Here is a 57,671-nt window from a genome sequence, read left to right as displayed (position 1 = left end):
CAGATTGGTGCGGCATTAGCAGGAGGAACAGCACCACTTGTTGCAACGGCACTTTTACTAAAGTTCAACAACTCATATGTGCCAGTCGCACTGTATATTATCTTTACTGCAGTCGTTTCATTGTTAGCGGTTTGGGCTGTAAAAGATCGTAAAGGTCAAGAGTTAGACGCATAAATTAAAAAAGGTGGTATAAACATGCTTTTATTGAATGAAAATGAGATTCAATCTATTTATGGAATGAAAGAAGCATTAGTAGACATCGAAAAGGTTTTACGTTCTAAGGTCGAAGGGAAGATAAAGAATCCGCCACGGACAGTCGTTGAATTCCCAGACCATAACGCATCTTCATTGTACATGCCAAGTGCTGATCTAGTAGAAGAAGTAGTTACTGTGAAAACGGTTACAATTTTTCCGAATAATCCAGCAGTTGGAAAGCCGACAACTCAAGGAGTCGTACTCGTTACGGATGCACAAAACGGGGAGCATCTTGCATTAATGAATGCATCGTATTTGACGAGATTGCGCACGGGTGCACTTAGCGGGTTGGCGACAGCGAAATTGTCAAAGTTGAATTCAACTGTGCTAACAGTTATAGGCACGGGTGGAATGGCATTTGAACAAGTTCTTGGTGTTCTAGCAGTTCGCGATATCAAAGAGATTCTCCTTGTTAATCCGACAGAAGAAAAAGCGGTGAAGTTTGGCGAAAGACTTCAAGCATTTGGAGTTAATGAAGAAGTTCAAATTACTATTGTAAGGGATGTAGCTGACGCGGTTCGTCGTGCAGATATCATTTGTTGCAGCACTCGGTCTACTACACCAGTTTTCAACGGAACCGATGTTAAGCCAGGGACGCATGTTAATGGGGTTGGATCCTATTTACCACATATGAGGGAAGTAGATTTCGAATTCATTCAACGTGCCAGTAAAATTGTCGTTGATGATCTGGAAGGTGTAACGGAAGAGGCAGGGGAATTGATTCATGCTGCTACTGAGCCAAACTGGGGATTCGAAAAAATTCACGGGGAGCTAATGGATGTCGTTATCGGAAAGCTAGATGCCCGCACGAATGATGAAGAGATTACTTTCTTCAAATCGGTAGGTGCGGCATATTTCGATTTGGCCGTTGCGCAAGGCGTCTATCGAAAAGCGAATGATCAAGGCATCGGGGTACAATTTGAGATATAAGTAGTCGGGAAATAGGAAAGACACCATTTTGATAGTTCAAATGGTGTTTTTTTCTGTGGTGCATTTGTATGATTTTTACGAATTGTAATGAGTTCCTTCTATTATAGGGCCATATTTTTAACAATGGCACTCGACGGGTTGGGAGATAGAAGTATGGTAGACTGTTTTAAGCGTCCGGTTAACGGGTATAGAATACTATAGGTGAATGAAGCGCTCCTCGTCCTAGGCGATGTCGGTTGCTGTTTAATTCATCCTATTTACGTTGTTCCAGTACTGCTTAATCTGTTTGTGCCTTCTAATCTAGCAAACAACTATACCCATAAATTGGACCATGATAGACTTCAAACTACATGCTACGATAAGGGTGCAACAAAAAGGTACATAAGCAGTACCACTAAGAATTGGTATTTTTACAATGCAATTCTATAGTATTTAAGAGGAGGAATTTTTTATGACTAGTAAACAATCATCGAAGTACAAGAAATTTATAGTAGGAGCTGCAACAGCTGCTCTAGTAGCATCGGCAGTAGCACCGGTAGCAAGTGCGAAAGATTTCAAAGATACAAAAGGTAACACACACGAACCAGCAATCGACGCACTATCTGATGCGGGTGTCATCACTGGCTATCCAGACGGTTCATTCTTGCCAAACAAAACGTTGACTCGTTCTGATGTTGTGAAATTGATGGGTAAATGGCTTGTATCTGAAGGTTATAAAGTACCGACAGACTATAAAACTAACATGCGTTTCAAAGACTTGAAACCAACATCAAATGATGAGCTATTACAATATGCTGCAGTCGTAAAAGAAAATGGCGTATTTAACGGGAGTAACGGTAATCTATTAGCAGGCGACAACATCACTCGTGAAAACATGGCTGTTGTTATCGTTCGTGCTTTTGATACAGTTGAAGACATAGAACTCGTAAAATATGTTAAAGATCAAGACTTCAAAAAAGACGTTACTGATCTAGCAAAAGCAAAAGCTGAAGCTCGTACAGCAATCGACGTTCTTGATTTCTTCGATATCACGAACCCAGCTGCACCTGCTTTCAACCCTAAAGCCACAACAACTCGTGGACAGTTTGCTACGTTCTTACACAAAACTATTAAAACAGACTTCTCTGAAGTTAAAGCACCTGTAGTAGATGTGGATCAAGTTGCAGTGGACGCAGCAGCTGAACAAGTTAAAGCTGGCGCAGTTACTGTTGCTCGTGGAAACTATGCAACTGATGCTAACAAACTAGCAGCAGTTCAAACATATGTTACTTCACTTGTAACTGAAAAAGACGTAGTAGCAACAGTAGTTGCTGGTAAAACTGCTGGTGAATATGCTGTGACACTTACTAAAGGTGAAGCAAAAGCAGAGAAAACTATCGCTGTAACATTTGACTTCGCAGCAGACGATCGCTTTGTTACTGAAGTTAATGCATTGAACGCTACACAAGTTGAAGTTAAGTTTAGCACAGCTGTAGATGCAAGTGATATTGCTAACAAAGTATCTATACAAGGCGTGAAATTCACTTCTCAGTCTTTGTCACAAGATGGAAAAACTCTTTCATTAACTGCTGAGAAACCAGTTAACGCTACAAAAGCAACAGTTGTTGTTGAACCGATTAAAACAAAAGCAGATGCAAAAATTAAAACAGATAAATATGTTTCCACAATTACTTATAAAGATGAAGTAGCTCCGACAATTGCAAGCGTTGAAGCGAAAACAAGCGGTAACGTTGCAACTAACCTTACTTTGAAAACTTCAGAGCCAATTAAAGCTACTGGACTTGTTAAAGTGAACGGAACTTATGTAACTCCAGTATTTACAGATTCAACTACTATTTCAGTTTCTGGGCTTGCACTTGAAGCTGGAAAAACACACACAATCGAACTAGTTAACATTGAAGACTTGGCTGGTATTAAAACAGTTTCAACTTCAGCTAACTTTACTGTAAGCGTTGATGCAGCTGCTCCAGCGGCTACACTTTCAGCAAAAGGTGAAAAACAAATCCTAGTTACTTTTAACAAATCAATGGATGTTAAATCTGTTCAGAATGCTATAGTAAGTGGATCTGTTAAAGATGAAGCATTAAATACTATTGCAACAGGTACAGTAACTGCTGTAGAAGGTTCAAACGATACACAGTTCTTGATTCCAGTAACAGCTGAAAACGTTTTTGCGAATAAAGCGAGCAGAACGTTGACTGTCGTATTGACAGATGCAAACAAAGATAAATTAGGTAATAAAATTGCAGCTACTACACAGAATGTAACACTTACAAAAGACACTGTGAAACCAGTAGCAACTGGCTATAAAGTAATCAAAGACGACGCTGGTAAAGTTACTTCAGTTGAAGTTGACTTCAGCGAAGGATTAGCTGCAGGAACACCTGCATTACCAACAATCGTTAGCGAAAATGGTGTAGCTGTATCGAACTTACTTGGTGGATTCACTACAACAGTTAAAGCAGGAGATACAAAAGTAGTTTATACTGCTAAAACTCCAGCTGTAGTGTCTGGTAAATATGCATTATCATTTGCGAAAGAATTAGTTTCTGACCAAGCGGAGACTGCTAACAAATCAGACGCATTCAACTACACAATTGATTTCGGTCAAGCAGAAACTGCAACTACATTCGAATTAACTTCTGCAAATGCAGTGAAAAATGTTATTACAGTAACATTCCCAGAAGCTGTTAAAGGTGGAGCAGTTGCAAATTCTGCAACAGACCTTGCTAATTATTCTTTGGCTGGTAAACCACTAGCGGAAGGAACAACGATTACATTAGATAGCGCTCAAAAAGTAGCAACAATTACTTTACCAGCTGGATCTGTTGAGAAGACTGATCAAGCAGCTGTGTTTACAGTAGCAAACATCCAGTCTACATCTGGTAAAACATTAAAAACTTACACAAAAACAGTAGGTGTTGAAGATAATGTTGCACCAGTACTATTAAGTGCAAAAGTACTTGACGATAAATCAATCGAATTGACTTACAGCGAGAACGTTGACCTAATTGGTAGCGATGTAGGTGCTGACTTCACGATTATGGAAGGTACAACTGCTATCAATCTTGAAGCAAAAGAATTAAAAGCAAGTAAAGTATCTGGCTTCCCTACAAAAATTAAAATTACAATTGATAAAGCTGTAGTTGGTGGCGCATCAACTACTCTAGATATTACAAAAGATATTACAGTTGAAACAAAAGCATCTGCTATTGTTGTAGACAAAGAAACAACTCCGAACACTCAAAAATCCGGAGTTAAAGTAACTGCTTCAAAACAGTAAATATTTAGCTGCTACTTTATAATGCAATTCAAAAAAGCGGAACAAGCTCATTACGAGCTCGTTCCGCTTTTTCAAATCTACCTACTTACTTATTCAAAGCCTCAGCTTTTTCAAACTCCAACTCTAATTGTTTCATATACTCTTCCATGCTGATTGCTTTTTTGATAACGTCAGCAGGAACTTTGATTTCTTTTACTGCGTTAAAGTTGCTGAATGTTCCTTCAAGAAGTAATTTGATAGAGATTGTATCCTCATCCACCGTCATTGTAATATTTGCAACTGCAGATGTATCAAGTGGGAACAATGTCTTTTTATCGATTGTAGAAACAACATAGAATTCCTCGATGTTGAAATCTAGACCCTCAAGACCAATTACTTCTTCAGTAATTTCTCCCTCAGTAGCCTCTTCTTCAACGACAACTGCTTCATCAGTAACAGTTTCTTCAACAACTGCTTCTTCAGTAGCTTCTACAGCTACTTCTTCGATAACTTTCGTTTCTTCAGTTTTAGCTTCTTCAGTTACAGGAGTAGCTTTTACATCTTCTGATACAACTGGTTCAGTTAAGCCTGATCCTAGAAGTAAAGAAGTTACTTCTTCCATCATAGAAGCGAATTCTTCGTTAGAAATAGTTTGTGTCATTACATATACATCATCGTATTCAAAGATGTTAACGCCTTTAGTGAATTTCTTTTGTAGCTCTTCTAATTGTGCAAGTAGATCTGTTTGTGTTGAAAGATCAAGTAAACCTTTTGTTAGTTCATCGTCATGCTTGACCCATACATCACCGATTTGTTGGAAATAACCATCTTTTGTGAGGTACATAGAAGAAACATCTTCAATTGCTTCTCCTGCAAAGTCTGTTGATGCTTTAGTAATTGTATAGAATGATAGTGGCTCGTTGATTTGGTCCATCTTGATATCCATAAGCATGCTGATTGCTTCATTTTCTTCAAGAGATGACTCCATTTTCATGTCCATTGTTAATGCTGAAGAAACACTTTTCAAGTCAGCTGCAGCTGATTTTGCTAAGAATGCAGCGACGTCTTGTACACGGTTTGTCGTAACGGTAACCGTTTTTTGATCTTCAGAAACTTCAACTTCGAAACCTTCTAAAGTTGCTAAAAACTCACCAGAAACATAGTTTCCTGCGTTTTGCAAAGTAAGAGGGAATTCAGTGTCCGCTTTCTTGCCGTCTACTTCAATCGAACTTGCAGCTGCATTGAAATCAACAGTCAAGTACGTGTTTGTTACGTTAACTTTACCTGATTTGTCCTTAGCAACTTTATAGCCAGCTTCCTTAAACAAATCTTCCACCGGAATTAAAACTTGATCGTGTGACATAAAGGGTTGCTCGTAGCTAGTAACCTCGACGCCATCTACTACTAACTTCATTGCGGATGATTGTGCAGCCGCTGATCCGTGTGGCAATGCGAACGATAGTGCGAAAACGAACGCCAATGCCCATGTAATAATCTTCTTCATTGAAATAAAACCCCCATCAAATTATTGGTAAAAAACCTACTAAGTTGTAAGTATACTACCATTTACGAGTATATTCCAGAAAGGTTTCACTTATTACGAAATTAATCTGAATTTATTATTGTCATTTAAGTAGTTTGATAGATTTAACAAAGGGTATCTGTATATAAATGAATTATTAAAAAACTCTAAGTCGTTTCTGGAAAGGTGGTGAATTGAGTGAAGAGAATATTTATTGTTTGTGTGACTTGTATAACATTCTTTCTCGTATCACCAACTTTTGTTCATGGTGAAAAAATGCCGATAGAAAAGTCTGATGGCTTATTGGCTGGTACTTTGAAGAATGTCGGTGCAGAGTTAAAAACCACAACAGAGTCAATTGGAATGGTAGTAGAGGAGTCGGTGCATGGCGCTGGAGAAACGGTTAAAGACACAGTTGTTTTTGCAGAACAGACTGTTAAGAGTTTGTCTGAGCCAGCGAAAAGTGAAGCTGAAATTTCACTACTAAAAAATACAAAAAGTTTACTAGAAAACACGGTTGGCAACACTTTACCTGTTGTGGAAAAAACGACTGAAGCAGTAACTGAAACGATTAGAACTACGTCAACTGAAGTAACGAATACTGTAGATTCTATCGTAAATGAATTACCGGAAATGCCTGTGGTCACTCCAGTTGTTGAAGGAGTAAAAGAATTAGGGAAGCAAACAACGACTGAAGTGCTGAAAACGGTCAATCTGACAGTGGATTCTGTTGTAGCTGAATTGCCGACTGTCCCTGTTGTTACCCCGGTTGTAAAGGAAGTTGGAAATACGGTTAAGGAGACGGTTTCTGCGGTTCAACCAATTCAGGTAAAACCAGTTGCGGATGAAACAGAAAAAATTTCGGACAGTATTCCAATAGATGCAGTTGTAGAGACTAACGAGACGGTAAGTAAAGAACCGCAAAATGATAGCGGGACAATTAGTATGGAGAGCGATAAATCCTACCAAAGACAATTAAACGCAACACGTATAATTCTAGTGGAAGAAACAACTGATTTGATTAAACAGGAGGAACCTGTAGTGGAAGAACAGGCAGGCCTTAGTGATAGACCGAATAGACTTCCTGATGAAGCGGAAATAGTTAGTGCTCTTCCTATTTCAAAAGATTCTTCAAATCTCGTTTCTATGAAAATAGTAGCGCCTCAACTATCAAATTATACGGGTGGTGACTCTGTTAACTTCCAAAAAGAGGTGGATCAAAAGTCTACTCTGCCAACCGAACCCCGACAAAAATGGAAAGATCTTTCGGTAGCTACCATAACATCGTCCATGTCCTCAATAGCAACTTCTCCATTACAAATAAGTGGACACAATGATTTTGGGTTTGGGGTAGTAGTTGATGTATTTTTATTACTTATTTCAAATGGTAGGCAATGGATGCCATCAGATGACCATGCGATGATTCAATGGACACATGCTCCTCCAGGGCAACCGCCGCAACAAACTCCTTTTTTAAATGTGAAACAAACATAATAAAAAAGGAGAGGAATAATAATGAAAAACAATTGGATGAAGTATACTGGGGTCACTTTAGGGATGTGCTTGACACTGAGCTTCTTCCCCTCATTTGTGAATGCGGATGAAACAGGAGAAGATAACTCGTTGAATTTGGATATTAACCTACTGAATGACAAGGAAGATAAGGCAACAATTGTGGATATTCAAGCGGATAATATTCCGATTTTAGGAGACCTGAAAGCACAGATTCCAGCAAAAAGTCCAGTCTCTGCGAATACCAGCGATGTAGGAGAGGATAATCAACAGAAATCTGCCCTTGCAACAATCGAATTGACCAATCCAGATGGGTTAATCGACGATCTGAATGTCTCCGTCATGGAACAAAGCAGTATGCGAGACGAGAACTCTGCTGCAAGCAAAAGCTCACTCGCATCGGTCAACTTATCGACACCGATCACAAACGAAGTCGAGTTGGATGTTCTTCTTTCAGATGCACAATCAGGCGATGAAACCTCATCGTATGATGGTGGATTAGTGGAGTTGAATGCAGAAGATCTGCCAGTACTCGGAGAAGTACATGCAGGCGTTTTGGATAGTCACTATAAAAACGCTGAGGAAAGTACATCATTGTCATCTGGTTTGATCCAAGCCGATTTAGATGATGGGTTATTGGATGAAACTTCAGTTGATGTCCTCTCTGTGGATAAATCCATGAATGAGGAAAGTAGTCAACAATCAAAGGCTTTAGCATCTGTCAAAGCAGATGACAATTCACTTGGTGGACTAATCGACGATCTGAATGTCTCCGTCGTGGAGCAAAGCAGCATGCAAGATGAGAACTCTGCTGCAAGCAAAAGCTCACTCGCATCGATTGACTTATCGACGCCGATCACAAACGAAGTCGAGTTGGATGTTCTTCTTTCAGATGCACAGTCAGGCGATGAAACCTCATCGTATGATGGTGGATTAGTAGAGTTGAATGCAGAAGATCTGCCAGTACTCGGAGAAGTACATGCAGGCGTTTTGGATAGTCACTATAAAAACGCTGAGAAAACTACATCATTGTCATCCGGTTTGCTACAAGCCGATTTAGATGATGGGTTATTAGATAAAACTTCAGTTGATGTTCTTACGCTAGACAGGAACACAGATGGAAATATGACATCTACTAAACATAGCGGTGTTTCATTAATTGTTGGGAACGATACAATTGGAAATATCAACGTCGATATCCTAACAAATGAAACTATTCAGCCCGTTGCTGCTGTGGAGCAGCCCGGTTTAACCGAAGGAGATACTGAACTCACTCCACCTATAGATGATGCAACTGGCTTAACGCCAGATGAAGGTGGAGATGTCGCAACCCCAAATGAAGAAACAGTTTCACCACCAAAGACTGAAGATGTGACCGGTTTAAAACCAGGCTCTGACGCAGGTGGTGTGTCACCCAATGTAAATATAGAGGAGCAAACGCCGAGTACTGTGACCGAGGGAATTCCACTGAATGAAAATGCGGAAGGCGTAAGTGACGATACAGTCGGAATAACACACAGTGAAGACAGTGCCAGTTCAGCATCAGAGGAGGAAACTGATGGTATAGTATGGGCCGCAACTGATTCTAATGCAATGTCAGAAGCTATTGCAATGGATACAATTGGCATGAAACAAAATCCTCCATCCAGCAATGGAATGGGACAAGTATTGCCGAAAACGGGAGGGTTTTTCGATAGTATAATCCTTTCTTTACTAGCCTTGTTTCTTCTTGCAACTGGACTGGGTATCCGTCGATTTGCTCATTAATCCAAGTGATTTCAAGAGCAAGGGAGCGGATGCGTAGATGAAAAAAACAATGAAATGGCTAGGAAACATTATGATTATGACGAGCATTTTTTTGCTGGTGTGGTTGATTGCGGGAAATATGACTAGCAAACAGCAGCAAAACCACCTTTTAGATGCTTTCGATTCGGTCAAAGCGGAAGCCGATTTTGATAGGACTATACCAACTGATGAACAAGGACCTTCTGGTGGGGAAAAACAAGAATCCAGTGGAATTGAAGGGGTATTGTCCATTCCCGTCATCAATCTTGAGTCTCCAGTGCTGTATGGAGCCGATCCAGTTAGCCTAAGTAGAGCGTTGGGTGCTGTAGCGGATATGGATAAGCCAGGTGAGTTAGATGGCAGTTATGCTATCGCAGGTCACCAAGCCCATGTGTTTGGTGCGTTCTTTAATCGTCTTCATGAAGTTGAAGTTGGTACTCGCTTCATTTATGAAACAGTTGAAGAATCCATGGAATTCGAAGTGTTTGATGTGAAAGTGGTCAAGCCGAATGAAGTGAATGTCCTTGACCGAAAAAAAGGTGTCGCGCTGCTCTCGCTAATTACGTGCTATCCTGCGAACTCGAACAAATATAGACTTGTAGTCCAAGCGAAGAGAGTGGATGCGGTGACACCATAACGAACCTTAGAAATCAGTAACCCCCTTAATGTCACATAGTTGACAATGAGGGGGTTTTTCTTTGAATTGTGTCAGGATTGTTGTGATGACTGTCACCACACATGTGAACAGTTTGTGAAAGCCTTTGCAAGTTGTTTGACAACACAAATCTATAAGCTATTATAGGAAGAGTAATAGATGATAATTGTTCTCACTATGGATTCTTCCCGTGTGGAGGGAGGAGGTATTGTGTTTTGAAACATCGATTAGCCATACCACTTTCATTTCTCATTTTTTTTAGTGTTGTTTTTGGTTCTTATACACCTAATGCTCACGCAGCCGAACTCTCGGATGGTACATATGTTGTCGACTACGAAATGTTGCAAGCTGAGAATGATTCCGTATCGATTGCAAATGATTATTTTGAAAAACCGGCAACGCTGACGATTGATAAAGACGGGCAGTATTTACAATTCACAGTGAACCATGCTAAATGGATTAAATTCATAAAATCGGCAAATGGTGAATCATTTGCTGACGTGAATATGGTCAGTGAAGATCTTGAGAATGATAAGCGCGTCATTGCATTTAAAGTAGACGGAGATAGTACAGAGCCGTTGCTGTTACAAATGCATGTTGTCATTGAAGAGATGGAGCCGTCGTATGATCACAAGTACTCGGTCCGTTTGAATCTAGATGTAGAAACAATGGAATTGACAGACGCTCCTGCGGTTGTTGTTAATACACCTGTTGCCGAATCAAAATCTGTTGACACGATTGAAAAGAAAGATGAGCCAACAAGTAGCACAGCACTTATTTATGTATTGCTCGCAATAATCGCTATCATTGCGATTATTTTTGTGCGCAAGTTCAGTTCCGCGAAGAAAGTAAAAAAATAAACCATTAAAAGGGGATTAACGAATGAAAAAGCAACTAATGATGTTATTTTCAGCACTACTCGTTCTATTTACTGTACTACCTGCTAGCCAATTCGAAGCAGCTGAAGTAACTACACCGGTGAAACAAGAATTTGAACTACCACTTGATATATTGCAAGTTGAAAATGATGATAAATCAGCAACAGCACAATATGTGAAAAGCCCTGCGAAAATTGTTGTTGAAGACGGCAAAACTTTCGCATACGTAACATTATTAAGCAGTAAATGGTGGCAGTCACTGAAAGTCCAAACAAAACAACCAGGTACATTTAAAGAAACAAACTTCGCAGATGCAGAAGTAATCAGTGAAGATAAGGCAGCGGATACTAGACTTGTTAAATTTGAAGTTCAAGATCTTAGTAAAGAATTGAATGCTAAAATCCATATTATCGTAACGGGTGTACCAGGCCTAGGCGAGTATGACCACAGCTATGATATCCGTTTGAAATTCGATGACAGCAAAACTCCGGTAGTACCAGAAGTACCGGAAGTAACTCCTGAAAAACCGGAAACTCCCGAAGTACCCGTAACACCAGCACCAGAAGTAATTAAAGACGGTGCATATACAATCGATTACAAAGCATTGCATGAAGAAGAAGATAAAGATTCATCAATGACTAGATACCTTGAAACACCAGCAGCACTTTCTGTGAAAGACGGTAAAAACCTTGTTACAATGACACTTACGAACAATGAACAAATTACCGCTTTCCAAGTAGAACAAGCTGGTAAATTCGTAGATACAACTGTTGTAAAAACAGATGTAGAAGCAAACACAAGAGTTGTTGAATTTGAAGTAGCTGATTTATCAACAATTATCAATGCTAAATTCACAGTATTTGTAGCAGCAGCGAACCACACAGGGAACTATACTGTACGTCTTGCTTTTGACAAAGCAACTATTAAACCAGTTGTAATAGAAGAAGTACCTGGTGAAGAAGTAGAAACGCCTGTTGAAGTAGTACCCGTAACATTTAAAGATATTGACAAAACATGGGCAAAACCTTACATCGAGTCACTTGCATCAAAACAAATCGTTAAAGGAAAAACGGCTACAACGTTTGCTCCAAATGATCAAATTACAAGAGCACAATTTGCCATCCTATTGTCACGTGCACTTGAACTTCCGAAACAAGATTATAAAGGAACATTCTCTGACGTAACAAAAAACATGGACTGGATCGTTTACGAAGCTGAAGCAGCAAGCCGTGCAGGTATCATAAGCGTAACTGATGGGAAATTCCGTCCGAATGAAGCAATTACACGTCAACAAATGGCTACTATGATTATCCGTGCAATTGAATACAAAGATGCAAGTGTACTAGAAGGCGTGAAAAATGGTGTTGCGTTTGCAGATGCGAAAGACATTACTGCATATGCAAAAACATCTGTCGACTTGGCAGCTGGTCTTGGTATCATTGGCGGTAAAGAAGTAAAAGGTAAACAACTATTCGAACCAAAAGCAAACGCGACACGCGCACATGCTTCTAAAATGGTTTATTACTTACTCGAAACACTTCAAAAATAATTTTATACAATCAATCAATGCCGGCGTCACTGCACCATTTGTGACAGCCGGCGTTGTACTGATTAAAATGTTTTCGGTAAAGGAGATAATGATTTGAAAAAAAAATCCGTATTTATGATGACAGTATTATTCGCTTTATTTACGATACTTCCCACAATTGCACCTGACAAAGCAGCTGCGGCTTCCAAATATGCCGATGGCGAGTACACGGTTCCGTTTACAGTGTTAAAAGATACAGGTAATGAGCAATCGACGACAGCTGACTATATGGTTAGTCCGGCGAAAGTAACCGTTCAAAACGGTAAAACGTATGCCGTTGTTACATTGAAAAACAGTTCTTGGTGGCAATACTTTAAAGTGCAAGCAGGCGGTGGATTTGCCGATGTACAAGTAGTAAGTAATGATACGGCAAATGATAAACGCGTTGTGAAATTTGAAGTGACAGACATTGAGCAATTGGTAAATGCCAAAATTCATGTCATTGTAACGGGCATACCCGGTTTTACATATGACAACAAATACGATATCCGCTTCAAATTTAACAGTTCCAATATCCCTTTAGCGCCTGTCGCCGGGCAGCCCGCAACACCTCCAGCGTCTAAACCAACACCTAAACCAGTACAACCAACACCGAAACCAACGCCCAAACCTTCAGTAACGGAAAAGGCGACTGCAACACCTAAACCAGTTGAAAACAAACAGGCTGTAACAAAAGTAGAAACGAAAACTGAAGAAAAAAACGAAGCGAAACCAGTAGAATCTAAAGAAGTTGCGAGTGAAAAGTCAGCTACAACAGCAGAAGAAAAAGCGACTGTTGAGACTGAGCAATCGAAAGAAGAAGCTGAGTCTGTGGCGAGTGAAGAAGAAATCGTTGCCGAAGATCAAGCAGCGGCAGAAAAAGAAGAAGAGTCATCTGAAGTAACGAATGAAGCAAACGAGGCTGAAGTTGAAGCAGATTCAATATCTGAGTCGAATTCGAAATCTATATGGTATATCGTCATTTTCTCGATACTTATTCTTGGTGGAGTTATTGTCTTTGCTATGAGACAGCGCACACGGACTGAAAAGTAAGAGGTACATGGTAGTCGGGTCTTGAGAACGAAAGCGAGACCCTTTTTTACATAAGCTACAAGGAGTTGTTAATGAACATGCGAAAAGCACGTAATCTTTTTTATATACTTCTAGCTACTGTAGTTCTAGCTGGTTGTTCGTCCCAAAAAGGCACTTCATCCAATGAAGAAAATACCGAACCAGCGGGTGAGCGGATCGTTGCTACAACGGTTGCGTTGACGGAAATTATGGATGCCCTAGAAATCGATTTAGTCGGGATACCATCAAGTTACAAAGACTTGCCGAAACGCTACACCGATGTACAAGAGGTCGGGAATCCGATGAGCCCAGACATGGAAATGCTTTTGTCACTGAAACCGACAGAAATATTATCTGTGACAACGTTGAAATATGATTTGCAAGAGATGTTTGACGAACGTGACATCGATATGACTTATGTAAATTTGGAAAGCATAGACGCAATGCACAGCGAAATCTTACATTTAGGTGAGAAGTATGATCGCGAAAAACAAGCGAAAGCGATTGTCGATCAATTCGAAGAGAAAGTTGCCGAAATTGATAAACTATCAGAAGGTAAAGCTCAGCCTACTGTGCTCATTTTACTTGGTATTCCAGGGAGTTATCTAGTTGCAACAGAACATTCCTATATCGGAGACCTCGTTAAGCGAAGCGGCGGTAAAAATGTCATTACAGGAGAAAAAGTAGAGTTTCTTTCTTCTAATACAGAATACTTACAGCAAGCAAAACCGGATATCATTTTAAGAGCTTCACATGGTATGCCAGAACAGGTCATTCAAATGTTTGACGATGAGTTCAAATCGAATGACGTTTGGCAACATTTCGAAGCTGTTAAAAATGACCGTGTCTATGATTTAGACGAACTTCTATTTGGAACAACAGGCAGTTTAGCAGCAGTCGAAGCATTGGGCGAACTGCAAAAAATGTTGTATCCAAACTAAAGGCAGGGATAATAATGTTACGGAAAAATAAAAAGGCGCTCAGTTTTATCAGCGTCATTATTCTACTCATACTAGTTAGCATTCAATCTGCACTAATGGGAAGTATTAAAGTCACGCCGTACGAACTGATTCATGGACTAATAACGGGGACAAATGATCAGGTTGCTATCATTAAGGATTTGCGGCTTCCACGAATTCTAATCGCTCTATTTGCAGGAGCAGCTTTATCCGTGGCGGGTGTACTATTGCAAGCAGTAATGCGTAACCCATTAGCAGACCCAGGAATAATTGGTGTTTCTGCGGGTGCCGGGTTTATGTCCATAGTTGTTGTCGCTTTTTTTCCAACACTGTACTTTTTCGTTCCCCTTTTTGCTTTCTTGGGTGGAGCTTTGGCATTTTTCCTCGTGTACTCACTGTCCTGGAGATCCGGGCTTGATCCACTGCGCATGATTTTAATCGGAATAGCGGTGAATGCCTTATTCACAGGGCTGAGCCAAGGACTTGGTTTTAGCGGAAGTGCACTTACACAATCGATGAGTCAAGTGATGACCTCGACGCTTACGATGAAAAAGTGGAGTGATGTCGATGTACTCATTTTATATGGGACGATTGGCCTCGTGTTGGCGTTTGTCGTTTATTCGTGGTGCAATTACTTGGCGTTAGATGATAAGACTGCGAAAAATTTAGGGGTTAATGTAAATCTAGCGAGATTAGTGATTTCGTTAGTGGCTGTTCTGCTTGCTTCAGTTGCAACTGCAGTTGCAGGTCTATTTGCATTTGTCGGCTTGCTTATACCTCATATTGGACGGTCATTGGTGGGAACGGACCACAAAGTGCTAATTCCGTTTTCAGCACTGGCAGGGGCCTTGCTGATCTTAACGGCGGATACGTTAGGCCGAACGATTATAGCACCTAATGAAATCCCGGCATCTATCATTATGGCTGTCATCGGGGGACCTTTCCTCATATTCTTGCTGAGAAAGAGTGATCGTATTTATGGACATTAAGGCTATTACTTTCTCCTACGATAAAAAAGTAAATACGTTGCATGGCGTCAACAGTACGATTGATAGTGGGAAAGTGACGACGATTATCGGGCCAAATGGTTGTGGGAAATCGACACTACTTAGTGTGATGGCCAATAATAATCATCCGCAAAGTGGACAAGTTCTATTAGAGGGCAAAGCACTCTCTGATTTTAAACCGAAGGAACTGGCGAAAAAATTAGCCGTTGTGCATCAGCAAAATAATGCCCCATCCGATATGACCGTCGAAAAACTAACAGGTTATGGCCGGATTCCATATAAGAGTTTGTTCACTTCAGCGACAGATGACGACCAACAGGCAATTGAGTGGGCGCTCGCGTGTACCAATCTGACAGATAAGCGAACAGTACCAATAGACGAATTGTCTGGAGGTCAAATGCAGCGCGTTTGGATTGCGATGGCGCTAGCGCAAAAAACGCCCTTCCTGCTATTAGATGAACCGACGACTTATCTTGATATTTATTACCAATATGAATTGTTGGAACTGATTAAGGGCTTGAATCGCACACATGGTATGTCAATCGTCATGGTTTTACACGATATTAATCAGGCGATACGTTATAGTGACATCATTATTGCGATGAAAGATGGGAAAATCGTTGCCAAAGGTACACCTAGTGAAGTTATCACCGTTCAAACTGTAAAAGAAATTTACGGGGTTGATGTTGTTGTGAAAAACGATAAAGAAACAGGTATGTACATCATTCCAATAGGGATTTGACTCACGTAGGTGACTGTCGTCCTCATAAGTAACCACTCCAGTAAACGCCTCTGGAGTGGTTTTTTATTGTCTAGACTCCAGCCGCTAGCCCCTGGGCCGTTGAAAAAGTCTCAATATATGGTGAAAATGGGGGATCCCGCTAATATCGCTTCAGCGCTTTGTGGATGCCTCCCGCGATAAGCCAGAAAGAAGACCACTTTCAGTCTTATCGCTCCGGCTACCACGAAGTCGCGCCTTCGCTGGATGGTCTATGTAGAAAGTGCATTTCGGTATCGGTATGACATCTAGAAATACGGTTTGCTTCAAACATGCGAATGCATTTAACAACAGTCGCAATATCTGGAACGAATCAGAAATCCTGCTAATACCGCTTCTGCGCTTTGTGGATGCCTCCCGCGATAAGCCAGAAAGGAGACCACTTTCGGTCTTATCGCTCCGGCTACCACGAAGTCGCGCCTTCGCTGGATGGTCTATGTAGAAAGTGCATTTCGGTATCGGTATGACATCTAGAAATACAGTTTGCTTCAAAAATGGTAATGCATTTAACAACAGTCGCAATTTAGGGAACGAATCAGAAATCCTGCTAATACCGCTTCTGCGCTTTGTGGATGCCTCCCGCGATAAGCCAGAAAGAAGACCGCTTTCCGTCTTATCGCTCCGGCTACCACGAAGTCGCGCCTGTACGGTTTGCTTCAAACATGGGAATGCATTTAACAACAGTCGCAATATAGGGAACGAATCGGAAATCCTGCTAATATCGCTTCTGCGCTTTGTGGGTGCCTCCCGCGATAAGCCAGAAAGAAAACCGTTTTCAGTCTTATCGCTCCAGCTACCACGAAGACGCGCATGCGCTGGATAAATCTATGTTAGAAAGTGTATTTCATTGTCGGAGATAAGACCTGCAGTCTGTAGTACGTCTTTCTTCAATGAGATTAGTATCAAATAGTAATCACATTATAATCTAAGTCTATACATCTCAAAATCACTTTCAATAATGAAAACTCCAGCGCAGGCGCGGCAAAGGGGTAGCCGAAGCCATGAGACTGGATGCGAAGCGCCAATCCAGGCTCATGGCGAGAGGCATCCCCAAAGCGTCAAGCGATCTACAATCTTCACTCCGAATCACACTCTCTCAATAACGCAAGCACTAGCGCAGGCGCGGCAAAGGGGTAGCCGAAGCCGTGAGACGGGATGCGAAGCGCAAATCCTGGCTCATGGCAAGAGGCAATCCCCAAAGCGCCAAGCGATCTACAATCCACACACCAGATCACAACTCTCTCACTAATGAACAACCCCATCGTGCTGAGCAGGCGATTGTGCTTTTTAAGCTTTTAGAAAAGTACTCATATCGGAAAAAATCATTGAAAATTGAATTCATGAAAAATAAATTTAAAAGTTTTTTAAATGTGCTATATGTGATATATCGCTGTATAACTGACGTGTAAGCGGATACATTTAAATCTACTATTCATAATTGGCTAACAATTTTAAAAACACTGTTGACTCCAGTGGGTATCCAAGATATGATGACATCAATCCAATTCAGTTCGTGATTCAATTCACAAACTACATAACCTAGACAACTAGATAAACAGATGTAAACATGTAAGTGATTTGATTAGGGGTGAGTACAATGGAAAAACCAATGAGAAGTGACATGATTAAAAAAGGTGTAGACCGTGCACCGCATAGAAGTCTGCTGTACGCAACGGGCGTTAGAATGAAAGATATGCACAAACCTTTCATCGGTGTATGTAACTCATATATTGATATTATTCCAGGTCATATGCATTTGAATAAATTCGCGGAAGTCGTCAAAGAGGCGATTCGTGAAGCAGGCGGTATCCCGTTCGAGTTCAACACAATCGGTGTTGATGATGGGATTGCAATGGGACATATTGGTATGCGTTATTCATTACCAAGCCGTGAACTCATCGCAGACTCTGCAGAAACGGTTATCAACGCTCACTGGTTCGACGGCGTATTCTACATTCCAAACTGCGACAAAATTACGCCAGGCATGTTGATGGCAGCAGTTCGCACGAACGTTCCATCCGTATTCGTCTCAGGCGGACCGATGGAAGGCGGTGTATCATCGACTGGTAAGCCTTTATCACTCGTTTCGGTATTCGAGGGTGTTGGAGCTTACAAACAAGGTACGATGACAGCTGAAGAGCTGCTAGACATTGAACAGAGTGCATGTCCTACATGCGGATCTTGTTCAGGAATGTTCACAGCGAATTCCATGAACTCGTTAATGGAAATGCTGGGAGTGACAGTTCCGGGTAACGGAACGATCGTTGCCACTTCGGATGAAAGACATAGACTCATTAAAGAAGCAGCGGAACATCTTGTTCGCATGGTGAAAGAAGATGTTAAACCGCGTGACATTATAACGAAAGAAACAATCGATGATGCATTTGCACTTGATATGGCAATGGGCGGTTCTACAAACACAGTCCTCCATACACTGGCAATCGCACACGAAGCAGAAATCGAATACGATGTTCGTGATATCAACAAAGTTGCTGAACGTATTCCTTATTTATCCAAAATTAGTCCATCTTCTGACTACACAATGCATGATGTTCATCTTGCTGGCGGTGTCAGTGCAATTATTAAAGAGCTCTGTGAAATCGAAGGAGCCGTCAGTCCAAACCGGATGACGATTACAGGTAAATCGCTTTATGAAAACGTAAAAGATTCTCATATTCTCAATGATGAAGTCATTCGACGTCACGATAATGCATACAGTCCTGTAGGTGGCTTGTCCGTTCTATTCGGTAATATTGCACCGGACGGTGGCGTCATCAAAGTAGGAGCCGTTGACCCATCGATTACAGAGTTCCGAGGAAAAGCCATTGTGTTTGAATCTCAGGAAGATACACAAGAAGGAATCGACAACGGAACAGTAAAAGCGGGTGATGTTGTTGTTATTCGTTACGAAGGTCCGAAAGGTGGACCGGGAATGCCAGAAATGCTCGCACCTACTGCAGCAATTGCAGGACGTGGGCTGGCAACGAAGGTAGCACTCATTACAGACGGACGTTTCTCAGGGGCATCTCGTGGTATCTCGATTGGCCACATTTCACCTGAAGCGGCTGAAGGCGGACCTATCGCACTAGTCGAAAATGGTGATATCATCTCAATCGATTTAACAAATCGGACAATTGAACTTGAAGTTTCCGATGAAGAACTAGAAAAACGAAGAGCACACTTAAAACCATTCGAACCTAAAATTAAAAAAGGCTATCTAGCTAGATATTCAGCGCTTGTCACATCTGCAAGTACAGGCGGAGTTATGAAAATTTAATAGTGAAAATCAATGATGGGGCAAAAGTAATTAGAACCTGTATTCACAGAGAGCCGGTAATGCTGGAAGCCGGTAATACAACTAGTTGCGACATCACCCCGGAGTGGATTGCTGAAATTATAGTAGGCAATCCCGGGCGTAGAGAAATCGGCGCTCGTTATATAAAGAATAGACCTAGTCTATTCATGAGGCGGCTAGATTGCTGCGAACAAGGGTGGTACCATGAAAAGTTTTTTCATCCCTATGTAAAGGAGAAGTTCTTTGCGTGGGATGAAAAGGCTTTTTTTTTCGACAAGAAGATTGATTATTCAAAAGTAGAAGTAAGGAGGAGTTTATAGATGAATGCTGAAGTTCAAACGAAGCAAGCAGTAGAGGAAATGGCGCCAGAGACTGTGCAAGAGCCACAACAGACCAAACAACCGAAAGATGGGTCTGCTGTACTCATTCAAGCTTTGAAGGATCAGGGTGTCGAAGTTATTTTCGGTTATCCTGGAGGAGCTGTACTACCGATTTATGATGCATTGTATCAAAACCCTATTTCCCACATACTTGCACGTCACGAACAAGGCGCAATTCATGCGGCTGAAGGATATGCTCGTGTTTCAGGAAAACCTGGCGTCGTCATTGCGACATCTGGACCTGGCGCGACAAACTTGGTAACTGGAATTACGGATGCAATGATGGATTCACTGCCACTTGTTATTTTCACTGGGCAAGTTGCCAATACAGTCATTGGTACTGATGCGTTCCAAGAAGCGGATATTATTGGGATCACGCAACCAATCACAAAGCATAACTACCAAGTGAATGATGTATCTGACTTCCCAAGAATTATCAAAGAGGCATTCCACATTGCTTCAACAGGACGCCCAGGACCGGTACTCGTTGATATTCCTAAAAATATTGCAACGGGGCTCTTCATTCCAACCGGAGACTTGGACGCGGAAGTAGATTTACCAGGTTATCAGCCGACAACGACTCCGAACTATTTACAAATACAAAAAGCAGCAGAAGCCATTTCACAAGCGAAAAAACCACTGATCCTAGCAGGTGCAGGTATCTTGCATGCACAGGCGATGGATGAATTGAAAGAACTCGTAGAGAAACATCAGATTCCCGTAACAAATACACTTCTTGGCCTTGGCAGTATCCGTGGAGATCATGAACTATTCCTAGGAATGGCCGGTATGCATGGAACAGTGACATCCAATATGGCCATTAGTGAGTGTGATGTACTTGTCAATATCGGCGCGCGTTTCGACGACAGATTGACAGGCAATCTGGCATCATTCGCACCAAACGCGAAAATTATACACATCGATATCGATCCTGCTGAGATCGGCAAAAATGTACCGACAGAAATCCCAATCGTGGCAGACGCCAAAGAAGCATTACAAGCGTTGCTGAAACAACAATTCAAGTCACCAGAAACAGAGACTTGGCTGACATACTTAAAAGAATCCGCCAAGAAGTTTCCACTGTGGTATGACAACGATGATGAAGGAACAATTCTTCCGCAACAAGCGCTTGAAATCATTCATCGTATTACGAAAGGCGATGCAATCGTCACAACGGATGTAGGACAGCATCAGATGTGGACGGCTCAGTACTATTCACTGAATAATCCAGATCATTGGGTAACCTCAGGCGGACTTGGCACAATGGGCTTTGGGTTCCCGGCGGCAATTGGTGCACAAATCGCCAAGCCGGATGCGCGTGTCATTGCAATTGTAGGAGACGCTGGATTCCAAATGACGGCGCAAGAGCTGTCGCTGTTACAAGAAATGCGCATTCCTGTGAAAATTATCATTCTCAACAATGGCTGTCTGGGAATGGTTCGTCAATGGCAAGAGACGTTTTACGAAAAGCGTTACTCACAATCATTGATGCCGGTTCAGCCAAATTTTGTGAAATTAGCAGAGGCGTATGACATTAAAGGCTATCGGATTGACACATTGGAAGAAGCGGAAGCGGTATTCCAAGAAGCACTGTTGTCTGATGAACCCGTTCTCATCGACTGCCGTGTGAAACAACTGGAAAACGTCTATCCGATGGTTGCACCAGGTAGAGGACTACATGAAATGATCGGGGTGAGTAAACTATGAAACGAGTTATTACGGTAACTGTTATCAACCAAAGTGGCGTGCTCAATAGGGTGACCGGCTTGCTGATGAAAAGGCAGTTCAATATCGAAAGTATCACAGTTGGTCACACCGAAATAGCAGGCAGATCGAAAATGACGTTCATCGTCAATGTGGAAGACGAACGGAAAATTGAACAGCTCGTCAAACAGCTGCAAAAACAAATTGATGTTCTTAAAGTTAATGACATAACGGATAAAGCAATCGTTATGCGTGAGTTAGCTCTAGTAAAAGTCATTTCACCTCCGCATGTTAGAAGTGAAATGAACAGCATCATCGAACCATTCAGGGCAACGGTTATTGACACTGGAAAAAATGTCGTCACGTACCAAGTGATTGGAAATCCGGAAAAGATCGAGGCGTTTATCGATTTGCTTAGACCATATGGCATTAAAGAATTGACAAGAACAGGCGCTACGGCATTTGTTCGTGAAACACAGAAAGTCCAATTACCTCAGTTATCTATTTTGAAATAAGAAAAGCGTAAGCGCCTGTTCAGAGGCGACAGGCATAAGATGGGCTGGCGAAGCGGCGTTCTTTGCCGCACAGCCGGACCGACTTATGACCCGAGCCTCTAGGCGCTGGAGTCTAGACAGCATTATACAAACTAAAAAAAACCAACTATTAGGAGGAAAACAATTATGGCTAAAATGTATTATAACCAAGATATCAACGAAGGACTTTTGAAAGATAAACTAGTAGCAATCATCGGGTACGGATCACAAGGTCATGCACATGCGCAAAACCTAAACGATTCTGGATTTAATGTTGTTGTGGGTGTTCGCCCAGGTAAATCATTTGATCAGGCAAAACAAGACGGACTAAACGTATTGACTGTGCGTGAAGCTGCTGAAAAAGCGGACGTTATCATGATTCTACTTCCGGATGAAAGACAAAAACAAGTCTATGACGAAGAAATCGAACCGGCACTTAAAGCAGGTAAATCACTTGTTTTCGCACACGGATTCAACGTTCACTTCGGCCAAATCGTTCCACCTGCTGATGTTGACGTATTCCTAGTTGCACCAAAAGGACCTGGACATCTCGTTCGTAGAACATTCGAAGCAGGCGCAGGTGTTCCAGCATTGTTCGCAGTGTATCAAGACGTTTCAGGCCAAGCGAAAGACGTAGCTCTTGCGTATGCAAAAGCGATTGGATCAGCACGTGGCGGCGTACTTGAAACGACGTTCAAAGAAGAAACTGAAACAGATCTATTCGGCGAACAAGCGGTACTATGTGGCGGACTGACTTCACTTGTTAAAGCAGGTTTTGAAACACTAGTTGAAGCAGGTTACCAACCAGAACTTGCTTACTTCGAAACATTGCACGAAACAAAACTGATTGTCGATCTTATGTATGAAGGCGGAATGGCAGGCATGCGCTACTCAATCTCAGACACAGCTGAGTGGGGAGATTTCGTTTCTGGACCTCGTATTGTTGACGCGGATACAAAAGCGCGTATGAAAGATGTACTAACAGACATCCAATCAGGTAAATTTGCAAGAGAATGGATTGCAGAAAATGAAAATGGGCGTCCGAACTTCAATCGATTTGAAGAAACAGAAGCACAACATGAAATTGAAGTAGTTGGCAAAAAGCTTCGCGCAATGATGCCTTTCGTCAACGAAGGTGCGAAATCAAAAGAGGAAGAAGTGGTGGGTAGTGCGAAAAATTGACATATTTGACACAACACTTCGGGACGGTGAACAATCTGCAGGTATTAACCTAAATACAGCGGAGAAATTAGAAATTGCACGACAGCTTGAGAAATTCGGGGCAACAATCATCGAAGCAGGGTTTCCTGCTTCATCCCCCGGTGATTTTGAAGCAGTGCAACGTATTGCAAATATAGTGAAAAAGTCGACGGTAACTGGTCTTGCCCGCGCAATGAAAAGCGATATCGAAACATCTTGGGAAGCACTTCGCGGTGCGGAACAACCTCATCTACATGTGTTTTTAGCAACTTCACCTATCCATATGGAATATAAGCTTCAGAAAACACCTGACCAGGTCGTCGAAATTGCAGTAGAAGCTGTAAAATATGCCCGCAAGTTCTTCCCGCAAGTTCAATGGTCTGCGGAAGATGCATTCCGTTCAGATCGGGAGTACTTAGTACGCATCATCAATCAAGTAATTGCAGCTGGCGCATCAGTTATTAACATTCCTGATACGGTCGGCTACGCAACACCTCAAGAATACGGTGCATTATTCAAGTTTTTGAAAGAAAACGTGACCGGTATCGATAAAGTGAAGCTTTCTGCACATTGTCATGATGACTTAGGCTTTGCTGTAGCCAACTCAATCGCAGCGATTGAAAATGGTGCGGACCAAGTCGAAGGTACAATCAATGGTATTGGTGAGCGGGCAGGAAATGCTGCGCTTGAAGAAATTGCTGTTGCACTCCATATCCGCAAAGACTATTACGGATTGGAAACAGGTATTAATCTACACGAAATTAAACGCACAAGCCAGCTCGTCAGCCAATTGACAGGCGTTGTCATTCAGCCAAACAAAGCAATTGTTGGTAAGAACGCATTCGCGCATGAGTCAGGAATTCACCAGGATGGCTACCTAAAAAATCGCCAAACATATGAAATCATTACTCCTGAATTAATTGGAGATAAAACTGAACCGCTTGCGCTAGGAAAACACTCTGGCAGACATGCATTTAGTGACCGTGCTATTTCAATGGGCTTCGATCTTAGTGCTGAGAAGTTAAATGAAGCGTTTGTCGAATTTAAGAAACTTGCAGACCGTAAAAAAGAAATTATAGAAGATGATCTATTTGTATTATTTACAGATCAACAAATTCAAAATAATGATGTACCTGTTTATAAATTTAAAGATGTTCAAGTTCAGTATGCAACTGCGAATGTTCCATCTGCAACCGTCACGGCTGTTAATCCGGACGGGGAAACGGTCACTGCGACAGCAACAGGTTCGGGATCAGTTGAAGCGATTTTTAATACGTTGGAACTACTTGTTGAAGGCGAAGTTCACATTCTAGATTACCGTGTAACATCGATTGGCAAAGGACGCGATGCACTCGGTGAAGCAGTAGTTAATCTAAGTATTAACGGTGAAGTATCTATTGGACGCGATGTCGCGCAGGACGTATTGGGTGCATCTGCTAAAGCATACTTTAATGCCATCAACAGACAATTGGTCAAAAAGCAATCAAAAACAAAAGTAACTGTGATTTAACCAGTTACATTGAACAAATAAATACCTATACAAACTAAGCGAAGGCGCCTTAAAGGGGTAGCCGAAGCAATAAGACTAGTGGCGAAGCTGCTTGGCTTATGGCGGGAGGCATCCCCAGCGTCGAAGCGAAGTCAATGGAATTTTTATTTCAACTTAATATAGTGAGCATAAATAGATTCAAAAACAATAAGGAGGAGAAGTTCTATGGAGAAGAAAGTAGCAGTATTACCAGGTGATGGAATCGGCCCAGAAGTGACTGAAGCAGCAGTGAAGGTACTTGAAGTGATTGCAAGACGTTTTAGCCACACCTTCCATGTAGAGTACGGAGTAATTGGCGGCGTTGCAATTGACAAACATCAAAATCCACTTCCAGATGAAACGGTAGCACTATGTGAAGCGAGTGACGCGGTACTTCTCGGTGCTGTAGGGGGTCCGAAATGGGACCAAAATCCATCAGCGTTGAGACCGGAAAAAGGACTACTTGCGATTCGGAAACATTTCGACTTGTTTGCTAATCTTCGGCCTGTGAAAGCTGTACCATCCTTACTCCATGCATCTCCTCTAAAAGAAGAAGTGGCAAAAGATGTAGATATGATGATCGTCAGGGAATTGACAGGTGGTCTGTATTTCGGAGAACCAAGTCGTCGGACGGCAGATGCTGCAGTGGATTCACTCGTTTATACACGCGAAGAGATTGAACGTATTGTTGTTAAAGCGTTTGAAATTGCTCGCTTACGTAGAGGGAAAGTAGCTTCTGTTGATAAAGCAAATGTACTTGAAACGAGTAAGCTATGGCGTGAAGTTGTTGAAGAAAAGAAGAAAGCATATCCAGATATTGAAGTGGAGCATATGTTAGTCGATTCCACTGCTATGAAATTGATTACAAATCCGGCAGCATTTGACGTTGTCGTAACGGAAAATATGTTTGGAGACATTCTAAGTGATGAGGCATCTGTAATCACAGGGTCACTTGGCGTACTTCCGTCAGCAAGTATCCGTTCGGATGGTTTTGGATTATACGAACCAGTCCACGGTTCCGCGCCCGAAATTGCAGGACTTGGTTTAGCAAATCCAGCTGCAGCGATTCTATCCGTTGCAATGATGTTGAAGTATTCATTCAACCTAGACACGGAAGCATCAGCGATTGAAGAAGCAGTTAACACAGTGTTCGAAGACGGTTTCTTCACAGCCGATCTTGTAGAACCGGGTAAACGGGTTTTATCGACAAAAGAGTGGACGGACAAAGTCATTGACGAACTTGATACACAATTCGTCTCGAATAGCATTATGTTTTCATACGTTTAACCATATTCAATTGATCAGAGAGGAAGGGCTGCCATATGGCGAAAAATATCATCGAGAAAATCTGGAATCAGCATATCGTCTACGAAGAACAAGGGAAGCCTGATTTGCTCTATATCGATCTTCATTTACTACATGAAGTGACTTCTCCGCAGGCGTTTGAAGGGCTGCGACTTGCGAATCGTACCGTGCGCAGACCCGATCTCTGTTTTGCAACGATGGATCATAACGTTCCGACACGAAACCGTGATGAAATTAAAGATCCAATTGCTCGGAAACAAATAAACACATTACAAACAAATTGTGATGAATTTGAAATCCCACTTGCAAATATGGACCATCCAGATCAAGGAATTGTCCATATAATCGGGCCAGAACTTGGACTAACACAGCCTGGTAAAACAATTGTCTGCGGCGATAGCCATACATCCACACACGGGGCGTTCGGAGCAATTGCATTTGGCATCGGAACTAGTGAAGTCGAGCATGTCCTTTCGACACAAACATTGTGGCAATCAAAACCGAAAACAATGGAAATCCGCATTAACGGTAAACTTGGATTCGGTGTTACCGCAAAAGATGTCATTTTAGCAATTATCGCCAAATTCGGAATTGATATGGGCACAGGTCATATTGTTGAATTTACGGGTGAAGCAATCCGTGATTTGACGATGGAAGAACGGATGACCGTTTGTAATATGTCCATTGAAGCAGGGGCGAAAGCTGGTTTAATCAGCCCAGATGAAACAACTGTTGCTTACTTAAAAGGACGCAAATATGTTCCCGAAGGTCAAGAATTTGAAGCGGCAGCTGCACACTGGCTATCGCTTGCAACAGATGAAGGTGCAGCCTATGATACGATTCTTGAAATGAATGCAGATGAAATCGAACCATTTGTGACTTGGGGAACAAACCCTTCAATGGGTTCTGGTATTTCAGCGAACGTTCCCTATGCGAAAGATTTTGAATCAGAATCGGATAAAGACGCATTGAAACAAGCACTAACGTATATGGGGCTTGAAGAAGGTGCTCCGCTGAAGTCGATTGATATCCAGCATGTCTTCATTGGTTCATGCACAAATGCAAGATTGAGTGATTTACGTGCAGCGGCAAAAGTGATTGCAGGGAAGAAAGTCCATCCATCTGTCACAGCGATTGTCGTTCCTGGTTCACGCACTGTTAAAAAACAGGCAGAGGATGAAGGATTAGATTCGGTATTTCTTGAAGCTGGATTCGAGTGGCGGGAATCGGGTTGCAGTATGTGCCTAGCAATGAATGATGATGTAGTTCCTGTAGGTGAACGGTGCGCTTCAACATCTAATCGAAATTTCGAAGGACGACAAGGGGCAGGGGCACGGACACATCTTGTAAGTCCGGCCATGGCAGCAGCTTCAGCAATTGCAGGCCATTTTATAGATGTACGGGAATTGGAAGCTGTTCATTCATAATTGAGGAAAGGATGATTAGATGGAACCGATTAATGAAGTTGTTAGCGTCATAACGCCGCTCGATCGTAAAAACGTCGATACCGACCAGATTATTTCGAAAGAGTTCTTGAAACGAATTGAGCGAACAGGGTTTGGAAAATATTTGTTTTATCACTGGCGACATAATGCTGATGGAAGCGAAGTTCAAGATTTCGTACTGAATGATGAGCGGTTCAAAGGATCTAAAATCCTCGTTGCTCAAGAAAACTTTGGGTGCGGCTCCTCTCGTGAACATGCACCGTGGTCGATTTTAGACTATGGATTCAATGTCGTCATCGCGCCAAGCTATGCGGATATCTTCTATAATAACTGTATGAAAAATGGTTTGCTTCCAATTAAATTAACAATGTCGGAAGTAGAAGAGTTGTTGGCAAATGGGCAAAAAGATCCTTACTTAGTAGAAGTTAATCTTGTTAAACAGTCGGTGACAGGGCAGGATGGCAAGTCCTATTCGTTTGATATCGACCCGTACTATAAAGAAATGTTATTAAATGGTTGGGATGAAATATCCTTGACTTTCCAATATGAAGAACAAATTTCTAACTATGAAAAACAACATCAAAACGCGTAAACATTAACTTAAAAGGGAGATGGTGTAATTGGGAATTTGTATGAAACAACGCGCTTATTCGAAGCATTTGAACGCTTAACTGAAATTGTTCACCGAACACCTATTAAACAATCGGAGACATTGAATGAATGGACACAATCCGAAGTGTATTTGAAACTTGAAAACTTACAGAAGACAGGGTCGTTTAAAGTACGCGGCGCGTTCAACAAAATTTCTCAACTGACAGCAGAAGAATGTGCGAAAGGTTTACTTGCGGCTTCTGCGGGAAATCATGCACAAGGTGTTGCATTGGCAGGACGGAAAGTGGGCGCCAGAGTTACAATATTCATGCCTGAAACGACTCCAGCGGCAAAAGTGGCTGCTACCCGGAAATACGGGGCAACTGTTAAGCTAGTTGGGAAAAATTTCGATGAGGCTTATAAAGCCGCTCGTACTGAACAACTGGCAACAGGTGCAACGTTTATCCATCCTTTCGATGATATAACAATTATTGAGGGTCAGGCAACGGTTGCGATGGAAATGCTGCAACAGCAACCGGACTTGGATACAATTGTTGTACCAGCAGGTGGTGGAGGACTATTAGCAGGGACTGCACTTGCTGTGAAAACAATACGGCCTTCGGTAAAAGTGATTGGCGTTCAGGCCGCAAATGCACCTGCAATTGCTTCGACTTATCACGGTAGAAAAAGTAATCTGACTCACTTTTTACCGACGATAGCAGAAGGGATTTGCGTCAGAGAACCTGGTAAAGTAACGATGGATATCATTCACAATTATGTAGACGATATGATTACAGTGTCGGAACAAGAAATTTCATCAGCCATTCTTTTCATGTTAGAACGTGAGAAAATGCTTGTTGAAGGAGCGGCAGCCGCAGCGGTTGCTGCTGTCTTGAATAAGAAATTACCTGTTTCATCTAACCGAATTGGTGTTATCGTTTCGGGCGGAAATTTTGATGTTGGGAAACTAGGAAATTGTATAACAGCATGTAATGATTCTGTGCTTAATTTTTAATATCCTTGCTGTGTTTAAAGCGCAGCAAGGATCATCGTAAGAATTACTATCTTTGAACAATTTAATTTAAAAAAGCCCCTTTCATTGTTGTTGAATGAAAGGGGCTTTTTTGGTGTCTGTAGGCTTCATTTAGAACTGCGTTTCTGTACAATTTAAATTATTAATTGATTGTCAGACCTGCACTAGCGGCTCCTTGTATGAGGCCAACTAAAGGAGCACTTGCAGAAAACACCATTAGCAAACGATCTCCAGCGTTTACCGGAACTGAGAAAGTATCGGCAGTGCCAGTTTGTATGGCACCAACTGTTAATCCGCTGAATGTTAGAGTTACTGTAACGCCAGTTGCGCTGTAGGTATTGCTATTTCCAGTTGCACGATATACTTCAGCATGAACTAATGTCGTTCCTAGGCTTAATGCCACGTTACTATTAAAGTATGCTGATATAGCTGTAAGGGTTCCTGCACGAGGAACTATAAAGGCAAAGTTACTTAGAATTGGGAGTGTTATTGTAGCACCAAGAGCAGTAAGACCTGCTATGGAACTCCCGAATCCTATAACAGAAGGAATACCAACTGCTCCCAAGAGTAACGTAGTCAATGCCATTGTTGAGGTTCCAGTTGCAAATGGAATTATCGTACTGTTACCGTTAATGCCGTTAGTTCCCGTCGCACCGGTAGCTCCATTAGTTCCCGTCGCACCGGTAGCTCCAGTAGCACCGTTAATGCCGTTAATTCCCATGGCTCCAGTAGGGCCAATATCACCCGTAGGTCCGGCAATTCCCGCTAGTCCCGTAGCTCCGGTTGCGCCAGTAGTTCCGGCTACACCAATGTCTCCAGTAGCCCCGGTAGCCCCGGTAGCCCCAGTAGCGCCAGTAGCCCCAGTAGCTCCGGTTGCCCCAGTCGCTCCGGCTGCCCCAGTTCCCCCAGTAGCTCCAGTAGCGCCAGTAGCTCCGGTTGCACCAGTAGCTCCAGTAGCGCCAGTAGCTCCGGTTGCACCAGTAGCTCCAGTAGCACCAGTAGCGCCAGTAGCTCCGGCTGCCCCAGTTCCCCCAGTAGCTCCAGCTGCTCCAGCTGCTCCAGTTGCCCCAGTTCCCCCAGTAGCTCCAGCTGCTCCAGCTGCACCAGTTGCACCAGTAGCACCAGTAGCGCCAGTAGCGCCAGTAGCTCCAGCTGCACCAGCTGCACCAGTTGCACCAGTTGCACCAGTTGCTCCGGTAGCTCCGGTAGCTCCAGTAGCGCCAGTAGCACCAGTAGCTCCAGTCACGCCAGTCGCTCCGGTTGAGCCAGTAGCACCAGTTCCTCCAGTAGCTCCAGTTGCACCAGTTGCGCCGGTAGCTCCAGTTGCACCAGTCGCACCAGTTGCACCAGTCGCACCAGTTGCTCCAGTTGCACCAGTCGCACCAGTTGCACCAGTCGCACCAGTTGCTCCAGCTGCTCCAGTAGCTCCGGTAGCTCCAGTAGCTCCGGCTGCCCCAGTAGCACCAGTAGCGCCAGTAGCGCCAGTAGCGCCAGTAGCTCCAGTCACGCCAGTCGCTCCGGTTGAGCCAGTAGCACCAGTAGCTCCAGTCACGCCAGTCGCTCCGGTTGAGCCAGTAGCACCAGTTGCGCCAGTCGCACCAGTTCCTCCAGTCACACCAGTTCCTCCAGTAGCTCCAGTAGCTCCAGTTGCACCAGTTGCGCCGGTAGCTCCAGTTGCACCAGTAGCACCAGTTGCCCCAGTCGCACCAGTTGCTCCGGCTGCCCCAGTCGCTCCGGTAGCTCCAGTCGCTCCGGCTGCCCCAGTCGCTCCGGTAGCTCCAGTCGCTCCGGTAGCTCCAGTCGCTCCGGCTGCCCCAGTCGCTCCGGTAGCTCCAGTAGCTCCGGCTGCCCCAGTAGCCCCAGTAGCACCAGTAGCGCCAGTAGCTCCAGTCACGCCAGTCGCTCCGGTTGAGCCAGTAGCACCAGTTGCGCCAGTCGCACCAGTTCCTCCAGTCGCACCAGTTCCTCCAGTAGCACCAGTAGCACCAGTTGCGCCGGTAGCTCCAGTTGCACCAGTCGCACCAGTTGCTCCAGTTGCACCAGTCGCACCAGTTGCACCAGTCGCACCAGTTGCTCCAGCTGCACCAGTAGCTCCGGTAGCTCCGGCTGCCCCAGTAGCACCAGTAGCTCCAGTAGCTCCGGTTGCCCCGGTAGTCCCAGTAGCTCCAGTAGCTCCGGTTGCCCCGGTAGTCCCAGTAGCGCCAGTAGCTCCGGTAGCCCCGGTAGCCCCCCTGTGTCCTCTTTTACAACAACATGGATCGATATTGCATTTGTCATGTTTAACACATTCATAACATTCATTACATTTACAGCATTTATTGCATTTATTACATTTTCGTTTATTGTAATCATAATAATTCATTATTTCACCCCCTTTCTGTAACATCCTATTCGAGCAATAGTTGGGGGGACGGGCAATCAACTACGTGCATAAAATAATAGATTAGGAAATGCCACAGAGAGGGCGGGAGATTTCTTAAATATTTATCCAGGTTTATTAAGGAAAGGGCTTTGGTTTTGAATATGCTCGCCATCTTGGACACTGATGCCCCCAACCAACTAGCCGCTCCGACAAGGTGTCGAAGCGGCTAGTTAGTTAGATATATGAAGCTACTGAAAGTAGTTCTTGAATGAATTTCAACTGTAGGCTACACAAATAATCATTCTGCTGGCTATGTGTATTGACTCTTAAATTTTCTCCTGATTATTTTTAATTACTTCATCTAAATATGTTTTATTTTTCATTATACTGTCATTATTTGGTTTGTATTTTCGGGCTAATTCATTATGATGATAGGCTTTGTCGTACTGTTTTAAGCGATCGTAAAGAACACATAATTGAAGATTGGGTAGCCAAGTAGAAAATGAGGTGTTTTGAAAGCCTATCTGTTGATGATTTTCATATAGGAACGCTTGACTATACCAGTGGATAGCCTCGTGGTTTTTAAATTGTTCCATAAAGTAATACCCGAGTCGGCAACACGCTTCGGGACGAGGAACGTCATAGGCAAGGGTTCGTAAGGTAGAACTAAGTTCTTTATTCTTGTCATTTAATTTATGGTAGCAGTCAGCCAGTCTGAAACACGCCCTAATATTGTCTTCAATCCAGCCCAGTTTCGAATCTAAAAACTCCTCATAGTAAAGAACTGCTGTTTCAAAATCACTATGATCCATCAATTCATTGGCGTAATAGAATGTATCACGGGGGGACAATGTTTTCCCAGAAGCTAACAACTTTTTATAGATCGTGATATTACGTCCACTATCATGACTTAAAGGGGAGTGGGTAACTGCTACATCACTATCGAATAGATTACCTGACACGGAAAGAAACTCGTGTACCGCTCCTATCCATTTAAACTCATTTACTTTTTTTACTAGACGATATCTCCTCAAAAGGGAGGTCACATTGCCTTCATGATCAAAACTTAAATGGTAATTCATTGAAACAGCATCAATCGTTGGTTGTAAGGATTGTTTCAATAACTTGAACTTTTCCTGATCTTCAGCTGTAAATACATCATCCGCATCGAGCCAAAGAACATAATCCATTGTTGCTTGTTGGAATGAGAAATTCCGTGCAGCTGAAAAATCGTCAATCCACTGAAAATCAAAAATTCGATTGGTGTACTTATTTACGATTTCTTTTGTTCGGTCGTCAGATCCTGTATCCACAATATTGATTTCATCCACTAACTCGCAAACAGAATCTAAACATCTGCCTATTACTTCCTCTTCATTTTTCACAATCATACACAAACTTATTGTTATCACTTTTTATCCCTCCAAGCTTCCTTCTATTTATATGCAGTCTCTAAAATTTTGACGAACAAATTGCTGTCGAATGTTACGAATATATATATATTTTATGTAGGAAATATTCTTGAAAGTCATTTAATGATGATGAATATATTTCTTTATTTAAAAGAGTTTTTAGTTAGTTTCCAATTGTGAATTCATTAAGGAATTCTAAGTAGTCCGTTAAATTTACTAGAACTTTAATAAATGTTATTGTAATATGAGTTGATAAAAAATATGCTTTTTATATTCGTGTAATCGGTTACATAGATGTTAAGAAAGGGGCATTTAATTCAGCAAAAAAATAATGTATAGATTAGGAGAATAGTTATATGGATTTTTCACCATGGGTTTTATTTACGGATATCGGTTTGATATCATTGCTTCTGCTTGTAGGGACGATTATTCGAGCAAAGGTTAAGTTCATCCAGCAAATGTTTTTGCCGGCCAGTATTATTGCGGGGCTTCTGGCTTTGCTGTTAGGGCCGAATGGTTTCGGAATTTTGCCGTTTTCAGATCAAATGAAAGTCTATCCGGCAATCTTAATAGCAGTAATCTTTGGAACACTGCCGTTACTATCACCACGGATTGACTGGAATGCGATTAAGACAAGAGTCGGGAGCATGTGGTCGTACTCTCAACTTGCAATGGTATTAATGTGGGGTGGAGGATTGTTATTCGCACTTCTACTGATTAATCCATTTTGGGATGTACATGACGGCTTCGGTTTGTTACTTGCAGCCGGCTTTGTAGGGGGACACGGAACTGCAGCGGCAATTGGTGCGACATTTGAGCAAAATGGCTGGGAAGAAGCGACTTCTTTGGCTATGACATCTGCCACTGTAGGGATTATGAGTGCGATTCTAATTGGGATCCTCTTTATTAAATGGGGGTCTTCGAAGGGGCATACATCATTCCTTGCTTCGTTCAAAGATTTGCCTGACGAGATGAGAACGGGATTAATCCCGCCAGAATCTAGAACGAAATCTGAAACAGATACGGTATCGTCGATTTCGATTGATCCATATGTTTTTCACCTGTCTATCATTACGATTATCGCCATGGGCGGTTATTATTTAAGTGAATTAGGTGCAATGCTATTACCAAGCGTTGTTATACCGGCATTTTCACTGGCATTTCTTGTTGGATTGTTCGTGAAGAAGATATTGAATTCGACGGATACGGATAAATATGTCAGTAAGGATGTTGTGTCAAGAATTAGTGGAAGTGCAACGGATATTCTCGTTGCATTCGGAATTGGTTCAATTAGTATTTCAGTCGTACTTGATTATGCTGTTCCGTTAATTTTGTTATTTGTGTTTGGTCTTGTGTATGCATTTTTATTCTTCGCAGTATTTTCGAAGAAGTTTTTCCCGGAATACTGGTTTGAAAAAGGGATATTCACATGGGGCTGGACAACAGGAACAGTCGCTATGGGTATGGCGCTACTTAGAATCGTAGATCCGAAATCGGAAAGCAAGACGCTGGATGATTATAGCTTGGCCTATATACCAATTGCGCCGGTTGAAATTATGCTCGTGACATTCGCTCCGATGCTTGTATTGAACTCACAAGGATTTGTCTTTGTTGCCATCACATTTGCATTTGCATTCGTTATTTATCTGATGGCAATTAAATATAAATGGTTGAATAGAAAAGCGTAATGAAACAGGGTCCCTGCCGTCGAATGACAGCAATGGGGCCCTATTTTTTTACTGAATAGCAGTCAACCAATAAGCGACACCAAGTAGTGTGTGCCTTGTCGCTTAAACTTTTTATATGTTAGGATAATATATACTTTAGATGAAGGAGGAGAACCTAATATGAAAAAATCATTATTGTTTGCAGTATTGTTAGGATCAGCTCTTTTGCTTGGTGCATGCGGGGAGTCGGATAAGAAAGATGAGCCGAAAACTGATGAAGAGAAGAAAAGTGAGGCAGTTGAAAAAGACCTTAAGGAACAAGGAGCTGTCGATAAATCAGAAACGGCAAAATCGGACGATGACTTAAAAGAAGAGTTTGGTAAAGAAGAAGGCGTTTCTTCGGTCGGTATTATCGTGACAGAAGATAGCGGTGGCTTCGTTCTACTCGATTTTGATGTTGCTGCTGATATGAAAGAAGAGAAAGCAAAAGAACTTGTCGAAAAGTTTGCTGAAAAATTGAAAGTAGAATATCCGGATTATAAAATCGATGTTCAAGCACGTAAAAATGGCGAAACGTTTGCACAAAAGACAATAGAGTAACGAATCAGCCTCCTGGTAAATGGGAGGTTTTTCTATGCCGATATATGGTATTATAGATGGATGACTGTACAGATTAAGTAAGGAGAGGGAGGATATTTGTAAATGTTACACAAGAAAAAAATGAAAGGTCCAATGAAAGTCGGACTTATTGTCGTAGTTCTTTCACTGTTTGGCTTTGGTATATTGAATGCTAGCGCGAATCCAATTAGTCCAAGCTTTACGGACGTACATAATGATTTCTGGGCAAAAGATGAAGTAACACAACTTGTCGACTTAAAAATTATTAACGGTTATCCGGACAAGCAGTTCAGACCAAGTTTAGAGGTATCACGGGCACAAGCGGCAAACTTGATAACGAACGCACTCGAGTTGCCATTTTCATCCTACAAGCCGATTTTTAAAGATGTCAGTGCAAAGTCGTCCCATTTGAAAGGTGCCATGGCTACATATGAAGCCGGTATTTTCTTAGGGAAAGAAGACGGGACGTTCGGCGTTGGTGACTCTTTGACACGTGAACAGATGGCGACTGTCATCGTTCGGGCTTTCAAATTGCAAGATACGGGAGAAGAAATCACGTTCAAGGACGATAACAAAATTAGTGAATCTCATAAATTAGGCGTAAAAGTACTTGCGCAACACGGTATCACAACTGGTAAGGAAGACGGTACATTCGATCCGAAAACAGCTGTCAACCGCGCGACATATGTCGTATTTCTACACAGGGCGATGCTGCAAAATAAGCTAATAGAGAAATTGCCTGCAACAGAATTCACGGAGCCAAATACGTACGGTACGTTTGATACCGTCCGACATGAGCAACAATTTGTCGAAGTACCACTTTCGACTACTGCCAAAACCTATTTGCGTTCGAACTATATCATGCAGTTTGCGGGAGAGAAAACCGTCAAACATGCACATGCTACAGATATTATTTACACATACCGCATAAGTGGCTTTCCGTCCGTCACGGTGAAAATGACGAAAAGGGAACTGCCTAACGGCGATTATTTTTTATTCAACGAACTGAGAAATCCTCAAAACATACCAGTAACTGTTGATGTTATCCAGACGGAAGAAGGATTATCGAAAGCCGTGCTTCACGAGTATAGTCGATTCCCAATCAAGAAAAGTGTGGATGAGACATTTGGCTATGACTTGATGACGTACCCCACAGGTATTTTCGAAAAAATACAAACAGACGGTAAAGTATCTCAGCGGATGATTGGGAAGTCATACCAGTCAACTGAACTGAACCAGAAATACCCTACAGGCGCAGAAAGCCATACGAGGGAATTACATCAGGAAAGCGAAGCGTTTAGCGGCGTTATGCTTGGAGAAACGCAACTTTCCGTTTACAGATTACAGTCAAGAGGTTTTGATGTTGTTGACCAATGGCTCCTAGCTTCTGAAGAACGATTGTTTGAGGATCGGAAGCAAATGGACGCTTGGATGCTTGAGTCAGCAGTTAATTATAAAAAACGAAATAAATGGTACACAGCCGAAGGTCCATACAATAAGATGGCGGTAACGGTTGAACCAATGCCGAAGTCGGGTAGAGGGTATGGTCGTAATCTCCTTCTTGTGAAAGAGGACCGAGTTATGGCCCTTTACTCCGAAACTGGTGCACGGTATTATGAAAACCTTCTCTATAATTCATTTGCTAATTTGGATGTATTCAGAGGGAAATCGACGTATTGGGAGACAGAAGTAACAAGCACGTATCTGAAAAGCTTGTACGGTATAACGGCTCCGTTCGTCGATACTCGATTCAACGAACAAATTGCATTATTCATGTATAATGGCGGCAAAGCGTTTGAACATAAGGACTATAATGTCGGTCTGAAAAACTATGCCAATTTGCTTGTATCGCAAAAGGAAAAAGGGAATATCATCAAAGTGGACAACGAGTCCTACTATATTTCTGATTACTTCCCTGGGGCGCAAAAAGTGAAGACACATACGTCCATGAACCATGCGCTTGGTGGAATGAACATTCTTTTATTGGCTTATCAAGAGTTAAACGATCCTGCATATTTAGCTACTGCAACGAGTATCCAGACAGCGATCGTAAAGGAAAAGAATAAGTGGATCCGTCCTGACGGTGACATTTGGTATAAAATTTCGCCGGAACGTGAATTCTCTGGACGCGATTATGTTCATTTAACTTTGGAAGATTTGATCAATTCTTATGAATTGTGGTCGGCGATTGATGAATCGAAGTTGCCTATCTTTGAAGAAATGATTCGTTCCAAAGCGGGTTATTTGAACGAAAACAAGTTAGGTTATACGACGAAGATTAAAAAAGGCCTTGAGCGTATCAACATGTCGGATATTCTTCCGGCAGGTAGTGAACATACGGACGCACTTTGAGGTAAAGTGATTGAAATATGAAATCCCCCGCACTGGAATCATTCAGTGCGGGGGATTTTTTGATGGGGGAAAGGGGATTGCCATTCTGATTATATATTTAGTCATCACAGTTACGGGTGAAGCCATGAGAGTTTAGTCATAAGCCATCACAGTTACGAGTGAAGCCATGACAGTTTGATGAATTGTCATTAGAGTTCGGCGAAGCCATGAGAGTTTAGTCGTAAGCCATCACAGTTACGAGTTGAGCCATGACAGTTTGACGAATTGCCATTAGAGCTTGGCGGAGCCATGCCAGTTTGACGAATTGCCATTAGAGTTTGGCGAAGCCATGCGAGTTTAGTCATTTACCATTACAGTTACAAGTGGTGCCCAGAAATTTTTCAATCAAGTTATGACCAATGTCACATTAACTAGGGGAGGCCAATTGTGTAAAAAAAATCCTGTCCACTTAAACACCAGTGGACAGGATTTACCTATTTTACTCCGTAATTCGTTCTATAAGGTCTGAACGAATCCAGCCGTAGTCTGCAGGAGGATTGCTATCTGCAATTACCTTATACCATTTGAAACCGTCGCTACCGACTGATTCATCGACAATAACTACTGGATAGCCGAATGCGGCATTGGCGCCGGGGTCTTTCTGTTTGTAAGAGAATAGTTTAGCACTTAGCGGATCAGGGCTTGTCCGTACATTGACACCTACGGGACCGGTATAAATGATGCGACCGAGATTCGCTTGTTTGTAATCCTTCTTGCCGAGGAATGTATCGATTCTCCACATATGTCCGGCGATTTTACTTCCCCAGTTTGGATCAGAAGCGTACCTGACATTAAAGCCGACTACTTTATTGCCTGGAACAGCTCCATACGAATATCCGCCTAGCGGGTTAGCGTAATTTTTGTTCATGTATTCGTTAATAAATGCATCGACACTATTGTTGGGATGTTTGTATGTTCCACCTGATTCCGGACTAGAATCAAACACTTTAATACCGAAAATATTATTTTTCGTTAGTGAATTTCCGCTTATTCCGTAATCACTTTCGTGGATGGCTGTTGCAAGAATGAACAATGCGTTGACACGATGTGTTTCTTCAATTGCTTTTAGGTAGTTACCAAGACCAATCAACTTCGATGTAGTCGGAGCATCTTTGTAACGAGCGAGACCGGTTTTCTGACGGTCTTTCAAAATCTCAGTGATGAAGTAATCAAGTTCTGCACCGCTGTATGAAGAGGGTTGACGGACGGATTGGAATTGGAAGTATGGGTAATGTGTAATTGTGTTTTTCGTACCTACTTCATCAAAATGAACGCCATCAAGACTTGTATACCTTTTCCCGTTTTTCATGGATAAAGCTGCAGGACCGATAGAATAAACCCCACGTGTTTTAGTCAAGTTGTTATACGTATCATGATATAAGACACCATCTGTGCCTACTTCATAAAAGCTGTTGCCCGTGACAAGTTCTGTTGGAACAAGATCGACTTCGTTAGGTTTCGCGTAGAAAGTTAACCCACCAACTTCCAAAATAACATGATTCTCACTACTTCCGATATAGTTCATTTCATAACCTTTTTGAATATATGTTACTTCAGTCCGTAAAGTGGAATCGCTGTAGAGAGAGGTATATTGTTTAGGGTTTTCTGAACCAAAAGCTCGTCCAGATTTTATTTTAATAATCCTATTGTTTTTTCCAATGGCCTTAACAGATGAAGATGCATTGTAAGCAGCCAATGCATCTTCATAAGTTTTATAGAGTGCCGTTGTAGGAAGGAGTTTTCCGCCTGAAATTGTACTTACTTTGTATACTTCAGGATCAACGTCGGGTACAGAAGGAACTTCGGGTTTACCTGGTTCGTTTGGATTCGGCTCACTCGGTTCTGTCGGTTTCAACACTTCCGCGGCAGCGAATAATCTGAATAGGAATGCTGAAGCGTGTGCAATCGTTGCGTTATCTTTAGGGTTGAAATAAACCCCATCTTTCCGGTGATCCCCTCGAATAATGTTCAAGTTTACGGCAGTTGAAACGGCGTCAACAAAATTAGCTGAAATCTTTTTTGAATCTTTAAATTTCAAAGCTGTCTTTTGTGCAGGAAGGTCCATATAACGCATCGCTTTATACATCATCCCTGCCATCTGTTGGCGGGTAATTTTTTCGCTGGCTTTGAATGTACCATCGGGATAACCCGAAAGGATTCCTGCGCCGGCTGCATTTTGAATCTCAATTGTTAGACCCATGTTTGCCTTTAAGTCTTTGAATGTGTACTTTGTGGAAACAGGTAATTTAAGAGCACGTGCAATGTACGAAGCAAATTCGCCTCTCGTAACGGCTCTATTGGGATTGTAATTTCCTTTTGCGTCTGCACGAATGACGTTTTTTCCAATCCAATAATTCAAGTCGCTTTCCATCTGATGACCTTTAATGTCACTCGCCTGTGCTTGTATCTGGAAGACAGGGGAGAACATGAGTAGTGTGAGTAAAGTGAAAGTAATTAATTTTTTCACTCGTAAACCTCCTTCTATAATCTTACTTAATAGTATCAGAAGTTTGCTAGAATAATAAGGTTCAATTTGCACAAGTAGAATTTGTAATAAATATGAAACTAAAGAATAAGCCACAACGTCCTATAAGATGCTATAATTACGGAGGACTTTGTTCATTATTATGAGACGATTTAGTCGTAGAAAGGGAAAATATTTCATGACAACTATAAAAGAAAATTTAAAAGATAAAGAAACAATGTATTTCATTGCAGCATTGGCAGTCATCGGCGTAGCATTGATGCTCCCATCGTCGATTGCACTTGTTCTATCTTCCCTGTTCTTTGCGTTATTCGCATTTTTCAGACCGCAACAAAGCCTACTTTTCCTCGTAGTCTATGTTAGTATCCGTCCATTTCTTGTCGAAGTGAATCCGGGCCTCAAACTAATTGGGGATCTCATTACGTTCATCGCATTTGCAAAAGTACTCATTGCGGGTAGAAAGAATTGGAAGTCTCTGTTTTCGTTCAGATGGTTTGAATGGGCATTTTTTGCTTTCCTATTGTTCGGGGCTATCAGTGGACTAGTCCAAGGCGTTTTACCTTCTGCGGTCATTTTTCAACTACGGACATTTATTATTATGTATTTGCTTTACTATACTGTTTCACGGATGCTATTGCCGGAAGGATGGTTCCAACGGCTTGCATGGGTAACTGTATGGACAAGCCTAATCGTGTCAGTTCATGGCATTATTGAAAAGCTATCTATGAGGCAGTTCCTATTGCCAGATGTATGGAAATATAAAACGTTATCGGCGACGAACTTGGTAAGAATCTATGGGTTACCAGGAAATCCGAATTCACTGGCGTTATTGTTGCTGTTCGGAATTATTGCTGTGCTGTTCCTTCAATCAATCTACAAAACCGAGAAATATAAATGGTTCCTAACGATTAATCTTGTCTTGTTCCTTGGCGTATTCATCCTCACCTATTCAAGGGGAACTTGGATTTCAGCATTTATCCTCGGTGTGATTTTCATTATCATGTCGAAAAACTGGCTTCTTATGAAACGACTTGTGATTGCGGGAGTGGCCTCTATCATCCTTGTTTATATACCAGTCAATCTCGGTGTACAGTACTTCAAAGAGCTTGGTCTTGTTGCTGCACCAGATACCGGACCAGGAAGTATCGGTGAACGATTTGGGGAGACGTTCGATCAAAAGAACTTGGCGCTCATGACGGAAAGTGGTCGTTTCTTCTATATTAATAAAGGGTTTGAAGTATTCAAAGACTATCCAGTGGCAGGAGCTGGATTCGGTTCATTCGGCGGGTCTGCGACATTGTCATACGGATCGCCAATCTATAAGTATTATGGAATCCGTTCAGATATCTACGGCGGAAAGTACTTCTACTCGGATAATCAGTACATTCAAGTAATTGCTGAAACTGGTGTTGCAGGTGTTGTCCTATTCTCAGCGTTTCTTCTAGGAATGTTTGCGCTGTTCTGGAAAGAACGTAAAACAGTATTCGGCAAGTTCATGATTGCCTTCTGGTTTGCTACCGGATTCTCAGGATTCTACTATAATATTTGGGAATTGAAATTTTATACGATGTTCTATTTCATCATCTTTGGAGTGTTCGCATCTTATACAAGTCAATATGTGAAGTTTAAAATTAAAGACTTATAATAGAGCGGTTCGGGGAAGAGTAATCTGCCTCGGACGGCTTTTTTTGTGTCTACGTAGTCGGCATTTAACAATTAGACTGTTCTTCCAACACCGCTTTGTCGCTTGGTGATGGCCTCACGCAATAAGCCCGTCAGAAGATCACTAGGGAGGGATTGAACTGCATCCCTCCTTGGTCTTATTGCTCCGGCGCCTGCAGGATGCGGGTGTGCAGCCATTGCCGCAGGACGCGGCGATATTTGGCTGCCTTTCATTAGTGTCGCTCCTTCGCTAGAGTTGTTCGTTATACGGGTGAGGGATACCACCTAGTTAATTCTATATAAGTAGTGCCGAAAATATAGATGGCGCCTTCCGCTTGGGTCTACAGGATGTAGGTCATGCAGTCATTGCGACACGATGTCGCGAACTTAGACTGCTTTTCTCTTAATTTCCTTCTTATGGATTATGGTAATATATCGAATCCTTTGGTAAGCTGTATATTCATAGGAAGGGAGAGTGTCGTTTTATCACTAGTAAAGTAGCTTCAATGAAACGTTTCAGTAAACAAGTCGCAATGACAGCGGTAGCAGCCACGCTTCTTTGGACTGTACCAGCAAGTGCCTCGGCCAATCAGAATGCGGTGAAGAGTTATCCAGTATCATCGGGTGTAACTTATTCTCAATATACGCAATCAGCTTCAAAATACATAAATCATCTATCTGTCAATTTAGGAGATCCATATACCAAATTACAAGTTGGTCTTCCTTCACCGATTGCGAAGAGACAAGCAACAACAGTGCTCGCAAATCGCGATTCAAAAGATGGGAACCGTGTCGTTGGGGCGATTAATGCTTCATTTTTCGACATGAAAAACGGCTTGCCGATGTATTTGATTTCACAGGGGAACGAGATTGTTAATGGCGGCGTGATCTCCGATTCGACAAGTAATTATGTAAGTCAACCGATTGCATTTGGTGTGACGAAAGATGGACTTTCTGAAATCGATCAATTTAATTTTAATGTTCGTATGGATTACAAAGGAACAAACCATCTATTGACGGGGATAAATCGTCAGCGTCAAGATGATGAAACAATCATTTTCACACCACAGAATATTGAGACACATACGAATTCCAATCAGTACGGAATTGAAATAGTTATCGACACAGGACAGCCAATTACAAATACACAATACGGCCAGAAACTGACGGGCAAAGTTGTGAAAGTACGCGGTTATGGATCGAAAGAGAAAGTAGAAATACCTAAAACAGGATTCGTTCTTTCTGTTCATGGCGCAAAAGGTCTTGAGAAATTCAAAAATATGCAAGTGGGAGAAGATGTAACCCTTGCATTGACTATCGATGATAAATGGATGGATTCTGAGTTCATGTTGGCGAGCGGTCCGATGTTATTGAAAGATGGCAAGGTGAATATTACGATGAATACATCTAATTCACGAGCTACTGCACTTACTGCGCGTACAGCAATAGCTATTAGTAAAGATAAGAAACAAGTGCATCTTGTAACAGTAGACAACGTTAGAGGCTATAGCAACGGGATGTCGCTTACACAATTCGCAAATTATTTAGCAGCACAAGGCTATGATCGGGCACTCAATTTCGATGGTGGCGGTTCTACAGCGATGGGTGTACGGAATCATGGCAGTAATACGGTCGTGCTGGCAAACCGGACGTCAGATTCTTCGGAACGCCAGGTGTCCGCAATCATGGAAGCAATCAGTACAGCACCTGTAAGCGAACCTGCACAACTTAGCGTTTCGCGCAATCAAGTTGGTACGATGCTTGTAGGTTCAAAAACATCCTTGACAGTGAATTACTTACTGGATGCTTATTACAATCCATTAAAAGTGGACAACAGTCAGATTCAAGTGACAGCAGAAAAAGGTAGCGTTGCTGGTTCGGGACTAACGTACAGTGCCGTAAAAGCTGGGGAAGATCGAGTTTCCGTGCAATATGGAAATGCGAAGCAGTCATTCCCTGTATCAGTTGTCGATGCACCGGCTAAGTTAACAATTGTACCTTCTACAACGAAAGTGAAACCAGGTGCAAGCGTGACCTATAAAGCAAATGCAACGGATGCACTAGGAAAGCCAATCATTTATTCTCCAGAACAAGTGAAGTGGAGCGTTACAGGTGATATCGGAACGATTACACCGGCTGGGGCCTTTAAAGCTGTTAATAAAGCAGGCAAGGGGTCAGTAAATGTGACACTCGGATCGAAAACGACAAGCATTCCTATCGTTTTGTCTGATGATACACCAGCGTTTTCTGATATACCTTCCACTTACGCATACTATACAGAAATAAGTTTCCTAAAAGACCTTGGTTATATACAAGGAGATTTGGATGGTAAGTTTAACCCAGGAAATACATTGTCGCGAGAACATGCGGCCGTCATTTTAAGTCGTGTGTTCAACTTAGATGCATCTGTTGCAAGTACACAACAGTTTAAAGACGTACCTAAAAAACACCGTTATTACAATGAAATCAATGCTATTGCAAGTGCGAATCTAGTAGGCGGTAAAGGGGACGGAACATTCGACCCGGCTGGCCAGTTGACACGTGCTCAAATGGCAGCAATCCTTGTGAAAGCGTACAAACTGTCAGGCGAATCGTCTAAGAAATTCAAAGACGTCCCTACAAGTCACTGGGCGTATAAACAAGTTCATATTCTAGCAAACAGTGGGATTACAACAGGGAATGAAAAAGGCAATTTCGAGCCGAATAAACCTGTGAACCGTGCGCAATTCAGCGCATTCCTATACCGCAGTATTAATAAATAAAAAAAGCGGAAGGCGCCGTTTTAGCCCCGAAAAGCGCAAGACACTAGACACCCTATGAACAGGTGCTTTTGGATCACTTTGGACTGAACGACTACTATAGAATTATCGGAATTTCTTGCTGCGTAGGGTGCGACAAAGTCGCATCCTACGCAGCTTTTTCGTTAATCGTATGGTGACCGTTCGTCCGTTGCTCTCCAAAGTTACAGGTACACGAAGTGCTAAAAACTTTGGGAACGAGTGAATAACCACTCACCTATTTATAAAGGAGCAGCCAAAGATGCAATTTTGGCTGCTTACTCCTTTTTAATAGCGTTTCCTTTTCGAATGAAAGGCAGTGTCACTTTCTATCTAGCGTCATACTGTTACTTGTATGATCTTTGCTTTATTAAAAGCGGTGACGTGCCCGAAATTTCATCTTCGGGCACGTGTAACCTCTATAGAAAGGTTGCTATTCTTTCATCGTCCAAAGCGAGCCGGAAATGTACAAGTGCAACTTCGGGCTAAAGGGTTCCATTTTCATCGAGTAGCACAGCTATGTTATACTAAATTCATCATGTAGTAGAGGAAGTCGGCTAATGAAAATAGGTATTGTAGGCAATTATGGCAACGATAATAACGGGGACGAAGCGATCTTATTCAGCATTATTAAACAAGTGACGTCAACGTTCAAGATAGACAGTAATGATTTAACGGTATTTAGTAATAATCCTAAACAAACAGCAGAACGGTATGGAGTGACTAGTTTTCCACTGTATTATAAAAATGGCAACGCAGTAAAGACATTTTTTAAAACGTACCAAAATAATAAGAGAATCGTAAAGACGTTTGATTTGCTGATTATTGGTGGCGGCGGAATCTTAATGGATTTATATAAAAGGGAAGCGCCATTATTTGGGTCATATGCAATGATGGCTAAAAATTCGAAGACGCCTTATGTTGTTTACGGATGCGGCGCGGGTCCGCTAAGCAGCGGTATAGGAAAATGGTTCATTCGCTATATGGCTAAACATGCAGAAAGTATCTCGGTACGCGATCCCGAATCTGTTGAACTGTTGAAGTCAATCGGTGTGAAAGAACGGGTTTTGACTATCGGCGATCCAGCGTTTTCCTTGCGTCAAACGGGTGTTGAGAAATCGACAGTTCCGACGAAAATCGGTATCACAGCTGTTCCTTATTACAATGCAGGCTATTGGCCTGAAGGGAATCCTGCCATCTATAACGATTATATAGAAGGCATGGCAAAGAATCTGGACAATCTAGCTGAACTAGACAATGTTGAGCTGACATTTTTCGCGACAAAATTCCCACAAGATGCAGATGTTACAAAAGATATTCAGAAGAAAATGACACATAAAGATAAGACGACAATCATCGATGATAATCTACTACCAACTATGATCCTTGATGTGACAGCACAGCAAGACATTATTATTGGGACGAGGCTCCATTCCCTGATTTTGGCGACATGCACTGAAACACCTGTCATGGCAATTTCTTATCATCATAAAGTGAATGATTTCATGAAACTTGCCAACCTGGAAAAGTACGCATTTCCAATCGGAGACATCAACAAACAACAAACACTATTCCTGGATGCATTCAACGACATGAAAGAAAACTGGCCTGCGACGGTTGAAAGTACGAAAAAACTGTCCCAGGACTTGTATGATGAATCGATGAAAGGAACAGAGCAGTTTGTTTCAGCAATAAAGAAACAGTAAATGACATAAAAACAGCCACAAAAGTGAATCTTACTTTTGTGGCTGTTTGCGTATTGTGAATGAATGGAATGAAACTGTTGTTGACAAACAAATCAATAGATTGGTATTATGTGTGTAACCGGTTACACATAATAGAAAAGGGTGAAATAGTTGGCCAATATTCGGGATGTAGCAAAGAAGTCCGGTGTTTCAGTTGCGACTGTTTCACGCTTTATAAACCAAAAAGGATATGTTAGTAAAGAAGCAAAAGAGGTTATTGGACGGGCAATCAAAGAATTGGATTATAAACCGAACCTTGTTGCGCGATCATTAAGTACGAAGCAAACGAAACTTATTGGCTTAATTGTACCGGATATTATGAATCCGTTTTTCCCAGAGCTTGCTCGTGCAGTGGAAGATGTTGCACTAACTTATGACTATACGGTCGTGTTGTGCAATTCGGATGAAAAAGCAGAAAAAGAAATCCACTATATTGAGACATTAAGGCAAAAATATGTAGCGGGTTTCATCGTCACAACGAATCAGTTGCAAGCGAGTCATTATCAAAATTTGGATATACCAGTGGTTGCACTGGATCGTACAATAGATGCTTCGATACCGACAGTTTCATCGAACAACAAAGAAGGCGCACGTTTAGGAACCACCCATTTAATCGAACAAGGTTGTCAACATATCGTCTGCATGCGTGGACCGACAGGACTTGGACCGGCGGATGACCGATTAGACGGTTTTTTAGAGGCTGTAGAAGGTAAGGAAATAGTGACGCATATTATCGAGTGTCCATTTCATTTTGAGCAATCAGAAGAGATAGCTAGAAAATTTCTGTCAGAGCACAAAGGAATTGATGGGTTTTTTGCAAGTAGCGATGTCTCGGCGGCAGGTGTGTTGAAAGCAGCACATTCACTAGGAATTATCGTACCTGATGAGTTGCAAATTGTCGGGTTTGACGGTATAGCACTTGGCGGTATGTTATCACCTGGGCTAACAACAGTAGCGCAAGATATATATAAGCTAGGGGCACTCGTTACACGAATGCTTATTAAGTTAATTGAAGAAATAGAGCTCGAAGAAAAAGAAATTCAAGTTCCAGTTAAACTGATTATTCGAGGGACAACGAGGAGTGAACAATGATGATTACGGTTGTCGGTAGCGTCAATATGGATTTAGTTGTGCAAACAGATGTATTCCCAAAACAAGGTGAAACAGTTTTAGGCCAATTATTCACCACGGTGCCAGGAGGCAAAGGAGCCAATCAAGCAGTGGCTGCAGCCCGTCTTGGCGGGAATGTCCATATGGTGGCAAATGTTGGGAATGATGGTTTTGGTGAGGAATTACTGGAAAACTTGAAGGGCAACTCAGTAGACGTTTCCGGAGTAACGGAGAGTACGGGGGTAGCTACTGGCATTGCCAATATATTGTTGTCGGATGGAGATAACCGAATCATCGTCGTACCAGGTGCGAATTATGAACTGACGCCTGCATGCATTGATGAAATGAAAGAAACGATTCGAGCAAGTAAACTTGTTTTACTGCAACTTGAAATACCGATACCGACAATTATACATACGTTGAAAATCTGCGCTGATCTGAATGTTCCTGTGTTATTGAATCCGGCACCTGCTGGAGGTTTCCAAAATGAATTTATGTCATATCTTACGTACCTAACACCGAATGAGACAGAATGTGAACAAATTTTTGGGCCGGATATGGAGGCTGCGTTGGAAAGTTATCCAAATCAATTAATTGTTACACTCGGCAGTGCAGGAGCTCGTTATTATGATGGTGAAAAGCATGTCATCATAGAAGGTTTTAAGACAGACGTTGTCGATACGACAGGAGCAGGGGACACGTTCAACGGTGCATTTGCGTATGCGATTGTCGAAGGATTTGAATTGACTGAAGCGGTTACGTTTGCAAACGCTGCCGCATCTTTATCCGTCGAGAAATTTGGTGCACAAGGTGGTATGCCGGCGCGCGCTGACGTAGAACTGCGACTCGGGAGTGATTGGCGATGAAAAAACATGGCATATTGAATCGTGAACTGGCAGCCGTTTTTGCAAAGCTTGGTCATACCGATCAAGTGACAATAGCGGATTGCGGATTGCCTATACCAGATGGTGTCCATTGTATCGATCTTTCATATACGATTGGAAAACCTTCTTTTATTGAAATAGTAGGCGTGGTTTTGGAAGATTTGGAAGTAGAACATGCATTTATTGCGAGTGAAATAGAGAGTCGTAATACTGAAGTGTATGAAATCCTTTGCACTAAATTACCAAGTATAACAAAGCTGGCACATGAAGATTTGAAGCAATTGACGCACAAATCAAAAGTAATCATTCGCACCGGTGAAGCAACGCCTTTTGCAAATATTGTTCTGCAGTCGGGCGTCATATTTTAAGAGAGCTCGGAGATCTGGGTGACTATCACCGTCAAAGACTGCTAAATGAAAGTGGGTGAAGAAGTATGATTGAAATGACTGGGATTTCAAAGTCTTTTGATGGGAACTCCGTTCTTACTAATGTGGAATTCTCCGTGAAAAAGGGAGAGATTCATGCCTTAATGGGTGAGAATGGTGCGGGGAAATCAACGCTAATGAAAATACTAACCGGTATTTATGCACGTGATACAGGTGAAGTCAAAGTGAGGGGCAAGCTAGTCGATTTCAAAAACCCGAAAGAAGCAGAACATGCTGGAATTGCAGTTATACATCAGGAACTAAATATATTGCCAGATTTGACGGTCGCTGAAAATTTGTTTTTGGGGAATGAAAAGACGTTTGGTAAAAGTGGTATTTTAAAAACCAAAGAAATGAATAAGAAAGCAAAGGTGATTTTGGGAGAACTCGGACTGGATGTCGACGTAAAAACAGTTGCCCGGGAACTTTCGGTAGGTAAACAGCAAATCATTGAGATTGCCAAAGCGATGTCATCGAATGCAGAAGTGATTGTTATGGACGAGCCGACAGCTGCACTAACTGAGCGAGAAATCGTATCGTTGTTTGAAACAATCAGAGCCCTTCAATCGAACGGTGTATCGTTTGTTTACATATCACACCGGATGGAAGAGATTTTTGCATTATGTGACCGAATTACCATTTTACGTGATGGCAATTATGTTGGAGTCAAAGAGATTAAAGAAACGTCATTTGATGAAATTGTTCAGATGATGGTCGGACGCGAACTGGGTGAACGATTCCCAGAGCGTAACGCTACAATTGGTGATGTGAAATTGACGGCAAGTGGTTTGACACGCAACGGGCATTTCGAAGATATATCGTTTGAGTTGCGTAAAGGTGAAGTTCTCGGTATTGCAGGTTTGATGGGAGCGGGAAGAACCGAAGTTGCTCAATCCTTATTCGGTTATAAAAAACTGCAAAAGGGAACAATTTCTCTTAATGGAAAACCTGTGAAAATCAGCAGTCCACTACAAGCGAAAAAACTAGGTTTCGGCTATGTTACGGAAGACCGGAAGTCGGAAGGCCTTATCGTAGATTTCTCGGTAAAAGACAATTTAAGCTTAACGAATTTCAATAAAGTTTCAAGCAATGGCATCATCAAAGCGAATGAAGAGAAAGTGTTGTACGAAACAATGGTAAAACGGTTGGGTGTCCGAACGTCGGGTCCCAACCAAGCTGCCAAATCGCTTAGCGGGGGAAACCAGCAGAAAGTCGTTATTGCGAAATGGCTGGGTATCGAACCGAATGTGCTGATTTTAGATGAGCCGACCCGAGGTGTGGACGTCGGAGCAAAAAAAGAAATTTACTCGATCATTAATGAACTTGCCGAAAAAGGTGTCGCGATTTTGATGATTTCGTCTGAACTTCCCGAAATTATTGGCATGGCAGATCGGGTACTTGTCATGCATGAAGGTACACTTACAGCCGAACTGCAAAAAGCTGAAATGACGCAAGAACGAATTATGCATTATGCTACGGGAGGTGACAAAGTTGCTCAAATCTAATACACAGTCGGTACTGCAAAAAATCGGACCCCTTATTGGGCTCTTATTAATTGTCATTATCATTTCAATCATGAGTCCGAATTTTCTTACGCTTAACAACTTACTCAATGTTTTAAGACAAGTGTCGATAAATGCGCTCATAGCATTTGGGATGACCTTCGTCATTTTGACAGGCGGCATCGATTTATCTGTTGGGTCGATATTAGCTTTAACGGGAGCGGTGACTGCCGGATTAATGGCTGGTGGAATGGACCCGCTTCTCGCAATGTTCCTCGGATTACTTCTAGGAGCTGTTCTTGGTGCAATTAACGGCGTCATAATTGCCAAAGGAAAAGTTGCTCCGTTCATCGCAACACTTGCAACGATGACGATTTACCGTGGATTGACTCTTGTATACACAGAAGGAAAACCAATTTCAGGACTTGGTGATTCACAAGCGTTTCAGTTGCTAGGGAAAGGGTACTTCTTCGGAATTCCTGTCCCTGTTATAACGATGGCCATTACTTTTGGGATTTTGTATTTCATTTTGAAAAAGACTACATTTGGTCGTCGCGTATACGCAGTAGGTGGCAATGAAGAAGCTTCACGACTTTCTGGAATCAGCGTAGATCGTATTAAAATTTACGTTTATGCACTGACGGGAATGCTAGCGGCACTTGCTGCATTGATTTTAACATCAAGGCTAAATTCCGCTCAACCAACTGCGGGTAACATGTTTGAACTTGACGCCATTGCGGCAGTTGTCCTTGGGGGGACAAGTTTGACGGGTGGACGGGGTTGGATTGTGGGGACGTTGATTGGAGCACTCATTATTGGTGTTTTGAATAATGGTCTTAATCTTATCGGTGTATCCTCCTTCTTCCAACAAGTGGTGAAGGGTGCAGTTATATTGGTCGCGGTTCTATTGGATCGTAAAAAAACAGCTTAAGGGGATGTTAAGAAATGAAAAAAGTGAAATTAGTATTAATCATGGCAATTATGCTCGTACTTGCAGCATGTTCAACAGAGGCACCAGGAGCCAAGAAAGATGAAGAAACTAAAGGTGGAGAAGGAAGTTATAAAATTGGTTTTTCCATTTCAACGTTGAATAACCCGTTCTTCGTAACATTGAGCGAAGGAGCAAAAGAGCAAGCGAAAGAAATGGATGCAACGTTAACAGTTATCGATGCACAGGATGATGCAGCAAAACAAGCGAGTGATGTAGAGGATTTAATCCAACAAGGCGTGGACTTGATTTTGATTAACCCGACGGATTCTAGCGCAGTTGTAGCCGCGGTTGAATCTGCAAACAATGCAGGAATTCCTGTTGTCACAGTCGACCGAAGCTCTGAAGGCGGAGACGTTGTTTCTCATATCGCTTCAGATAACAAAGCAGGCGGAGAATTGGCTGGTCAGTTCTTAGCTGATTTAGTTGGCGATGGAGCAAAAGTTGTAGAATTGGAAGGAATCGCTGGTTCTTCGGCCGCACGTGACCGTGGAATGGGCTTCAATGAAATAGTAAAAGGTAAATTGGATATCGTTGCTAAACAAACAGCGAATTTCAACCGTGCTGAAGGATTGACAGTTATGGAGAATATCATGCAAGCAAACCCTGACATTAAAGGCGTGTTCGCGCATAATGACGAGATGGCACTTGGCGCACTTGAAGCAATTGAAGCCGCAGGGAAAGAAGTGAAAGTTGTTGGATTCGATGCAACAGATGATGCAGTAAAATCAGTCGAAGCAGGAAAGTTGGCTGGAACTGTCGCTCAAAAACCGGATCTTATCGGTAAAAAAGCAGTAGAAGCAGCTGTTCTATCACTCAAAGGTGAAACAGTGGAAGCGTCAATTCCAGTTGAATTGGAATTAATCAAGAAATAATATGCTAATGAATTGCGAAAGCCGCCCTAGATTAATTTCCAGGCGGCTTTTTTTATTCCTTTAAGTGTCTAAATTAGTGTGTAGACCGATCATATAACTCCACCAACCGAGCATATCCACTGTCAAAGCGATCATATAGGCTTGACACCAATTATATCCACTGTCAAAGCGATCATATCCCAAAGACACCGAGCATATCCACTGTCCAAGCGATCATATATCCATGACACCGAGCATAGCCGCTGTCAAAGCGATCATATACCCATGAAACCGAGCATAGCCACTGTCCAAGCGATCAGATCCCAATGACACCGAGCATGCCCACAGTCAAAGCGATCATATAACAATGAAACCGAGCATACCCCCACAGTCAAAGCGATCATATCCCACTGACACCGAGCATGCCCACAGTCAAAGCGATCATATAACAATGAAACCGAGCATACCCCCACTGTCAAAGCGATCATATCCCACTGACACCAAGCATATCCACAGTCAAAGCGATCATATCCCAATGAAACCGAGCATACCCGCAGTCAAAGCGATCATATATCCTTGACACCGAGCATATCCGCAGTCCAAGCGATCATATCCCACTGAAACCGAGCATATCCACAGTCAATGCGATCATATAACCCTGCCAACCAAGCATATCCACTATTCAACCAATCATATAACCTCACCAACCAAGCATACCCAAACGACCAACACTCAACCTCGCCCCTAATCACCCTAAAATCCAAGCGCTTTCCTAACATCAGCCATATACGTCTGACCAACAGGCAACTCTGTCCCATCTCTCAATGTAAGTACTAGATTAGAAGTAATGTCCCTGGAAATGCGCTGGATAGATGGGATGTTAACAATGTAAGACCGATGGATACGTAGAAACGTCTTTGGCAGTCGTAATTGTAAATCTTTCAGCGTGTAGCTGATACAGAATTGTTCACTTGCAACATAAAACCAAGTTTTCTTTTGCAAGCTTTCTATATATGCGATCTCTTCAATTGGAATTGGACACCATTCTTCTTCCTGTTTGCCCGTGAGGAAACGAAAGGGTTCTTGTTTCAGTATATGATAGTTTGAAGGCAAAATGACAAGTAGTGCAGCGGGCTCGCCTTGGAGGTCAATCGGATAACCGATTCCATAATACGGGGACCCGAACAATGTGTTATCCATAACTTTATCAACTTTGAGTCGTTTATTAATTACTTTATCTGCAATGCTGCCGGGTACAACAGGTTGCCCCTCTATTAGTTGGATATCCTGAATGCCTTCCACATAATAAATGTAGCGGTCGCCCATGGCAATCGCGATTGCGGCGTCTTTCGGTATCCAATCACCTAGTATAGAAACATATTGTTCTAACGTTTCTCTTGTAATTACCATATTTGTTTCCCCCTTGTTTTCTATGAAACTCTAAAATAACAAACTACTTCATCATCGTAAAATCGAGTTCATCCTAAAATAATGCCCTTTCGTCGGAAAGAACAGACAACTTTGTATCTTCTGTTATATATTACTGTATAACAACTTCAGCTGTTATGAAACAGTACTAAAGAATTAATTTCATAACTGGTTGAACATAAAAAAACTGGAAGGTGTGACTGTAGATATGACTAGACAAGAGCAGATTAAACAATTGGAGAAAAGCTGGGCGGAGGATAGCAGATGGAAAGGAATTGAACGTCCTTACACTGCCGAAGATGTTGTGAAGCTACGTGGATCTGTTTTAATTGAACAAACACTGGCAACAAAAGGTGCAACTCGCTTATGGAGTTCATTGCATGAAGAAGATTTCATCAATGCTCTTGGTGCTCTAACAGGAAATCAAGCTGTTCAACAAGTAAAAGCTGGACTTCAAGCAATCTATCTAAGTGGTTGGCAAGTGGCGGCAGATGCAAACCTTTCGGGTCAAATGTATCCGGACCAAAGTTTATATCCGGCAAATAGTGTTCCTTCTGTCGTCAAACGTATCAACCAGGCACTTCAACGGGCTGACCAAATCGACCACTCAGAAGGGCGCGTAGACGGTTTTGACTGGTTCGCTCCAATTATTGCAGACGCTGAAGCAGGTTTCGGAGGACCACTTAACGTATTCGAATTAATGAAAGGCATGATAGAAGCTGGAGCAGCAGGCGTTCACCTTGAAGACCAACTTGCATCCGAAAAAAAATGTGGACACTTGGGTGGTAAAGTATTGCTACCTACACAAAATGCAATCCGTAACTTAGTTGCTGCAAGACTTGCGGCTGACGTTCTCGGCGTACCTACTGTTCTTATTTCACGGACAGATGCAGATGCAGCAGATATGGTCACAAGTGATATTGATCCAGTAGACGCTGAATTTCTTACTGGAGAACGTACGCCTGAAGGATTCTACCGGACGAAACCTGGTATCGATCAAGCGATTGCACGCGGATTGGCTTATGCACCTTATGCAGATCTTGTCTGGTGTGAAACATCGCATCCATCTCTGGAAGAGGCACAACAGTTTGCAGATGCAATCCATGCAAAATTCCCAGGGAAAATGCTTGCTTACAACTGCTCGCCTTCATTCAACTGGGAAGCAAATTTGGATGAAGCGACAATCGCGAAATACCAAGTGGAACTCGGTAAAATGGGCTACAAATTCCAGTTCGTTACACTTGCGGGCTTCCATTCATTGAACCACAGCATGTTTAACCTTGCACATGACTATAAAGACAATGGAATGGCGGCATATTCAAAACTGCAACAGGCTGAATTTGCTAATGAAGACAAAGGATACACAGCGACTAGACACCAACGTGAAGTTGGAACAGGATACTTCGACGAAGTGTCACAGATCATTTCTGGCGGTACATCTTCTACAACCGCGATGAAGGGCTCGACGGAAACCGCGCAATTTGTTTGAACTTTCGGTGCAAGTTGCTGCCACAATTCGAAGGGCATGAATGGTATCAGTAATTGGGCACCAACAACAATCGGGGAGGGTGATCAATCTGTCTACGAATCAAGTGACATCTCATACTATAAAAGTTTTAGGCGAACTGACTGCTGAAAGTGAAGAGATTTTAACGCCGGAAGCACTTGCATTCCTACAATCTCTTCATGATAACTTTGACGAAAGACGGAGAGAGCTTTTGGCTAACCGGCAACAGCGTCAAAGTAGCATCGACAGTGGAATAAAACTGGATTTCTTACCCGAAACACAATCTATACGGGATGGGGATTGGACAATTGCATCCCTCCCGCATGATCTGCAGGACAGACGAGTGGAAATTACTGGTCCTGTCGGTCGGAAGATGGTCATCAATGCATTGAATTCAGGTGCAAAAACATTCATGGCTTGTTTTGAAGATGCAACATCTCCCACATGGGCAAACATGTTGGAAGGACAGCTCAATATGAAAGATGCCGTTCGGCGGACGATTGAGTTTGAACAGCATTCCACTGGAAAGACATACAAGTTGAACGATGAACCCGCGGTGCTCATGATACGGCCGCGCGGATTGCATCTGCTGGAAAAGAATGTCGTAATTGATGGAGAGTCGATTGCAGGAAGTTTCTTTGACTTCGGATTGTACTTTTTCCATAATGCCAAGGAATTAATCGCTCGCGGATCTGGGCCATATTTCTACCTACCTAAGCTTGAAAGTCATTTGGAAGCAAGATTGTGGAACGATGTGTTTGTCTTTGCGCAGCAGCAACTTGGAATTCCAACCGGTACAATTCGGGCAACGGTGTTAATCGAAACGATTGCGGCGGCATTTGAAATGGACGAAATTCTATATGAACTTCGGGACCATTCAGCAGGTCTCAATTGTGGACGCTGGGATTATATTTTCAGCTATATTAAACGGCTGCGCAATCAACCGGACGTTATCTTGCCTGATCGTGGGCAAGTAACGATGACATCGCCATTCATGCGGGCTTATACATTGCTTTGTATTCAAACCTGTCATAAGCGCAATGCACCGGCAGTCGGTGGGATGGCTGCACAAATTCCAATTAAAAATGACCCAGAAGCAAACGAAGCAGCATTTGGCAAAGTAGGTGACGATAAACGCCGTGAAGCGACGGATGGACATGACGGAACGTGGGTAGCGCACCCAGGACTTGTCGCGGTTGCGATGGAGCAGTTCAACGAGCATATGCCGACACCGAATCAGATTGGTCGTAAACGAGAAGATGTCAAAGTAACTGCTGATGACCTGTTGGAAGTCCCAAAAGGAACGATTACGGAACAAGGTTTGCGAATGAATTGCAGTGTAGGCATTCAATATATTGCTTCTTGGCTCAGAGGGAACGGGGCAGCTCCTATTAATAATTTGATGGAAGATGCGGCGACAGCTGAAATTTCAAGATCACAAGTATGGCAATGGATTCGTCATCCGCAAGGGAAACTTAGCGATGGGCCGGATATTACAGAGAAATTGGTTGCAAAAGTATTGCAAGAGGAACTGGAATTAATCAAACAGACTGTTGGTGACACTGCGTTCACTACTGATAAATATGAAGCAGCTGCAGAACTGTTTTCAGCATTAATCGTGCAAGATGACTTCGTTGAATTTTTGACACTGCCGGGGTATGAAAAATTAAATTGATTTACAAATGGAGGTAAAAAATATGAGAGTGGAGGAGATTTATATGCAAACAAACAACAATAGGAAAGAATTGCCGAGAAAAATTTGTCGTGAATGTGGATGTGAAATTGTAGAGCAGATTGAATCCCCATTGTTTGAGTGCGAGCGGTGTATTGGTTCGAATGAAGAATGACATAGCAACGGCTCTATTCCTACAAGTGGAATAAAGCCGTTTTTACTTGCCTTGATTCAATATAAGAGGGTTTACTCAACAAGTATGGAAGTAGTACTAGAGCTAGTAATTGTATTTTGAAAATAAGTGGGGGGGAAATAGAATGAGAAACGAAGAAATGTTACTGATACCTGGACCGACGCCTGTTGTCGATTCCATTTATGATGCGATGGCGAGTGAAACAAGAGGGCATACTGATCCGAGATTTGTTGCAATTTACAAAAATGCGATTGAACAGACACGTGAAATGTTGCAAACAGATGGGGAAGTTTTTGTCGTTGCCGGATCAGGAACGATTGCAATGGAAATGGCGCTTGTTAACACAGTCGCGGCTGGAGAAAAGATATTAGTGGTCAGCCAAGGTTATTTCGGTGACCGGTTCATAAAATTAGGGCAAGCTTTTGGCATTGAGGTGGATGTGCTTCAATCGGAATGGGGCAAACAAGTTACGCCTGAAGAAGTGGAGGCGAAACTTGTTGAAGGGCATTATAAAGCAGTAACAATTACGCATGCAGACACATCGACTGGTGTTGCAGCTGATCTCGAAGCACTTGTACCAATCGTGAAAAAACATGGTGCACTTGTCATTTTAGATGGTGTTTGTGCAACGGCAGCGATGGAAGAAGATATGAGTAAAACATACGGCCATCCGGACTATAAAATTGATGTTATTTTGACTGGCTCTCAAAAAGCAATTGGCGTTCCACCGGGATTAGCGATTGTCGCCTTTAACAAAACCGCTTTGGCTGCTAGGGAGAAGATTGAACGCGTTC

43 protein-coding genes and 1 other annotated feature (2 of these 44 running past the window's edge) are annotated in these 57,671 nt (G+C 42.3%); of the genes, 37 read left to right on the top strand and 6 right to left on the bottom strand.

What is annotated here, in order from left to right; translation table 11 throughout:
- The 3 genes from ACGLYD_RS14990 to ACGLYD_RS14980 all read left to right on the top strand — a co-directional run.
- A protein-coding gene (locus ACGLYD_RS14990) for an MFS transporter (RefSeq protein ID WP_187045698.1) crosses the window boundary here: on the top strand, positions 1-174 show its final stretch. It extends 1,104 nt beyond the left edge of the window; only the last 174 of its 1,278 coding nucleotides appear in the window; its start codon lies beyond the left edge, outside the window; it ends in the stop codon at positions 172-174.
- Between the two features lie 21 nt (positions 175-195).
- Positions 196-1,185, top strand: coding sequence for an ornithine cyclodeaminase family protein (locus tag ACGLYD_RS14985; protein ID WP_342538964.1), 990 nt, complete (start codon positions 196-198; stop codon positions 1,183-1,185).
- A gap of 451 nt (positions 1,186-1,636) precedes the next feature.
- Positions 1,637-4,468, top strand: a complete 2,832-nt coding sequence (locus tag ACGLYD_RS14980) for an S-layer homology domain-containing protein (protein ID WP_399628854.1) — start codon at positions 1,637-1,639, stop codon at positions 4,466-4,468.
- 85 nt (positions 4,469-4,553) lie between these two features.
- Here ACGLYD_RS14980 and ACGLYD_RS14975 read toward each other — a convergent pair whose 3' ends face one another.
- Positions 4,554-5,951, bottom strand: a complete 1,398-nt coding sequence (locus tag ACGLYD_RS14975; RefSeq protein WP_354312174.1) for a DUF6612 family protein — start codon at positions 5,949-5,951, stop codon at positions 4,554-4,556.
- 216 nt (positions 5,952-6,167) lie between these two features.
- Here ACGLYD_RS14975 and ACGLYD_RS14970 point away from each other — a divergent pair, with 216 nt between their 5' ends.
- From ACGLYD_RS14970 to ilvA, 18 genes are all read left to right on the top strand, one after another.
- The gene (locus ACGLYD_RS14970; RefSeq protein ID WP_399628851.1) at positions 6,168-7,463 is read left to right on the top strand and encodes a hypothetical protein; all 1,296 of its coding nucleotides are present in this window, start codon (positions 6,168-6,170) and stop codon (positions 7,461-7,463) included.
- A gap of 21 nt (positions 7,464-7,484) precedes the next feature.
- The gene (locus ACGLYD_RS14965; RefSeq protein WP_399628848.1) at positions 7,485-9,248 is read left to right on the top strand and encodes a hypothetical protein; all 1,764 of its coding nucleotides are present in this window, start codon (positions 7,485-7,487) and stop codon (positions 9,246-9,248) included.
- 37 nt (positions 9,249-9,285) lie between these two features.
- Entirely contained in the window at positions 9,286-9,903 is a 618-nt protein-coding gene (locus tag ACGLYD_RS14960) for a class D sortase (RefSeq protein ID WP_399628845.1), read from the top strand.
- Between the two features lie 233 nt (positions 9,904-10,136).
- Complete coding sequence (locus ACGLYD_RS14955) at positions 10,137-10,781, top strand: NEAT domain-containing protein (RefSeq protein WP_187045691.1); 645 nt, start codon at positions 10,137-10,139, stop codon at positions 10,779-10,781.
- A gap of 22 nt (positions 10,782-10,803) precedes the next feature.
- Positions 10,804-12,348: an NEAT domain-containing protein gene (locus ACGLYD_RS14950; protein WP_399628841.1), complete on the top strand. Its 1,545-nt coding sequence runs from the start codon at positions 10,804-10,806 to the stop codon at positions 12,346-12,348.
- Between the two features lie 93 nt (positions 12,349-12,441).
- The gene (locus ACGLYD_RS14945) at positions 12,442-13,419 is read left to right on the top strand and encodes an NEAT domain-containing protein (protein ID WP_399628840.1); all 978 of its coding nucleotides are present in this window, start codon (positions 12,442-12,444) and stop codon (positions 13,417-13,419) included.
- Positions 13,420-13,490: 71 nt separating this feature from the next.
- Complete coding sequence (gene isdE / locus ACGLYD_RS14940) at positions 13,491-14,378, top strand: heme ABC transporter substrate-binding protein IsdE (protein ID WP_338655378.1); 888 nt, start codon at positions 13,491-13,493, stop codon at positions 14,376-14,378.
- 14 nt (positions 14,379-14,392) lie between these two features.
- Entirely contained in the window at positions 14,393-15,385 is a 993-nt protein-coding gene (locus ACGLYD_RS14935) for an iron ABC transporter permease (RefSeq protein ID WP_340740636.1), read from the top strand.
- A complete protein-coding gene (locus ACGLYD_RS14930; RefSeq protein ID WP_067212347.1) occupies positions 15,375-16,145 on the top strand; it encodes an ABC transporter ATP-binding protein in 771 nt (256 codons plus the stop codon). Before ACGLYD_RS14935 ends, ACGLYD_RS14930 begins: the two co-directional genes overlap by 11 nt.
- Before the next feature lie 1,645 nt (positions 16,146-17,790).
- Positions 17,791-19,458, top strand: coding sequence for a dihydroxy-acid dehydratase (gene ilvD / locus ACGLYD_RS14925; RefSeq protein WP_067214050.1), 1,668 nt, complete (start codon positions 17,791-17,793; stop codon positions 19,456-19,458).
- Between the two features lie 3 nt (positions 19,459-19,461).
- Positions 19,462-19,704, top strand: a binding site (T-box leader).
- Positions 19,705-19,835: 131 nt separating this feature from the next.
- The gene (gene ilvB, locus ACGLYD_RS14920; RefSeq protein WP_255428716.1) at positions 19,836-21,563 is read left to right on the top strand and encodes an acetolactate synthase large subunit; all 1,728 of its coding nucleotides are present in this window, start codon (positions 19,836-19,838) and stop codon (positions 21,561-21,563) included.
- The gene (gene ilvN, locus ACGLYD_RS14915) at positions 21,560-22,075 is read left to right on the top strand and encodes an acetolactate synthase small subunit (protein ID WP_067212339.1); all 516 of its coding nucleotides are present in this window, start codon (positions 21,560-21,562) and stop codon (positions 22,073-22,075) included. The genes ilvB and ilvN overlap by 4 nt, the downstream gene beginning before the upstream one ends.
- A 165-nt stretch (positions 22,076-22,240) precedes the next feature.
- Positions 22,241-23,275, top strand: a complete 1,035-nt coding sequence (gene ilvC, locus ACGLYD_RS14910; protein WP_067212335.1) for a ketol-acid reductoisomerase — start codon at positions 22,241-22,243, stop codon at positions 23,273-23,275.
- Entirely contained in the window at positions 23,262-24,803 is a 1,542-nt protein-coding gene (locus tag ACGLYD_RS14905; RefSeq protein WP_399628833.1) for a 2-isopropylmalate synthase, read from the top strand. The genes ilvC and ACGLYD_RS14905 overlap by 14 nt, the downstream gene beginning before the upstream one ends.
- A gap of 204 nt (positions 24,804-25,007) precedes the next feature.
- Positions 25,008-26,108 carry a 3-isopropylmalate dehydrogenase gene (leuB, locus tag ACGLYD_RS14900; protein ID WP_067212328.1) on the top strand — a complete coding sequence of 367 codons (1,101 nt, stop codon included), beginning with the start codon at positions 25,008-25,010 and terminating at the stop codon, positions 26,106-26,108.
- A 35-nt stretch (positions 26,109-26,143) separates the two neighbouring features.
- A complete protein-coding gene (gene leuC / locus ACGLYD_RS14895; protein WP_067212325.1) occupies positions 26,144-27,553 on the top strand; it encodes a 3-isopropylmalate dehydratase large subunit in 1,410 nt (469 codons plus the stop codon).
- A 19-nt stretch (positions 27,554-27,572) separates the two neighbouring features.
- Positions 27,573-28,163, top strand: a complete 591-nt coding sequence (leuD, locus tag ACGLYD_RS14890; protein ID WP_399628829.1) for a 3-isopropylmalate dehydratase small subunit — start codon at positions 27,573-27,575, stop codon at positions 28,161-28,163.
- 36 nt (positions 28,164-28,199) lie between these two features.
- Positions 28,200-29,177, top strand: a complete 978-nt coding sequence (ilvA, locus tag ACGLYD_RS14885) for a threonine ammonia-lyase (protein WP_399628827.1) — start codon at positions 28,200-28,202, stop codon at positions 29,175-29,177.
- Between the two features lie 160 nt (positions 29,178-29,337).
- On the opposite strand, the gene ACGLYD_RS14880 is transcribed toward ilvA, so the two are convergent.
- Both ACGLYD_RS14880 and ACGLYD_RS14875 read right to left on the bottom strand, forming a co-directional pair.
- Positions 29,338-31,557, bottom strand: a complete 2,220-nt coding sequence (locus ACGLYD_RS14880) for a collagen-like repeat preface domain-containing protein (protein ID WP_399628824.1) — start codon at positions 31,555-31,557, stop codon at positions 29,338-29,340.
- A gap of 326 nt (positions 31,558-31,883) precedes the next feature.
- Complete coding sequence (locus tag ACGLYD_RS14875; RefSeq protein WP_187045681.1) at positions 31,884-32,969, bottom strand: glycosyltransferase family 2 protein; 1,086 nt, start codon at positions 32,967-32,969, stop codon at positions 31,884-31,886.
- A gap of 356 nt (positions 32,970-33,325) precedes the next feature.
- Between ACGLYD_RS14875 and ACGLYD_RS14870 the strand changes: the two genes are divergently transcribed.
- The 3 genes from ACGLYD_RS14870 to ACGLYD_RS14860 all read left to right on the top strand — a co-directional run bounded on the left by ACGLYD_RS14870 (position 33,326) and on the right by ACGLYD_RS14860 (position 37,606).
- A complete protein-coding gene (locus tag ACGLYD_RS14870) occupies positions 33,326-34,657 on the top strand; it encodes a sodium/glutamate symporter (protein WP_187045680.1) in 1,332 nt (443 codons plus the stop codon).
- 159 nt (positions 34,658-34,816) lie between these two features.
- Complete coding sequence (locus tag ACGLYD_RS14865; protein WP_399628820.1) at positions 34,817-35,236, top strand: hypothetical protein; 420 nt, start codon at positions 34,817-34,819, stop codon at positions 35,234-35,236.
- Positions 35,237-35,338: 102 nt separating this feature from the next.
- Positions 35,339-37,606 (top strand): S-layer homology domain-containing protein, encoded by a 2,268-nt coding sequence (locus ACGLYD_RS14860; protein ID WP_187045679.1) that lies wholly within the window; start codon positions 35,339-35,341, stop codon positions 37,604-37,606.
- Between the two features lie 478 nt (positions 37,607-38,084).
- On the opposite strand, the gene ACGLYD_RS14855 is transcribed toward ACGLYD_RS14860, so the two are convergent.
- The gene (locus ACGLYD_RS14855) at positions 38,085-40,112 is read right to left on the bottom strand and encodes an S-layer homology domain-containing protein (protein WP_399628817.1); all 2,028 of its coding nucleotides are present in this window, start codon (positions 40,110-40,112) and stop codon (positions 38,085-38,087) included.
- A 196-nt stretch (positions 40,113-40,308) separates the two neighbouring features.
- Between ACGLYD_RS14855 and ACGLYD_RS14850 the strand changes: the two genes are divergently transcribed.
- Entirely contained in the window at positions 40,309-41,775 is a 1,467-nt protein-coding gene (locus tag ACGLYD_RS14850) for an O-antigen ligase family protein (RefSeq protein WP_399628814.1), read from the top strand.
- Between the two features lie 71 nt (positions 41,776-41,846).
- On the opposite strand, the gene ACGLYD_RS14845 is transcribed toward ACGLYD_RS14850, so the two are convergent.
- Positions 41,847-42,026 carry a hypothetical protein gene (locus ACGLYD_RS14845; RefSeq protein ID WP_399628811.1) on the bottom strand — a complete coding sequence of 60 codons (180 nt, stop codon included), beginning with the start codon at positions 42,024-42,026 and terminating at the stop codon, positions 41,847-41,849.
- A gap of 272 nt (positions 42,027-42,298) precedes the next feature.
- Here ACGLYD_RS14845 and ACGLYD_RS14840 point away from each other — a divergent pair, with 272 nt between their 5' ends.
- The 8 genes from ACGLYD_RS14840 to rbsB all read left to right on the top strand — a co-directional run bounded on the left by ACGLYD_RS14840 (position 42,299) and on the right by rbsB (position 52,098).
- Positions 42,299-44,554: an S-layer homology domain-containing protein gene (locus ACGLYD_RS14840; RefSeq protein ID WP_399628809.1), complete on the top strand. Its 2,256-nt coding sequence runs from the start codon at positions 42,299-42,301 to the stop codon at positions 44,552-44,554.
- A gap of 575 nt (positions 44,555-45,129) precedes the next feature.
- Positions 45,130-46,275, top strand: a complete 1,146-nt coding sequence (locus ACGLYD_RS14835; RefSeq protein ID WP_399628807.1) for a polysaccharide pyruvyl transferase family protein — start codon at positions 45,130-45,132, stop codon at positions 46,273-46,275.
- Positions 46,276-46,425: 150 nt separating this feature from the next.
- Positions 46,426-47,406 carry a LacI family DNA-binding transcriptional regulator gene (locus tag ACGLYD_RS14830; RefSeq protein ID WP_399628804.1) on the top strand — a complete coding sequence of 327 codons (981 nt, stop codon included), beginning with the start codon at positions 46,426-46,428 and terminating at the stop codon, positions 47,404-47,406.
- Positions 47,406-48,290, top strand: a complete 885-nt coding sequence (rbsK, locus tag ACGLYD_RS14825) for a ribokinase (RefSeq protein WP_187047974.1) — start codon at positions 47,406-47,408, stop codon at positions 48,288-48,290. The genes ACGLYD_RS14830 and rbsK overlap by 1 nt, the downstream gene beginning before the upstream one ends.
- Positions 48,287-48,676 (top strand): D-ribose pyranase, encoded by a 390-nt coding sequence (gene rbsD / locus ACGLYD_RS14820; protein ID WP_067212267.1) that lies wholly within the window; start codon positions 48,287-48,289, stop codon positions 48,674-48,676. Before rbsK ends, rbsD begins: the two co-directional genes overlap by 4 nt.
- A gap of 65 nt (positions 48,677-48,741) precedes the next feature.
- Positions 48,742-50,238: a sugar ABC transporter ATP-binding protein gene (locus ACGLYD_RS14815; protein ID WP_340740625.1), complete on the top strand. Its 1,497-nt coding sequence runs from the start codon at positions 48,742-48,744 to the stop codon at positions 50,236-50,238.
- Positions 50,225-51,166 (top strand): ribose ABC transporter permease, encoded by a 942-nt coding sequence (gene rbsC / locus ACGLYD_RS14810; RefSeq protein ID WP_067212262.1) that lies wholly within the window; start codon positions 50,225-50,227, stop codon positions 51,164-51,166. The genes ACGLYD_RS14815 and rbsC overlap by 14 nt, the downstream gene beginning before the upstream one ends.
- A gap of 14 nt (positions 51,167-51,180) precedes the next feature.
- The gene (rbsB, locus tag ACGLYD_RS14805; protein ID WP_399628800.1) at positions 51,181-52,098 is read left to right on the top strand and encodes a ribose ABC transporter substrate-binding protein RbsB; all 918 of its coding nucleotides are present in this window, start codon (positions 51,181-51,183) and stop codon (positions 52,096-52,098) included.
- A 732-nt stretch (positions 52,099-52,830) separates the two neighbouring features.
- On the opposite strand, the gene ACGLYD_RS14800 is transcribed toward rbsB, so the two are convergent.
- Complete coding sequence (locus tag ACGLYD_RS14800; RefSeq protein ID WP_067212257.1) at positions 52,831-53,487, bottom strand: LytTR family DNA-binding domain-containing protein; 657 nt, start codon at positions 53,485-53,487, stop codon at positions 52,831-52,833.
- 226 nt (positions 53,488-53,713) lie between these two features.
- Between ACGLYD_RS14800 and aceA the strand changes: the two genes are divergently transcribed.
- The 4 genes from aceA to ACGLYD_RS14780 form a co-directional block, all read left to right on the top strand.
- Complete coding sequence (gene aceA / locus ACGLYD_RS14795; protein ID WP_187045671.1) at positions 53,714-54,994, top strand: isocitrate lyase; 1,281 nt, start codon at positions 53,714-53,716, stop codon at positions 54,992-54,994.
- 40 nt (positions 54,995-55,034) lie between these two features.
- Positions 55,035-56,687: a malate synthase A gene (gene aceB, locus ACGLYD_RS14790; RefSeq protein WP_399628796.1), complete on the top strand. Its 1,653-nt coding sequence runs from the start codon at positions 55,035-55,037 to the stop codon at positions 56,685-56,687.
- A gap of 7 nt (positions 56,688-56,694) precedes the next feature.
- Positions 56,695-56,859 (top strand): protein YhfH, encoded by a 165-nt coding sequence (yhfH, locus tag ACGLYD_RS14785; RefSeq protein ID WP_399628794.1) that lies wholly within the window; start codon positions 56,695-56,697, stop codon positions 56,857-56,859.
- A gap of 142 nt (positions 56,860-57,001) precedes the next feature.
- Positions 57,002-57,671: the 5' portion of a pyridoxal-phosphate-dependent aminotransferase family protein gene (locus tag ACGLYD_RS14780; protein ID WP_399628791.1), read on the top strand. It continues 497 nt past the right edge of the window; 670 of the gene's 1,167 nt are visible here — the first part of the coding sequence; its start codon is at positions 57,002-57,004; the stop codon falls past the right edge of the window.

The organism is Sporosarcina sp. SG10008 (assembly GCF_044569405.1).
Lineage (GTDB): Bacteria > Bacillota > Bacilli > Bacillales_A > Planococcaceae > Sporosarcina > Sporosarcina psychrophila.
Note: the sequence above shows the minus strand (reverse complement) of the source record. Positions and strands in the feature narration are given on the sequence as shown.

Bases quoted from the DNA above. Each gene is read 5' to 3' on its own strand.
- ACGLYD_RS14865 (WP_399628820.1), top strand. From the start codon at position 34,817: ATGAAAAAATCATTATTGTTTGCAGTATTGTTAGGATCAGCTCTTTTG.
- ACGLYD_RS14950 (WP_399628841.1), top strand. From the start codon at position 10,804: ATGAAAAAGCAACTAATGATGTTATTTTCAGCACTACTCGTTCTATTT.
- isdE (WP_338655378.1), top strand. From the start codon at position 13,491: ATGAACATGCGAAAAGCACGTAATCTTTTTTATATACTTCTAGCTACT.
- ACGLYD_RS14840 (WP_399628809.1), top strand. From the start codon at position 42,299: ATGAAACGTTTCAGTAAACAAGTCGCAATGACAGCGGTAGCAGCCACG.
- leuB (WP_067212328.1), top strand. From the start codon at position 25,008: ATGGAGAAGAAAGTAGCAGTATTACCAGGTGATGGAATCGGCCCAGAA.
- aceB (WP_399628796.1), top strand. From the start codon at position 55,035: ATGGTATCAGTAATTGGGCACCAACAACAATCGGGGAGGGTGATCAAT.
- rbsB (WP_399628800.1), top strand. From the start codon at position 51,181: ATGAAAAAAGTGAAATTAGTATTAATCATGGCAATTATGCTCGTACTT.
- ilvN (WP_067212339.1), top strand. From the start codon at position 21,560: ATGAAACGAGTTATTACGGTAACTGTTATCAACCAAAGTGGCGTGCTC.
- aceA (WP_187045671.1), top strand. From the start codon at position 53,714: ATGACTAGACAAGAGCAGATTAAACAATTGGAGAAAAGCTGGGCGGAG.
- rbsK (WP_187047974.1), top strand. From the start codon at position 47,406: ATGATTACGGTTGTCGGTAGCGTCAATATGGATTTAGTTGTGCAAACA.
- ilvC (WP_067212335.1), top strand. From the start codon at position 22,241: ATGGCTAAAATGTATTATAACCAAGATATCAACGAAGGACTTTTGAAA.
- ACGLYD_RS14980 (WP_399628854.1), top strand. From the start codon at position 1,637: ATGACTAGTAAACAATCATCGAAGTACAAGAAATTTATAGTAGGAGCT.
- ACGLYD_RS14835 (WP_399628807.1), top strand. From the start codon at position 45,130: ATGAAAATAGGTATTGTAGGCAATTATGGCAACGATAATAACGGGGAC.
- ACGLYD_RS14850 (WP_399628814.1), top strand. From the start codon at position 40,309: ATGACAACTATAAAAGAAAATTTAAAAGATAAAGAAACAATGTATTTC.
- ACGLYD_RS14965 (WP_399628848.1), top strand. From the start codon at position 7,485: ATGAAAAACAATTGGATGAAGTATACTGGGGTCACTTTAGGGATGTGC.
- rbsD (WP_067212267.1), top strand. From the start codon at position 48,287: ATGAAAAAACATGGCATATTGAATCGTGAACTGGCAGCCGTTTTTGCA.
- leuC (WP_067212325.1), top strand. From the start codon at position 26,144: ATGGCGAAAAATATCATCGAGAAAATCTGGAATCAGCATATCGTCTAC.
- ACGLYD_RS14845 (WP_399628811.1), bottom strand. From the start codon at position 42,026: ATGAAAGGCAGCCAAATATCGCCGCGTCCTGCGGCAATGGCTGCACAC.
- ACGLYD_RS14960 (WP_399628845.1), top strand. From the start codon at position 9,286: ATGAAAAAAACAATGAAATGGCTAGGAAACATTATGATTATGACGAGC.
- ACGLYD_RS14880 (WP_399628824.1), bottom strand. From the start codon at position 31,557: ATGAATTATTATGATTACAATAAACGAAAATGTAATAAATGCAATAAA.
- yhfH (WP_399628794.1), top strand. From the start codon at position 56,695: ATGGAGGTAAAAAATATGAGAGTGGAGGAGATTTATATGCAAACAAAC.
- ilvB (WP_255428716.1), top strand. From the start codon at position 19,836: ATGGCGCCAGAGACTGTGCAAGAGCCACAACAGACCAAACAACCGAAA.
- ACGLYD_RS14860 (WP_187045679.1), top strand. From the start codon at position 35,339: ATGTTACACAAGAAAAAAATGAAAGGTCCAATGAAAGTCGGACTTATT.
- ACGLYD_RS14815 (WP_340740625.1), top strand. From the start codon at position 48,742: ATGATTGAAATGACTGGGATTTCAAAGTCTTTTGATGGGAACTCCGTT.
- ACGLYD_RS14975 (WP_354312174.1), bottom strand. From the start codon at position 5,951: ATGAAGAAGATTATTACATGGGCATTGGCGTTCGTTTTCGCACTATCG.
- ACGLYD_RS14800 (WP_067212257.1), bottom strand. From the start codon at position 53,487: ATGGTAATTACAAGAGAAACGTTAGAACAATATGTTTCTATACTAGGT.
- ilvD (WP_067214050.1), top strand. From the start codon at position 17,791: ATGAGAAGTGACATGATTAAAAAAGGTGTAGACCGTGCACCGCATAGA.
- ACGLYD_RS14930 (WP_067212347.1), top strand. From the start codon at position 15,375: ATGGACATTAAGGCTATTACTTTCTCCTACGATAAAAAAGTAAATACG.
- ACGLYD_RS14985 (WP_342538964.1), top strand. From the start codon at position 196: ATGCTTTTATTGAATGAAAATGAGATTCAATCTATTTATGGAATGAAA.
- leuD (WP_399628829.1), top strand. From the start codon at position 27,573: ATGGAACCGATTAATGAAGTTGTTAGCGTCATAACGCCGCTCGATCGT.
- ACGLYD_RS14935 (WP_340740636.1), top strand. From the start codon at position 14,393: ATGTTACGGAAAAATAAAAAGGCGCTCAGTTTTATCAGCGTCATTATT.
- ACGLYD_RS14870 (WP_187045680.1), top strand. From the start codon at position 33,326: ATGGATTTTTCACCATGGGTTTTATTTACGGATATCGGTTTGATATCA.